The organism is Thermostichus sp. MS-CIW-36 (assembly GCF_054059035.1).
Map to the genome: position 1 here is coordinate 1 of NZ_JBSSBR010000025.1, position 41,559 is coordinate 41,559.

The 41,559-nt window shown below is 58.6% G+C and carries 37 protein-coding genes, 2 pseudogenes and 1 riboswitch; of the genes and pseudogenes, 16 read left to right on the forward strand and 23 right to left on the reverse strand.

Annotation, left to right across the window (positions count from 1 at the left end; genetic code table 11):
• Positions 1-143: pseudogene (locus ACVWVQ_RS10695) on the forward strand (IS5-like element ISSoc13 family transposase); the annotation flags it as partial.
• Between the two features lie 19 nt (positions 144-162).
• Here ACVWVQ_RS10695 and ACVWVQ_RS10700 read toward each other — a convergent pair.
• Positions 163-426, reverse strand: coding sequence for a hypothetical protein (locus ACVWVQ_RS10700; protein WP_414343434.1), 264 nt, complete (start codon positions 424-426; stop codon positions 163-165).
• 80 nt (positions 427-506) lie between these two features.
• On the opposite strand from ACVWVQ_RS10700, the gene purN reads away from it, so the two are divergent.
• Both purN and ACVWVQ_RS10710 read left to right on the forward strand, forming a co-directional pair.
• The gene (gene purN / locus ACVWVQ_RS10705; RefSeq protein ID WP_011432536.1) at positions 507-1,169 is read left to right on the forward strand and encodes a phosphoribosylglycinamide formyltransferase; all 663 of its coding nucleotides are present in this window, start codon (positions 507-509) and stop codon (positions 1,167-1,169) included.
• Positions 1,170-1,195: 26 nt separating this feature from the next.
• Positions 1,196-1,999 (forward strand): PIN domain-containing protein, encoded by an 804-nt coding sequence (locus tag ACVWVQ_RS10710; RefSeq protein ID WP_414343432.1) that lies wholly within the window; start codon positions 1,196-1,198, stop codon positions 1,997-1,999.
• Positions 2,000-2,008: 9 nt separating this feature from the next.
• Here the strand turns inward: ACVWVQ_RS10710 and ACVWVQ_RS10715 are convergent, their stop codons facing one another.
• The 5 genes from ACVWVQ_RS10715 to mrdA all read right to left on the reverse strand — a co-directional run bounded on the left by ACVWVQ_RS10715 (position 2,009) and on the right by mrdA (position 7,537).
• Entirely contained in the window at positions 2,009-2,890 is an 882-nt protein-coding gene (locus ACVWVQ_RS10715) for a hypothetical protein (protein WP_457508401.1), read from the reverse strand.
• A gap of 282 nt (positions 2,891-3,172) precedes the next feature.
• On the reverse strand, positions 3,173-3,820 hold the full coding sequence (locus tag ACVWVQ_RS10720; protein ID WP_457508403.1) for a hypothetical protein: 648 nt from the start codon (positions 3,818-3,820) through the stop codon (positions 3,173-3,175).
• Positions 3,821-3,845: 25 nt separating this feature from the next.
• Positions 3,846-4,979 carry a threonine-phosphate decarboxylase CobD gene (gene cobD / locus ACVWVQ_RS10725; RefSeq protein ID WP_457508405.1) on the reverse strand — a complete coding sequence of 378 codons (1,134 nt, stop codon included), beginning with the start codon at positions 4,977-4,979 and terminating at the stop codon, positions 3,846-3,848.
• 35 nt (positions 4,980-5,014) lie between these two features.
• Positions 5,015-5,320, reverse strand: a complete 306-nt coding sequence (locus ACVWVQ_RS10730; RefSeq protein WP_414347234.1) for an HU family DNA-binding protein — start codon at positions 5,318-5,320, stop codon at positions 5,015-5,017.
• 315 nt (positions 5,321-5,635) lie between these two features.
• Complete coding sequence (mrdA, locus tag ACVWVQ_RS10735; RefSeq protein ID WP_457466582.1) at positions 5,636-7,537, reverse strand: penicillin-binding protein 2; 1,902 nt, start codon at positions 7,535-7,537, stop codon at positions 5,636-5,638.
• Positions 7,538-7,662: 125 nt separating this feature from the next.
• Between mrdA and ACVWVQ_RS10740 the strand changes: the two genes are divergently transcribed.
• Complete coding sequence (locus tag ACVWVQ_RS10740; RefSeq protein ID WP_457466583.1) at positions 7,663-8,931, forward strand: lipopolysaccharide biosynthesis protein; 1,269 nt, start codon at positions 7,663-7,665, stop codon at positions 8,929-8,931.
• Here the strand turns inward: ACVWVQ_RS10740 and ACVWVQ_RS10745 are convergent.
• Together ACVWVQ_RS10745 and ACVWVQ_RS10750 are read right to left on the reverse strand one after the other, a co-directional pair.
• On the reverse strand, positions 8,918-9,283 hold the full coding sequence (locus ACVWVQ_RS10745; protein WP_011432528.1) for an FHA domain-containing protein: 366 nt from the start codon (positions 9,281-9,283) through the stop codon (positions 8,918-8,920). The genes ACVWVQ_RS10740 and ACVWVQ_RS10745 overlap by 14 nt on opposite strands.
• Positions 9,284-9,411: 128 nt before the next feature.
• Positions 9,412-10,248, reverse strand: a complete 837-nt coding sequence (locus ACVWVQ_RS10750; RefSeq protein WP_414383766.1) for an SDR family oxidoreductase — start codon at positions 10,246-10,248, stop codon at positions 9,412-9,414.
• A 117-nt stretch (positions 10,249-10,365) separates the two neighbouring features.
• On the opposite strand from ACVWVQ_RS10750, the gene ACVWVQ_RS10755 reads away from it, so the two are divergent.
• On the forward strand, positions 10,366-10,857 hold the full coding sequence (locus tag ACVWVQ_RS10755) for a YajQ family cyclic di-GMP-binding protein (RefSeq protein WP_011432526.1): 492 nt from the start codon (positions 10,366-10,368) through the stop codon (positions 10,855-10,857).
• Positions 10,858-11,051: 194 nt separating this feature from the next.
• Here the strand turns inward: ACVWVQ_RS10755 and hemW are convergent, their stop codons facing one another.
• The gene (gene hemW, locus ACVWVQ_RS10760) at positions 11,052-12,269 is read right to left on the reverse strand and encodes a radical SAM family heme chaperone HemW (RefSeq protein WP_457466584.1); all 1,218 of its coding nucleotides are present in this window, start codon (positions 12,267-12,269) and stop codon (positions 11,052-11,054) included.
• Positions 12,270-12,337: 68 nt separating this feature from the next.
• Here hemW and hisH point away from each other — a divergent pair, with 68 nt between their 5' ends.
• The 3 genes from hisH to ACVWVQ_RS10775 all read left to right on the forward strand — a co-directional run bounded on the left by hisH (position 12,338) and on the right by ACVWVQ_RS10775 (position 13,983).
• Entirely contained in the window at positions 12,338-12,994 is a 657-nt protein-coding gene (gene hisH, locus ACVWVQ_RS10765) for an imidazole glycerol phosphate synthase subunit HisH (protein WP_414521891.1), read from the forward strand.
• 6 nt (positions 12,995-13,000) lie between these two features.
• Positions 13,001-13,456 carry an EVE domain-containing protein gene (locus ACVWVQ_RS10770; RefSeq protein ID WP_457508407.1) on the forward strand — a complete coding sequence of 152 codons (456 nt, stop codon included), beginning with the start codon at positions 13,001-13,003 and terminating at the stop codon, positions 13,454-13,456.
• Positions 13,457-13,773: 317 nt separating this feature from the next.
• Positions 13,774-13,983, forward strand: a complete 210-nt coding sequence (locus ACVWVQ_RS10775; RefSeq protein ID WP_414328915.1) for a pentapeptide repeat-containing protein — start codon at positions 13,774-13,776, stop codon at positions 13,981-13,983.
• A 22-nt stretch (positions 13,984-14,005) separates the two neighbouring features.
• On the opposite strand, the gene surE is transcribed toward ACVWVQ_RS10775, so the two are convergent.
• Positions 14,006-14,785: a 5'/3'-nucleotidase SurE gene (surE, locus tag ACVWVQ_RS10780; protein ID WP_457508409.1), complete on the reverse strand. Its 780-nt coding sequence runs from the start codon at positions 14,783-14,785 to the stop codon at positions 14,006-14,008.
• Positions 14,786-15,223: 438 nt separating this feature from the next.
• Here surE and ACVWVQ_RS10785 point away from each other — a divergent pair, with 438 nt between their 5' ends.
• From ACVWVQ_RS10785 to ACVWVQ_RS10815, 7 genes are all read left to right on the forward strand, one after another.
• The gene (locus tag ACVWVQ_RS10785; protein WP_011432518.1) at positions 15,224-15,889 is read left to right on the forward strand and encodes a Crp/Fnr family transcriptional regulator; all 666 of its coding nucleotides are present in this window, start codon (positions 15,224-15,226) and stop codon (positions 15,887-15,889) included.
• A gap of 335 nt (positions 15,890-16,224) precedes the next feature.
• Entirely contained in the window at positions 16,225-17,118 is an 894-nt protein-coding gene (locus ACVWVQ_RS10790) for a CoB--CoM heterodisulfide reductase iron-sulfur subunit B family protein (protein ID WP_457508411.1), read from the forward strand.
• Positions 17,119-17,390: 272 nt separating this feature from the next.
• Positions 17,391-18,917, forward strand: coding sequence for a hypothetical protein (locus tag ACVWVQ_RS10795; protein WP_457508413.1), 1,527 nt, complete (start codon positions 17,391-17,393; stop codon positions 18,915-18,917).
• Positions 18,918-19,058: 141 nt separating this feature from the next.
• Positions 19,059-20,045: a pentapeptide repeat-containing protein gene (locus tag ACVWVQ_RS10800; protein ID WP_457508415.1), complete on the forward strand. Its 987-nt coding sequence runs from the start codon at positions 19,059-19,061 to the stop codon at positions 20,043-20,045.
• Between the two features lie 143 nt (positions 20,046-20,188).
• Positions 20,189-21,667 carry a sensor histidine kinase gene (locus tag ACVWVQ_RS10805; RefSeq protein WP_457508417.1) on the forward strand — a complete coding sequence of 493 codons (1,479 nt, stop codon included), beginning with the start codon at positions 20,189-20,191 and terminating at the stop codon, positions 21,665-21,667.
• 109 nt (positions 21,668-21,776) lie between these two features.
• Complete coding sequence (locus tag ACVWVQ_RS10810; protein WP_414351954.1) at positions 21,777-22,535, forward strand: sensor histidine kinase; 759 nt, start codon at positions 21,777-21,779, stop codon at positions 22,533-22,535.
• Positions 22,536-22,603: 68 nt separating this feature from the next.
• Positions 22,604-23,347 (forward strand): response regulator transcription factor, encoded by a 744-nt coding sequence (locus ACVWVQ_RS10815; RefSeq protein ID WP_457508432.1) that lies wholly within the window; start codon positions 22,604-22,606, stop codon positions 23,345-23,347.
• Positions 23,348-23,392: 45 nt separating this feature from the next.
• Here ACVWVQ_RS10815 and ACVWVQ_RS10820 read toward each other — a convergent pair whose 3' ends face one another.
• From ACVWVQ_RS10820 to ACVWVQ_RS10880, 13 genes are all read right to left on the reverse strand, one after another.
• Positions 23,393-25,036, reverse strand: coding sequence for a DUF3352 domain-containing protein (locus tag ACVWVQ_RS10820; protein ID WP_457508419.1), 1,644 nt, complete (start codon positions 25,034-25,036; stop codon positions 23,393-23,395).
• A gap of 95 nt (positions 25,037-25,131) precedes the next feature.
• On the reverse strand, positions 25,132-25,632 hold the full coding sequence (locus ACVWVQ_RS10825; RefSeq protein WP_457508421.1) for a ribonuclease H family protein: 501 nt from the start codon (positions 25,630-25,632) through the stop codon (positions 25,132-25,134).
• A 489-nt stretch (positions 25,633-26,121) separates the two neighbouring features.
• Positions 26,122-27,228 (reverse strand): phosphotransacetylase family protein, encoded by a 1,107-nt coding sequence (locus tag ACVWVQ_RS10830; RefSeq protein WP_414343695.1) that lies wholly within the window; start codon positions 27,226-27,228, stop codon positions 26,122-26,124.
• Positions 27,229-27,306: 78 nt separating this feature from the next.
• Positions 27,307-28,779: a TrkH family potassium uptake protein gene (locus ACVWVQ_RS10835; protein WP_457508423.1), complete on the reverse strand. Its 1,473-nt coding sequence runs from the start codon at positions 28,777-28,779 to the stop codon at positions 27,307-27,309.
• A gap of 11 nt (positions 28,780-28,790) precedes the next feature.
• Positions 28,791-29,480, reverse strand: coding sequence for a potassium channel family protein (locus tag ACVWVQ_RS10840; RefSeq protein WP_414329043.1), 690 nt, complete (start codon positions 29,478-29,480; stop codon positions 28,791-28,793).
• A gap of 70 nt (positions 29,481-29,550) precedes the next feature.
• Complete coding sequence (clpX, locus tag ACVWVQ_RS10845; RefSeq protein WP_414343692.1) at positions 29,551-30,897, reverse strand: ATP-dependent protease ATP-binding subunit ClpX; 1,347 nt, start codon at positions 30,895-30,897, stop codon at positions 29,551-29,553.
• Between the two features lie 671 nt (positions 30,898-31,568).
• Entirely contained in the window at positions 31,569-33,629 is a 2,061-nt protein-coding gene (ligA, locus tag ACVWVQ_RS10850) for an NAD-dependent DNA ligase LigA (protein WP_457508434.1), read from the reverse strand.
• 32 nt (positions 33,630-33,661) lie between these two features.
• Positions 33,662-35,728, reverse strand: coding sequence for an ArsA family ATPase (locus ACVWVQ_RS10855; protein WP_457508425.1), 2,067 nt, complete (start codon positions 35,726-35,728; stop codon positions 33,662-33,664).
• Positions 35,729-35,832: 104 nt separating this feature from the next.
• Positions 35,833-36,426 carry a hypothetical protein gene (locus tag ACVWVQ_RS10860; RefSeq protein ID WP_457508426.1) on the reverse strand — a complete coding sequence of 198 codons (594 nt, stop codon included), beginning with the start codon at positions 36,424-36,426 and terminating at the stop codon, positions 35,833-35,835.
• 51 nt (positions 36,427-36,477) lie between these two features.
• A complete protein-coding gene (locus ACVWVQ_RS10865; RefSeq protein WP_457508428.1) occupies positions 36,478-37,347 on the reverse strand; it encodes a (2Fe-2S) ferredoxin domain-containing protein in 870 nt (289 codons plus the stop codon).
• An 11-nt stretch (positions 37,348-37,358) separates the two neighbouring features.
• Positions 37,359-37,766 carry a DUF1636 domain-containing protein gene (locus ACVWVQ_RS10870; protein ID WP_041436418.1) on the reverse strand — a complete coding sequence of 136 codons (408 nt, stop codon included), beginning with the start codon at positions 37,764-37,766 and terminating at the stop codon, positions 37,359-37,361.
• Positions 37,767-37,894: 128 nt separating this feature from the next.
• The gene (locus tag ACVWVQ_RS10875; protein WP_457508430.1) at positions 37,895-39,865 is read right to left on the reverse strand and encodes a TonB-dependent receptor plug domain-containing protein; all 1,971 of its coding nucleotides are present in this window, start codon (positions 39,863-39,865) and stop codon (positions 37,895-37,897) included.
• 42 nt (positions 39,866-39,907) lie between these two features.
• A riboswitch (cobalamin riboswitch) is annotated at positions 39,908-40,060 on the reverse strand.
• A 620-nt stretch (positions 40,061-40,680) separates the two neighbouring features.
• The gene (locus ACVWVQ_RS10880; RefSeq protein WP_457411169.1) at positions 40,681-41,229 is read right to left on the reverse strand and encodes a hypothetical protein; all 549 of its coding nucleotides are present in this window, start codon (positions 41,227-41,229) and stop codon (positions 40,681-40,683) included.
• Between the two features lie 235 nt (positions 41,230-41,464).
• Here ACVWVQ_RS10880 and ACVWVQ_RS10885 point away from each other — a divergent pair.
• Positions 41,465-41,559 (forward strand): annotated as a pseudogene (locus tag ACVWVQ_RS10885) (IS607 family transposase); the annotation flags it as partial.

The following is a 41,559-nucleotide window of genomic DNA, read 5'->3' on the forward strand; positions in this document are numbered from 1 at the left end:
ATCTGTATCAAGAGAGGCATTTAATCGAATGCTTTTTTCATAAGTTAAAGCAGTACCGGCATCTATGTTCTCGTTTTGACAAATTGGCCAGGAACTTCTTGAGTTTTCTCTATCTCGTCAGTGCTCTCTTTTGGCTCAAATGAAAGATCAACACAACCTAGATCAGGTGGCCGCTCGCCACAGTGGGACGGAGTCCATAAGATCCGGCCTCAATTGTTGGGATCGGCTGGGTCTACGCTCAATGGCGCGGGTGCGCTCGTCAAAGCGGTCTAGGGCTTCTCGAAAATACTGGCCCAGCATTGCTTGACCTTCTCGAATTTCGGCAATCAACACCTCGTGATTCTGAACAACTCGGTTCAAAGCTTCCAAACCTTGGGACAGGCTGGCTGCGGTTTGAATCGACAAGCTTTCCTGCTCAGGGGTCATCTTGCTCTTGCTCCTGGGGATCGCCCTTGCGGTGGGATAGTTCATAATAGCGGGGCTGCAGACTTTCCCACCAAACGCTCATGAACTCGCCCAGCTTACTCTGGCCGGATCCCGACGGGATCCCAGTGCCCTCTCAACCGGGGATCCTTGGCATTTTGGCTTCCGGCAATGGCAGCAATTTCGAAGCTATTGCCCAAGCCATTGAGGCTGGGGAACTGCAGGCCCAGATTGCTGTGGTCATCACCAACAATCCCAAAGCTTATGTGCGGCAGCGGGCCCAAAAGCGAGGGATCCCTTGCGTCTTGCTCGACCACCGAGACTACCCCTGTCGCGAAGACCTGGATGCAGCTATCCTCCAAGTGCTCTGGCAGCATCACGTGGAATGGGTGATCATGGCCGGGTGGATGCGCCTGGTTACCCAGGTGTTGTTGTCCGCCTACCCGGATCGCGTCCTGAACCTGCATCCCAGCCTGCTGCCCAGTTTCAAGGGCCTGCGGGCTGTTGAACAAGCCCTGAAGTGCGGTGTGAAAATCGCCGGCTGCACCGTTCATCGGGTCACCCTGGAAATGGACAGTGGCCCCATCGTGGCCCAAGCAGCCGTGCCGGTTCTGCCCGAAGATACCGTGGAATCCCTTTACCGGCGCATCCAGGCCCAGGAGCACCGCCTCTACCCGCTGGCCATCCGCCTCTGCCTGGCAGAGGGATCCCTGCTACCCAAGTCTTCGGGGAAGCTGCACAATTGAGGTTAAGTCCAACGCTGGCGCATCCCATGGCCGAGATCCCGCCTCTCCTCGTCTTCGATAGCCCGGTGATCCTGGCCGGTCGTCTGGCTCTATGGCAAGAGTGGGCTCGATTTGGGGTGTGTGTGCTGCCACAGGCAGTGATGGCCGAGTTGGAACGCCTGACCCGGCAGGCCATTGATCCCCAGGAAGAATCGACAGCCCGCGAGTTTTTGCGCCACTGGCCCAGCCTGGGGTTTGCCGTCTCAGAAGCCCGTGCCCTGGTGGGTGGTGCTGGTGCCGGCGATCAGTCCATGAGGGTACGTTTGGAGGAAGCGATTGCCGAATGCGCCTATGCCCTGGCCCAGCAGCAGCCGGGAACGCTGGTGGTTTTGGTCAGCAACGACCGGCCTTTGGTGGGGCGAATTCAGGGTCTGGGTCTCAACAACCTCTGTGCCATCTCTCTGGCAGAGCTGAACCGGTGGATGCGTCAGCAGCAGCGCCCTCAGGCTGTGGTTATGGCTTTGAATCGGTTACCAGGGCCACCCATTCCTGCCGCCCAGTTGACGTCCTCTACCCTCGCTCCACCTGCCCGTCCCTTGAGTTCCTCTCCAGCTTCCGGGAACCCCCCCGCCCAGGCGCGGCAGCGGTCTGGAGCTGCTCAGGTGGGGCCGAGCACAGCCCGCCTCTGGCCCTTTTTGAAAAGCCTACAGAATGCCCTTGCGTTGTTGCTGGCCCTGGTTTTCCTCTCGGCAACCGGGTTGCTGGCCTGGCGCCTGCTCGATCCAGAAGGAAGTGAAGGGATCTGGCAGCGGCTACCTCTCTCTCGGATCCCTTGGATTCGGGATCTGTAGTCCTCAAAGCTACTGCTCAGCAATCGTGACGTTAAAGCCCTTATTTTTCAGGGTTTCCGCATGATAGCGGGCATACTCCAGTTGCTCAAATGCTGCCAACTGCACAAACTTCTGGCCATTCACATCTTTGACAAAGGCCCCATCAGAAACTTCTCGAGCACGTGCCAAGCTCTCATCTCCCGAGTAGGTAGTGAGCACCAAGAAGGTTCCCTCGCCGCGGTTCGGCCCCAGAGAGTCTACGCTGTTGTCGCTTAGGGGCACCACGTTCTGGGATCCCGCAGAAGTAGGCGATGAAGGTTGGGACGGGCGCTCCAGGCTGGCTGCCAACTGCTCCACCGTTTGCAAGCTGGGGGGAGAGGGTTCCTTGGAAGCCAAGGCCAAGTCGGTCTGCAGGCTGTCCAGCAGGTTAGGAACGCCTTGAAGAGGATCCACCTGCAAGTCCTTCCAGTCTGGGGTGGCCGTCAAGCCCAGCGCCAGCCGATCCGGATCCAAGCCACCGGAATAGAACTCCTCTCCCACCTGCCCTTCCACCGGTTCCACTGGGATCAAGGGCAACTGGGCCAGATCCAGCTGGGCAGGGATCCCTTCTTCCGCCCTGCTGGCAGCACTTTGGGGCAGGGACAGTTCTTCCGGCCAGATCAGCCAGCGCACCCCAAAGCCAATCCCCGCGCAGGAAAGCACCCACAGCAGCAAGACCCAGAGGGGCGAAAAGGCCCCGGAGGGCCGCGGCATCTCTTCCTCTTCCAGGTCTTCCACCACCTCTTGAAGGAGCACAGGCGAGGAGCGCTGCACAGAGCCGGTATTCCCAAGCTGACCTGCTCGCGGCGGCGGGACAGAGTCCATGCGCTGCAAACGCTGCCAGAGGCGAAATCGCTCCAGTTCTTTCAGCACATCCAAATGCAGGTGGCTCAGCGCTTCCTGAAGAGCAGGTTGAGGAACTGGATGTGAATGGGACTGCTGTGCCGGAGGTAAGGGTTGGGTTGCGTCTGGGGGAAGCGGAGAAGGACTCATAGACAGCCCACACTCAACTTGATGTAAAGTCGGAGAGCAAACAATGCCAGTCTACTGTTACAGCCGGGAACAGCTTAACAGGAGAAACCACCTTAGGAACAAGGATTGCCAGCGCTCTATACCCTGCCATAAATCACCATGCCATAAGGCTATGGCAGTCTTCTAGGGCTTTGCCTCCAGATAGAGGGCACGCACATCTGCCGGCAGGTTCTGAAGCAAGATCTGGCGGGCAGAGGCAACGATGGCATCCACATCTTCTGGAGCAAGGTAGTATCCGTCAGCCTTGAGTTGGTCGGCAATGCGAACCGGTGGCCAGCCAAAGCGATCCCGCAGCAGCAGAATGAAGCGCAGATCTCCCGGCAGGGTATCCAAACCGGCGGTCAAATAACAGGCCAGTGCCGGTGAAAGAGAGGACTTTGCCCCGCCTCTGGTGGAGTTGAGGCCGTGAGAAGCTTGAGGGTGGGTGGGGATCCCGTCAAGGGATTGAATCAGCTCACGGGTTTGCTCCGCCAGCCAGGGTCGCAGCACAGGATCCCCTTCTCCCACAAGGCTGTGGACATCTAGGCGCTGCAGGCGCGGGTAAAGCCGCAACCAAACCTGCTCTCGACAGGCAGCCCATTGCTCTGGCGGCAGATGCTCGGCAAGGATCCCGTCCACCCACTTGCAGTAGCGGCAAAACAGGCCGATGAAGTAGCGCGCCACCTCCGGCTGCCGTTGAAAGGCCCGCAGCAACTCCAGGTCGCTGTAGTGGGCTACCCCCCGCACAAGAGGAGCATCGCATTCCGGCCAAAAGGCGGTAGCTTCGGGCATGAGAATCTCTCCCGCAGGAAAATCCTTAGCTATTCTCCAGGATCTCCCGGCAGGCCGATAACAACTGCTCCTGCTCCGCCAAGGTGCGCAGGCCAATGCGCAGGTAGCGATCCCCCAACTCGGGAAAACTCAGACAATCCCGCACCAGAATCCGGTGCTGCCGCAACAGCTTTTCCTGAATCTGGACGGCAGAGCCAGGGCAGCGCACCAACACGAAGTTGGCTTGACCAGGCCAGGGATCCCAGCCGGGCAGCGCTTGCAAACCCCTGAGCAAATGCTCTCGGGCCACGGGCAGCCAGGCGAAGGTGCGCCGGCGAAAGTCTTCATCGGCCAAAGCTGCCGCCACTGCCACTCCCGCCAATCCGTTGACGCTCCAGGGATCCCGCCACTGCCGCCAGCGCTGCCAGTGATCCGGGTGCCCCACCGCAAAGCCAATGCGCAAGCCGGGCAGGGTGAAAAACTTGGTGAGGGAACGGATGACGATGGTGTTGGGATGAGCCGCCAGGTAGGGGATCAAAGTTTGGCTGCGGGGCATTGCCGACGAGCTGGAGTTTGAGCTCAGGGTGGGCTCCCCCGGCAAAAAGTCCATAAAAGCCTCGTCCACCACCACCTGGTTGAACTGGGGCAGGAGAGGCAGGATGTCTTGCTGCGGGATGAGCTGGCCCGTCGGGTTGTGGGGGTTGTTCAGCCAGAGCACTCGGCTCCCCTTGCCTGCCGCCGGAAGCGGCTCCTGGAGAAAGGCGAAACTAGGGGATCCCTGGCCGGGGAAAAAAGGCAGTGGCTTGATGGTCGCCCCTGCCGCCCGCAGAGCCCGTGCATACTCCCCAAAGGCAGGCTGGGGCAGCCATACTTCCCGCCCTTGCGCATCCCGGGCCGCCCAGGTGAGCAACTCCGCCGCCCCATTGCCCACAAAAATCCACTCGGGATCGACAGCCCAATGGTTGGCTAAACAGATGCGCAACTCCCGATAGTCGGGATCCGGGTAACGGCTGACAACAACCGGATCTGCTGCGGACAGCACCTGACCCAGAGCTTGCAAGACCGACTGCGGCGGGCCCAGCGGGTTCAAGCTGGCCGAAAAATCGAGAATTGCATCAGGAGAGCAGCCGGCGATCGCTGCTCCCCAAGCTCGATTGCCACCGTGTCGAGGCCGCTCCACGCCTTACCCAGCAGCCGAGTCCCAACCCGGCGAAATTAAGACTTCCCCCCTGCTACTGCATCGCGGAACGACTTGCCCGCCGTAAAAGCTGGGACAATGCTTTCTGGGATCACCATCTTTTGGTTGGTTTTCGGGTTGCGACCTTCCCGCTCTTTGCGCTTGCGAGCCTCAAAGGAGCCGAAGCCCACCAGGGTCACCTTCCCCTTGGGTTCACCGTTTTCATCGCGGGATGCGACCTCTTCGACGATGATCTCCAGTGCTGCCGAAATGACAGCCTCCGCTTCTTTTTTGGTTACATTGGCGCGATGAGCGACGGCATCAACAAGTTCTGCCTTGTTCATCCTGATCTCCTTCTGAGTTAGGCAATAGAGTTAGAGCGTTCTCCGGATCGCAGACTCGCTCTGGCGTTGCGGAGCGACCGCGGCCCAGAGAGTTCTCGGTGTGTGGGAGCGGGGCTTGCCCTGTAATGCGCCAAGGCGCCACCGGCGCGAATGGCAGGATTGCGGCAGTTTAGCTCCAAATCACTGACATATTCTACAGCTAAGTTAGGGCAGAAGCCTGCTGGGCAAGGGGTTTTAGGGGATCTTAACGCAATTTTCTGGGAGACAAGAGACTGCATATACCCAGTTGGCTCGGATCCGACAGAAAGCTAGGGCTCACGACTCGGGTCGGAAGTAGGCCCGCATCACCTCTCGAAAGATGGGAGCGGCCCGTGATCCACCCCCACCGCCGCTGTTTTCCAGAAAGACCACGACCACCAATTCGGGCCGGTCGTAGGGAGCATAGCCAACATACCAAGCGTGGGATCGCCGCGGCGGATCCTCTGCGGTGCCGGTTTTACCAGCCGTTGGGGGAAATCCTGGCCCCAGGTTGGCGTTGCCGCCAGTGCCGTAAACCACGACATCTCGCAGCCCCTGCTGCAGGATCTCCAGGGTGGCAGGGGAAAGACCTACCTTTTGGCGCAGCGGCACAGGGCTTTCCGGGATCACCTGGTGCGAGAGCAAGGGGCGCACCCGCCAGCCCCCATTGGCCACTGCCGCCGTTACCACCGCCATTTGCAGCGGCGTAGCGGTAATAAATCCCTGGCCGATGGACATGTTGACCGTGTCGCCCACATACCAGGGCTCGCGCCAGTGGCGCTGCTTCCACTCAGCATCCGGCACCAGACCCGCGGCTTCCCCTTTGAGGCCGATCCCGGTCAGTTGCCCCAACCCAAAGCGGCGCGACCATTCTTGCAAGGGGGCAGCCTTGGTGCCGAGAGCAATTTGGTAGAAAAAGGTGTCGCTGCTGTAGGCCATCGCCTGCCGGTAGTTCAGCCGTCCGAAGCCGGCGCGGTTCCAGTCCCAGAAGCGCCACCCCCCCACCTGGATGTAGGGGCCAGTCTGCAGCACGGTGTTGGGGGGAAAGGCACCCGACTCGATCCCGGCAGCGGTGGTGATGATTTTGTAGGTGCTGGCGGGGGGATAGGGCCGCATCCCGCGGTTGAGGAAGGGAAAATCCTGCTGCTGCAGGCTCTCCCACTGGGCTTGGGTGATGCGGCTGGAAAAGAGGTTGGGATCAAAGGTGGGGTAGCTAGCCATGGCCAGGATCGACCCATCGCGGGGATCCATGGCGATCACCGCTCCTTTGCGTTGGCCCAGCGCCCGCTCTGCCGCCTGCTGCAGGCGCACATCCAAAGTGAGCTGCAGGGTGTTGCCCGGTTGGGGCGCTTGTTCTCCCAGCACCCGCAGCACTTCCCCCATAGCGTCCACCTCCACCTGTCGCCCTCCCCATTGGCCGCGCAGATGGCTCTCAAACAATTCCTCCACTCCCATCAGGCCGACAATATCCCCCAGGCGATAGCTGGGATCCGCCCGCAGTTGTTCCTGCGAGATCTCGCCGGTGTAGCCCAGCAGGTGAGCAGCCAAGTCGCCATGGGGATAAAACCGCACCGTCTCCGCCTCCACCATCACCCCCGGCAGCTCGCGGCTCATCTCCTCCAGTTGAATGACCACCTGGGGGCTGGCGTTGCGCAGGATGCGCACGGGAAACGGGGAACGATATCCGGCCTGTTCTAGCTTTTGGGCGATCTCCTCAGGGGCGATGTTCAAGTAGTCTGCCAACTTGGGGATCATCTCCTGCCAGCGCTGCCGCGACTGCACCAGAGGCCAGAGGAAGACCGAGTGGGACAATTGGCTGCCCGCCAGCAATACGCCGTTGCGATCCACAATGCGTCCGCGTTCTGGCGGCTGGGGCAACAGGCGAATGCGGTTGGTATCGGCCAGCTGGCGGTAATACTGGGTGCGCGCTAGCTGCAGGTAGGCCAGACGGGATCCCAGCCCTCCAAACAGCAGCAGACTGGTCAGCAAGAGCAAGACAACGGCCCGATAGCCCTGCCCCACCGTTTTGGCCGATGCGGATCCCAGCCAACGAGGACTACCGCCGTCCGGCGGGGGTGGGGGAAGCACCCGGCGAGGGGCAGGCGGCCTGGAATGGGGGGAGAACAGGGCTTTTGGATCCCGTCCGGTCAAGGTGTTGGGGCTTCGCGTGGCGTCGCTGACAGGGTAGAGTTTGGCCATGAACTTGCCAGAAGAATTGCAACCCATACACCCAAAATCAAGAGGAGATGCCCGCTCTTGGGCGGGCCCTCTCAGCATCCATCCAGTATCCCTGGCTCTGGCAAGCCTCGTCCAGGAGTGGCAGCGTGGATAGAGCAGAACAACAGCGGCTACGCCAGGCTGCCTGGCTGATGGTGGGCAATGGCCTGCGCCTGGGGTTGTCTGGGGCCTATTTCATCCTCTTGGCGCGGCTGTTGGGGCCGGAAGCCTTCGGGGTTTTCTCCGCCATCTTGGCCTGCAGCAACCTGGCCGCCCCGTTTGGCTATTTGGGCCAATCGGAACTGCTGATCCAGCGCCTCAGCCGGCAGGGATCCCTGACTTGCACCCAGGGGGTTGGCCCCAGCTTATGGCTGGCGGGATTGGGCTGTGGGTGGATGGCGCTGGTGTTGTGGCCCCTCTTGAGCGTTTGGCTGGCCGGGACGCCAGCAGCGGTGGTGGGGGTATTGCTTTTGAGCGATCTGCTGTTCATCGCGGTGCCAGAGGTGTACAGGGGGATCCTGATCGGGAGAGAGCAGGCTGCTGGGGTAGCCCTCATCGACACGGGCATGGCGCTGGGGCGATTGGGGGCAGTGTTGTTGGCGGTGGCCTTAGGCTGGGGATCCCTGGTGCAATGGGCTGTTCTGTACGGCCTGATGGTGTTGGTCGTGCTGCTGCTGATCGCGAGGGGGATGGGACGGTGGAGCGAGCCTTCTCCCCCCTTGGCCCTGAGCTGGCGAGATCTGCGGGAACGGCTGACAGCGGGCTGGGACTTTGCGGTGGGGCTGGCCGCGGTGAAAACCTTCACCGATTTGGATAAGCTGCTCTTGCCCCGTTTGGCCTCAGCAGCGGCGGGGGGTCTTTACAGCGCTGCCTATCGGGTGATCAACTTCTCGCAAACGCCGATGATCGCCCTGCTCACCAGCCATTTTGCCGAGCTGTGCCGCCAAGGGCAGAAGGGCCTTCCGCAAGGCTGGCGCTACGCCTGGCAGCTTTTCCCTTGGGTGGTGGGCTACGGCAGTTTGGCTGCTCTGGGGCTGGCGCTGGGATCCTACGGAATCCCTTGGGTGCTGGGATCGGCTTACCGGGAAACGGCCCTTATCCTGCGCTGGCTCAGCCCGGTCATTTTGCTGGAAGGGATCCACCTTTTGCTATCTCACCTGCTCACTGGAGCAGGGTTGCAAAAGCCCCGCAGCCGTCTGCAACTGATGGCTCTGGGGCTGAATGGGCTTTTGAATGCGGTTTGGATCCCAAGGTGGGGTTGGCAGGGGGCGGCCCTAGCGACCTTGCTGTCGGAGATGGCCTTGGTGCTGGCTTTGCTGCTGTTGATTGGGGGGCGATTGCACGCTCTGCAGAGATCTGGGCCTAGGGAGCCTTAACAATTTTGTAGGTGGCTTTGGCATCGGGGCCAAAGGTGATCACATCCCCCGACTTGAGCTGGTGGGTGGTCAATTTCTGGCCGTTGATCAACAAGCCATTGGTGCTGGGGCGACCTTCCAGATCCCCATCCAAAATGCGGTAGCAATATTCTCCCTCTCGCTCGGCGGGAATCCGCAGCAGCATGGCGTGGTAGCGGGAGGCATACTGAGAGTTGAGACAGATGTCGTTCGCCAAGTCCCGACCGATGAAGTATTTGGCGGATCCCAGCACCTGGGTACGGCGGCCATCTCGGTCTTCCACGATCAAGATGTGCTGGTGGGTACCGGAAGGAGAAGGCACAGATTCAACCATACTTCCGCTGTCAATACCAGTGTTTAACCGTACCTCAAACTATACCGAAGTTTAGCCTTCTTCCTGCTATCGCTGGGTCTGCAGAATCGCTCATCCAGCGCCCCAGAACTCTCGACCGATCCAGTGGGCTAGCGAGGAACATTCTGGAGCAATGAGCCGACCCATCCGGGGAAGAGGGTGTAAGCTCCTACCGCCCATTGGGCCATGCCCACCACCACCTCTGACTTGGACTGGCGAGCGGCATCCCAAATGGCTTCGGCAACTTCTTCCGGCTGGCTGACCCAAAAACTCTCCAGCGCCTGTTGCATTTGCTCGCGGGCTTTGCCACCTGAGGTTTGGGAGTGGCCATCGGGAGAGGACGCTGGCCCCACCTCATCCAGAAAAATGGCTCGCTTGAGGAAATTGCTGCTGACGATGCCCGGATGGACGCCGATCACCTGGATCCCTTGGGGTTGCAGTTCCAGACGCAGCGCTTCTGTCAGCCCACTGACCGCGTACTTGCTGGCACAATAGGCGCTCATCTGGGGCAGGGGCATTTTGCCGCCAATGGATCCCACGTTGATGATCTGGCCTTTTTTGCGCTTCAACATGTCGGGGAGCACGGCTCGGATGGTGTGGAGGTAGCCCCAAAAGTTGACCGCCATCAAAGCCTGCCAGTGTTCCAGGGTAGTTTGCAAAAAAGGGCCACTCATGCAGATGCCGGCGTTGTTGATCAGGCAGTCGATGCGGCCATAGCGTTCTAGGGTTCTCTCCACCAGGTTTTGCACCTGTTCTGGCTGCGTGACATCGGTGGGAACGGCCAAGACCTCGGCGTTGAGGCTTTGCTCTAGGTCGATGGCCGTTTGCTTCAGGGTTTCGGCAGTGCGGGCAGCCAGCGCCAATCGGTAACCCCCACGAGCAAAGGTAAAGGCAGTAGCTCTGCCGATGCCTTCAGAAGCGCCTGTAATTAAAACAACATCGGCCATCCTGCTTCTCCGTAAATCTGGACTGGGATCCTTCTACCTGTTGTAGCTTCTCTGAGAGTTAGGGATCCCTGCTTGGCTGAGGGCTTAAGATACTGAACAATAGCGAGGATAGGGTGTATGGCCTCTACCTACTCATTTGACATCGTCAGCGATTTCGATCGGCAGGAACTGGTGAACGCTGTAGATCAAGCCCGACGGGAGATCAAACAGCGCTACGACCTCAAGGATACTCAGACGGAAATTGAGCTGGAGGAGGGATCCCTGACCATCACCACCGCCAACGACATGGCCCTCAACTCCATTCGGGATCTGCTTCTTACCAAAGCGGCCAAGCGGGGTCTATCCCTAAAGATCTTCGACTTCCAACCCCCAGAGAGCGCCGGCGGCAACCGAGTGCGCCAGGTGGTTCACCTGAAAAAGGGCATTGATGCCACACTGGCCAAACAGATTGCCAAGCAAATCCGCGACAACTTTAAGAAAGTGCAGCCTGCCATTCAAGGGGATCTGGTGCGCGTTTCCGGCAAGGATAAAGACGAGCTACAGGCGGTCATTCAAATGCTTAGGCAGCAGGACTACCCGGTGGCGCTGCAATTTGTCAACTATCGATAGGGATCCTCTGGGCTTCCGTATCTTTCCCCTCAATCCCTCTTGCAAGATTAGAGATCTCAGGATCTGTGATCTGTGAAATGTTGGGTTTAATGGCTGCTGGAAATGGTGATGGCCTACGCTCCTCAAAACTTGAGTTTTCGGCCAATTGGGATAGGGGGCTCTGGTGAGAAATCTTGTGAAAGTAACCGTCGGAATCAAGCCAGTAAGTCCTTGAGAATCTCATTGGAAAATAGCCAGCCATTGGGTGGGATCAGCCGCAGCCGACCCGCCTCGCAACTGGCCCAGCCCTTCTCGAAATAGGGATCCAGCTTCTCCAAAGCTTGCTCGACCTTTGCCCGGCCAAAACGCTCTTGCAAATGGCCCAAATCCAGACCTTCCTGTAAACGCAGCCCCAACATCAAAGTATCCATCCAAACTTCCTCTGGAGATGCTTCAGGAGGGAGGGGGTAGACTCCAGCTTTCACCTGCTCAAAGTAGTGGTAAAGGGTTTTGGGTTGCTGAATGCGCCGTCCACCCTCGTAGCCAACGGATCCCATACCAAAGCCAAAGTAAGGGCGATTTTCCCAGTACACTCGGTTGTGGCGACAGGCGTAGCCGGGGCGGGCAAAATTGGAGATTTCGTAGTGGATGTAGCCCGCTTCGGTGAGCAGCTCCCGCGCCATCACGTACATTTCAACCGTGGTTTCCTCGGTGGGCAAAGGCGCATCTCCCGGTCGGTACATCCGGCCAAATCGGGTTCCCGGCTCAATCGTCAGATCATAGATGGAGACGTGGGGAGGGTTAATTTCAATGAGAGCTTGCAAAGAGTTGTGCCAATGCTCCAAGGTTTGGTAAGGCAGCCCAAAGATCAAATCCAGATTGAAATTATCAAGGCCCACCGCTTTGAGATCAGATACAGCCTCGTAAACTTCTTCTACCCCATGCAGGCAGCCACAAGCGGCCAGCAGCTCCGGTTGAAACGCTTGTACCCCCAAGCTGATGCGGTTAACCCCCAATGCCCGATAGCCCGCCAACTGATCTCGGGTCAGGGTGCCGGGATTGGCCTCTAGGGAAATCTCACAGTCAGGATGAAACGGGATCCTCTCCCTCAATTGAGTCAAGATCCGCCCCAGTTGCTCCACCGTCAGCAGAGAAGGGGTGCCACCCCCGAAAAAAAGGCTGGTCAACGGTCTGGGATCCCCGGCCAGATGGCGGTAGCGGTAGGAGCTGCCGATCTCTCGGCAGAGCATTTGCACGTAAGTTTCTATCAACTCTCGGGTGCCCAAGCCCGTGGCAAAATCACAGTAGTGGCAGCGCTGCCGACAAAAAGGGATGTGCAGGTAAGCTGCTTCAGGCCAATCAACCTGGTCGCGGCAGCATTGCAGAGCAGTATCGGTCGGAGTGGGATTGTGCAAAGCCGTTGCCACAGCCATGGGTCAGCTCAAACGGGATAGAACCACTATACTGATAGACTCCGAAACTCCTCACGAGGAGGGATCCCATGGGAGCTGTGCGCCTGGCGGTAATCGACTATGATGCCGGAAACTTGCATTCGGCTTGCAAAGGCTTGGAGCGTGCCGGGGCAGAGGTGCATCTGGTAACAGAGCCGGTCGGGCTGGAGCGTTTCGACGGGATCATCCTGCCGGGAGATGGGGCTTTTGATCCGGCCATGCAGCAGTTGCGAGAGCGAGGCTTTGTGGATCCCATCCGGGAGGCGGTGCAGCGGCAGCAGCCCTTCTTGGGCATTTGCATTGGTCTGCAGGTTTTGTTTGAGAGCAGCGAAGAGGGGGTGGAACCGGGGCTGGGCATCGTGCCCGGACGGGTGCAGCGCTTTCGGCCAGAGGCGGGCCTGCGCATCCCTCACATGGGCTGGAATCAACTGCAACTCACCCAAGCCCACTCTCCCCTCTGGGCAGGGATCCCCGATCAAACCTGGGCCTATTTTGTCCATTCCTATCACGGTGTGCCCAGCGATCCAGCCTGGGTGGCTGCCACGACCCAACACGGGAGCCAAACCTGTGTAGCCGCCATTGCCCGCGGCGCTTTGTTTGCTACCCAGTTTCACCCAGAAAAGTCCGGCCCCTACGGCTTGAAGATGCTGCGCAACTTTGTCGAGTTTGTTGCCCGTTGTTCCCCCTTATCTGCTCCCAGAGCCTAGTGCCCCATGAACTATTGGCTGATGAAATCTGAGCCCAGCATCTATAGCATCTGGGATTTGCAGCGGGAGGGCCAAACCCTTTGGGATGGCGTGCGCAACTACCAAGCCCGCAACTATCTGAAGGCAATGCAGCCTGGGGATCGCGCCTTTTTCTACCACTCCAACGCCAACCCCCCTGGTATTGCTGGCCTGATGGCAATCCTAGAAACCCAGGTGGTGGATCCCAGCCAATTCGACCCTGCCAGCCCCTACTATGATCCCAAATCTACCCGCGAGGATCCCCGCTGGCATACGGTGCGAGTGCGGTTTGTCTCAGCCTTTGGGCGATTGATCCCTTTGGCTGAATTGCGAGACACCTTCACCCCAGAGGAGCTGGAAGTAGTACGACGGGGCACGCGACTGTCGGTCATGCCGGTTGCCGAAGGGGTGGCGAAACGATTGCTGGCGCTGACGGGAGCATGACTCTAGTCAATAATAAGCTCAACTATACTGAAAATAATGTATAATATGTTCAGTACGGATTACTACCAGTTGATCTTTCTGTTTACTTTCGAGTCTGCCGACATGGTAGCCAAAGCAAAGCAGAAAATTGGTAGTAAGACGACACGGAAACTGCGCTTTGGGTATTCTACTCAAAGCTTTGCGGGATACCGCCATTCTGTTTGGACTCCGTCCCGCTAACGCGAATGGAAACAAACAGAATGCTATCGCTGCATAGTTGAACAGTGATGTTCAGCAGTGTTCAGCGTAAATGTATCAGTTTCTACGCAGTCTCCTCTATGATGGGCGAGGCCAACCTGAGTGGGGCCAATTTGCGTGGCGCCGACCTAAGTGGGGCGGATCTAACGGGGGCGGATTTGCGAGGGGCCAATCTGTCGATGGACAACCTAAAGAGCGCTTTTCTGGAAGGGGCAATCTACAGTGCCAACACCCGCTTTCCCGCCGAGTTCGACCCAAAATTTGGAGGGGATGACATTGTTCGGCGCTGACCCCAGCTCACCGGCTTAAAATTCATGAGCCAAAGGCTGAGAGGCCCCAGCGCTGTAGGCTATCGAAGGCCGCGTAGGCCGTTAGATCCGGCTGCAGGGGCGTAATCGACACATAGCCCTCGGCAACCGCCCGCACGTCCGAACAGGGATCCACCTCCTCTTCCACCACCTCTCCAGCTAGCCAGTAGTAGGCCTTGCCGCGCGGATCCACCCGTTTCTCGTAGAGATCTGTGTACTTGCGCCAGGCCAGGCGGGCCAAGACCATGCCGCGTATTTCAGCTAGCCCCAGCGGCGGCACGTTGACGTTCAACAACATTGGCTTCTCTAGGGGCTTCAGGCTCAGCTTCTCCAGCAGGGTCAGCACCACCTGGGCCGCTGGTTGAAAATCCTGATGGGTAAAACTGGCCAAGCTTACTGCCAGGCTAGGGATCCCTTCCAGCAGCCCTTCCATTGCCGCCGAGACGGTGCCGGAGTAGAGCACATCCGTGCCCAGATTGGCTCCCTGATTGATGCCGGAAATCACCCAATCGGGAGGACGATCCAATAGCCCGTCCAGACCTAACTTGACACAGTCGGAAGGGGTGCCCGAACAGGCCCAGGCCTGCACTTCTGGAGGAAATCCCTCCCGCACCGGATCCACCCGCAGCGGCTTGTGCAACGTCAGGGCGTGGCCGGTGGCCGAGCGCTCCCGATCCGGACAGACCACCGTTACCTGGTGCCCCCCCAGCTGGGCCAGCGCTGCCGCCAAACACCGCACCCCCGCCGCCTGGATGCCATCATCGTTGCTGATGAGAATGTTCATCGCAGCCACCCCACACCCGCCCTTAGACATACACCAGTCTGACCCAATGATCTGCGCTGATCCCTCAGGTAGCCGAGTTCAGCGGCAGAATCTGAAAATTTACGGCTTCTTGGGGTTATTATTGGACGTAGCCTTTTGAACAATATCAGTAGGAACACAATGTCACCCTATGAGGTCAAGTGCCATTATGAAGCTAAGGTAAAGTAAACCCTGCGGTTTCCTTCCTCTTTGTATTTGCCTTCTTGTGTGTATCTTGTGTGTATCTTGTGTGTATCTTGCTGTTTCTCCATCCCCATCTTCCTAAGACTCCGTCCCGTTGACGTGTAGGTGCTCCGCACCGCCGGCGTGAACGCGGAAGCGTTGCATAGCCTACAGCCGGGTAAAGCTGGAAAGTCTGTAAAACCCATCAGGTCGCTCGAGCGACAGGAAGTTGATCTCATGTCACTTGTTTCCATCACATCGGCAACAGAGGCTCAGGAATGGCGTGAGCTTTGCCAGTGGGCCGAGGAGCACTACCGCTGTCGCACCTTTCCCAAAGACGTGCGCATTCCCACTCGTCCGGGATTGGTGTACATCACCCAAGAGGGAGTGGTGCGCCTGGTCAGCCAAACTCCAGAGCGGCGGGAGGTCTTTGTTGGGTTCATCACGGCTGGATTTCCTTTTGAGCTGAGCAACCCAGAGCGCTTTGAGTTGAAAGCCTGCACCCACGCCGATCGCACCACGGTGATGTGGTTTTACTGGCAGGATCTGGAGCAGTGGCCCTATCTGCACCAGAAGATTCAGGAAAACTTCCGCCAGCAACTGCAACGGAAGCTGCTATGGTTGGGAAATCTGGGCCAACGGCGCGCCATCGATCGCCTCAAGGGCTTCTTGAGCCTGTTGATCGAGGAGTATGGGCAGCCCTGTGAACAAGGGATGTATCTCCCCTGGCCCCTTACCCATGCCCAGATTGGGGATGCCATTGGGGCCACCCGCGTGACGGTGACTCGCCTTCTGGGATCCCTGCGCTCGAAAGGGTTTGTGCAGGTGCTGGATCAAAACTTAATCTGCATTCCCAACGGGGTGAAGCTCCAGCCCACTCCGAAGAAGGCGGCCAGCGCCTAGCCCTGCTGTCTAAAGCGTTATGCCTACGGCACCCTGTCAAAAACTGCACTGCTGACCAAGAAAACTGGGTTGCCAGCCCCGCCCTAAGGCCTACGGCCCGCTGACGCAACCAGGTCGGCTTTGTGCTATGGTGTTGAATGAACTCCGCCAACTTGAATATGGCGCAGTGTCAACAGGGAAAGTATCTGGGAGTTCATCCCAGTAGTTGGGGTCATAGCATCCCTCACCACTTGCAAAGGTGGTGTAGCCCAGGAAGTAGGAGTCATCCTGCAACCTGGGAAAGAATCCTTGCCATTTAGGGCAGGGAGAATGTCGGCGCTGTTGTTCCTTCACCTTTGCGCTACGCCTACTACCCCGGCTGTGTGGCCCAAGGGGCCTGTCGTGAGCTGTACGACTCCACCGACCAGATTGCGCGGCATCTGGGCATTGAACTGGTGGAGCTGGAGGCTGCTTCTTGCTGTGGTTCTGGCACCTTCAAAGAAGAATCGGAGCTGCTGGAAGATACGGTAAATGCCCGCAACCTGGCTTTGGCCGAGGCGCTGGGGTTGCCGATGCTCACCCACTGCAGCACCTGTCAGGGGGTGTTGGGCCGCGTGAATGAAAAGTTAAAAGCTGCGAAAACCGCGAATCCAGAGTACTTTCACCAGGTGCAAGCCCTGTGCCAGAAAGGGGGCTGTGAGAGCCGTTACCAGGGCACAGGCGATGTGCGCCATTTGCTGTGGGTGCTGGTTCATGACTACGGCCTGGAGCGATTGGCCCAACAGGTCAAGCGGCCCCTCTTGGGGCTGCGCTGCGCTGCCTTCTACGGGTGTTATCTGTTGCGGGCCTACGACATCTCCCGCTTCGATGTGGCGCGGGATCCCCATTTGATGGAGGATCTCTTCGAGCGTTTGGGGGCCACCCCCGTTTGGTATCGCGGGCGCACCCAGTGTTGCGGTTGGCCCATTTCCAGCTACGCCCCGCAGCAGTCTTTCTCGATGGCAGGCCGGCATCTTCTGGAGGCCATAGAGGCGGGAGCCGATTGTTTGGTTACCCCCTGTCCTCTATGTCACCTCAACTTGGACTCTCGGCAGCCGGAGGTGGAAGAGGTGATCGGGCGCAAGCTGGGGATCCCGATCCTGCATTTGCCACAATTGGTGGGCCTGGCCCTGGGGATCCCGGCGAAAAACTTGGGACTGAACCGCCATGTGGTGCAGGTGGAAAAAGCCCTGCAGAAAATAGGCTGCTGATCTTCCAACCTCTCTGCCTTTTTCCGGCAACACCGACTGCAGCCAACACAGACCTATCTTTTGGGTGAAGGCGAGCCCACTTACTCTTCAATCCGGATCAAGAAAGGCGCAAAATCCGCCAAATCCCACTTGATGGCTGGGGGATCCCTGGGCAAACATCAGGTGGGTTCTGCCTGGGAAGGATATGCTATTCTGCCCAGCAAGGTACCCGTCCCTGTTCAAAAACCGCAAAGTTCCTCTTAAATTCACCTACTCCTGCTTGGCAGCTCCCTATGGTAGTCTCGGATCCCTTTGGCCTTGTTGTGCAAGAAGTGCAGCAGGGCGGGTACGCAGACCGAGTGAAAAAGCTGGTTTACTTTGCCTGCACCAGCACATGGGAAGGCGATGTCAGCAAGTTGAGCCAGATAGATCTGAAAGCCCTGCTGGAGCAGCTTTGCCGTGAGCACGCTACCCTTGATGCTTTGGGCCAACGCTTTCGAGAGGCCATCAGCCGCATCAACAAAAAAGCCGAGTATGCCCGCGTCGCCAAGATGCTGCTGAACAAGCTACAGCCTCTGTATCAACAGCCTCAAGCGGATCCCTCAGTTTGGGCTACGCCCTCGCCTGTTTTGTCCTTGGAATATGGCGGTCTGCAACTGCAAAAGCAAGACTATGATCCCTTCGAGTTGCGGGCAGGGGTGATGCGGCAAACCAGTCCTTTGCGGGCCAAGCTGGTTCTGTTCACGGCTTTGTACCACAAAATAGAGCCCACCCTGCAAGGGTTGGCCGCCCTGCGACGCCACAGCCTGGACGAACTGCTCAGAGCCCTTTACGATGCCTGCCACTCCCCCCAAGAACTGGAAACCCGGCTGAAGGAGGCGGTGCAGCAGTTGCAGGAGCCGGATCAGGATGGCCAAGCCGCCAATGCTGTGCTGCAGATGCTGAAGCCTCTTTACGTTGACGTGCCCCCAGCGACCCTCCCCGGCGGAGGATTGGCTGCTGAGCCTCTCTCCGCCAATCTGGATTGGCTGAATACCGAAGATGCCGCTCGCGCGGGCGAGGCAGAGTCCCTGGCCAGCCCCATGACTTGGATTGACGCTGGGATCCCAGAGGATGAGGAAGAGCCTGCAGAGCTTTCGGCTTTTGCGACCCCGGCAACACCACCCGGCCCCTCTTCTGACCTGCGACAGGAGATCCCAGAGTCCTGCCGCCAACTGCTCCATCGCAGCGCCGGATCCCTGATGGTTGCCATCGAGAACACCCTAAGCGAGTTGGGCAACGCCCTGGACGAAGGTCTGCAGGATGAGGATCCCGTCCAATATCTGACCCTCAAACACCAGGTGCTGCGCGGCTTCTTGAGGGATGTCGAGGGATCCGCTGCGATGTTCATGGGGATCTTGAAAAAGCTAGAACAATCGGAGTGGCGCCTGGTGCAGCCCCCTCACGTCAGCAGTGGGGAATACGCTTTGCCGGAGGCGATCACTGAGGTGCCCACCAACCTTGCGGATCCCTATGCTTCCCTAAGACAGGTGTTGGCCAGCAGCGAGCTGGCCCAGCAAAAGCCGCAGTTGGAGCAGGAGGTGATGCGTTTGGTGCGGCGCAGCGTCGGCTCTGTCAAAACTGCTATCGAACAGGCCCTGAGCGAGTTGGGCAAGGCGTTGGATGAGCAGTTCCAAACCTGCACTCTAGAGGAAGCCTTGGTTCTCAAGTACCAGACGTTGCGCACTTTTTTGCACGAAGTGGAGGAGATCTCCACCAAATTTGCTGCTTTCTTGGATCGCATGGAGGAGGCAGAGCGCCGTCTGTTCGGACTGGTTTGAGAGCCAAGCCCGCTGTTCGGGGATCCCGTTCAACACTCACGATCAGCCGCGCCGAGTGTTGGGGAAACGCCTTGATTTTCTTCTAGAATGGCCGCTAGTTTGGATCCCCTCTCGCTTCTCTGAGCTCTCCCCCCTCCATCTATGGACGCCAAGGATCTGCTCCGGCTTTACCGGGCAGGACGAACCAACTTTGCCGGCGAGAACCTGGCCGCCCTTGACCTGAGCCGGGCCGATTTGATCGGGGTGGATCTCTCCCAAGCAGACCTGCACAGTGCCAACTTGATCTTCGCCTTCTTGGGGCGGGCCAAGCTGCAGAAGGCCAACCTCGTCGGGGCTAACCTTGGTGGGGCCAACCTCAGCCAGGCGGACTTGAGCGAGGCGGATCTCAGGGATGCCCAGTTGCACGGCGCCACCCTACAAGGAGCAGATTTGCATGGGGCCAACCTGACGCTGGCTCTGTTGATCGATGCCAACCTGCTGGATGCGGATTTGCGTTGGGCCAACCTCACCAGTGCCAACTTGGGAGGGGCTTGCCTGCGGGGGGCCAATCTCCGTTTCGATAGCCGCCGGGGAGCGGTACTGCGCAACGCCAACCTCAGCCGCGCCGATCTCAGCGGAGCCAACCTGTCGGGAGCGGATTTGACGCGGGCCGACCTGAGCGGGGCCAACCTGAAAGAGGCCAGTCTGATCAAAGCCAACTTGCAAGGGGCCAATCTGCAGCAAGCCCGTTTGCAAGGGGCCATCCTGAGCGAGACCGACCTGAGGGGGGTTTCTTTTTTGGGGGCAGACCTGCAAGGGGCGCAGATGGCGCGGGCCAACTTGAAGGAGGCGATACTTCGCCAGGTGAATTTGACAGAGGCCAACTTAAGCGAGGCGGATCTGGCCGGGGCCGATCTTTCCGCGAGTTCTTTGTGCTCGGCCAAACTGGCGCGGACGGATCTCAGTCGGGCCAATCTGGCCGGGGCCGATTTGCGGTATGCCAACCTGGTGGACGCCTATTTGGGCCGCACCAATCTGGAAAATGCCGATCTCGGCAGCGCGATCCTAACCCGAGCCGATCTGAGCACAGCCAACCTCAGCGGGGCCAATTTGCGCGGGGCAACCCTGCCGGATGGACGGATAGGCTGATTTGACCGGCTCGCCGCCTCACAAGACGAGGATTCTTATCACTGGCTAAGACGGGGATCCGCCCCGGAAAAGGTGAGGTTTTCCCCTGCCCCAGAGGGGCCACAACCGCTACCCTACAAGGGAAGGATGGGTCAAAGAGATCCGTGAACAGCCGCCGATTTCTGTCCTTGATGGAAGCTTTGTGGGCCGATCTGCCCTTGCCGGAATGGTTGCCGGGGGCAGGAGAGCGCTCCTGGCAGCAGACGGTGGCAGCCCTGCTCCAGCTATGGCAAGAAGTTGGACAGTTTGGGGTGGTGATCGGTGGGCCGGTGTCTTGGTGGCCCCCCTGGGTGGTTCGGGAGCCGCTGCCTCAACTGCCGTCGCCCATTGACGCTCCAGAGCCAAACCTGAAGCTGCGGGAGCTGGCCCGTGAAGATCCCTGGCTGTTTACCCCCGACTTGTCCCCCGAGTCGATTCTGACCCCTGGCCAGACGGTGATCCCTCTCCTGCCGCAGGATCCCCTGGTGGAGGAGCCTTTTTTGCTGGTGCTCACCCCTGTTTTTTCGGCGGTGGCCGCCCAAGGGCATCACCCCCACACGCGGCAGAGGGGGATGATGGTGTCTTTTGAGCCGGAGGTGGTGCATCGGGCTTGGCAGATCCTGGAGCAGCGGGTTCAACAGGGTAGGCCGGATCGCTTGCCCTTCTGGCAGCAGTTGATGAAGCACCATCCCCTGATGGAGCCCCATGTGCGGGTGCTGGCCCGCTTCAGCAGCCTTCTTCTGCTGGGAAACTTGGCCGAGTCGGGATCCCCGCCCGCTCGCTTACCCCCCGCCAGAGCCGAGAACTCCCCTGCGCCCACAACCCGGCCAGAAGATTGGCAGAAGCGGCGGTCTCCTCCTTCCCATGGCCAGCCTGCCGGTCAAGGCCAACAGAACAGCCTTTCGGAGGCAGAACTGTTGCGGGCTCTCATCCACGAGATCCAGACGCCCCTCAGCACCATCCGCACCTTGGTTAGTCTCATCCTGAAGCGGCACGATCTGCCGTCGCGGGTACGGGAATACGTGGAGAAAATTGAACGCGAATGTACCGAGCAAATCAACCGCTTCGGGCTGTTTTTCCAGGCTACAGAAACGGTGATGCCCGCTGCTACCCCACAGGAGGGGCGTCGGCTTCAGCTAGAGCCCATTGCGCTGGTGGACTTGGTGCGGCAAAACCTGCCTCGCTGGCAGGAGCAGGTGGAACGGCGGGGATCCCAACTGGAGTTGGAGATTCCCGATGAGCTGCCGGATGTGGTCAGCGATCCCAAGGCGCTGGAAGCGGTGCTGTTTGGCATGGTCGACCGCATTGCCCGCAGCACGCCGGCTGGCAGCCACATTCGCGCCCAGTTGGTCAGCGCAGGGGAGCTGGTCAAACTTCAGTTTCAGGTCAACACACCTGAGGGCAGCGACGCCACTGTTGCCTCAGAGCCCAAATCCCCTCAGGCGATTGGGCAGTTGTTGGTCGTGCAGCCGGATACCGGTGCAGTGAGCCTCAGCCTTCCCGTCACCCAAACTCTGTTCCGCGCCTTGGGGGGCTACCTCACCGTGCGCCACCGCGCCCGTCGGGGGGAAATTCTCAACATCTACCTGCCCCGCCAGCTATAAGCCACCCGGTTGGGATCCCGATACCGTCTCAACGCTGATGTGGCGGAACCCAGGGAAGATGGGGCTAGGATCGATCTGCCAGCGCCGGGAGAGTCTAGGGATTGGATCCATGCCGAGAGCCAGAAAAGTTGCTGAACACCACCCAGAGCCTGAACCCGTCTGCGGAGCCGGAGAACCCAAGGTCAAGGGGGTCACTCTCTCTGCCCAGCAGCTTTCCACTTTGCTTCACGAAATGCGCAATCCTCTCACCGCCCTAAGCACGCTGGCCAAGTTATTACAAAAACGCTTGCCCCCAGAGGATCGCAACCACTGGATTGGCCTCAGCATTGAACAGGAGTGCAAGCATTTGCAGGAGCTGCTGGCGGAGTTCGAGCGTTTGGACGGGATCCCGGCCCCCCTCCAGCTTCAGCCCCTCTCCTTGGCCGACCTGCTGCGGGAGTGGATCCCCATTTATCAAGCCTTGGCCGAAACGCAGGGACACCACTTTCAAGCCGTCCTGCCCCCTTCCCTACCCCCTGTACAAGCCGATCCGCGCGCCCTGCGCCAGGTGCTTGATAACCTGATCGACAACGCCTGCAAGTACACCCCGCCCCCGGGTGAGATCCGGCTGAGGGTGGAGTTGGGTGAAGATCCCTCAACTGCTTCGCAACGGGAAGTGTTCGTTGCCGTCTGTGACAATGGCCCTGGTATTCATCCTGAGAATCTGGAGCGGATCTTCGACCCCTTTTTTCGGGCAGATCTTTCTAAGCCAGGGCAGGGGCTGGGGTTGGCCATTAGCCGCGACCTGGCCACCCGGATGGGCGGAGATCTCCAGGTGGAAAGCTCCCCCCAAGGCTCCTGTTTTCGCCTGAGATTGCCCACAGGTTAGTAGGAAGATTGTAGAGATATGGGATGGCAGGTGCCGCCAAACGCTTGAACGCTACCCAGGAGCTGCAGATGGCCTCTTCTCCCCCAGCCAAACCCGAACCCCCTGCTGCCAGTCCAGCAGCCCGCATTCTGCTAGTAGATGATGAACCCGGCTTACGGGAAGCGGTGCAAGCCTACCTCGAGGACAGCGGCTTTGAGGTGATCCCGGCGGCCAACGCCCAGCAGGCTCTGCAACTGCTCAGCACGGCCCAGCCTCAGTTGATCATCTCCGACATCATGATGCCGGGCATGGATGGCTATCAATTTTTGGCCCAACTGCGAAAACTCGAGCCCTACAGCCATCTGCCGGTGGTGTTCCTCACCGCCAAGGGGATGACCGCCGACCGCATCCAGGGTTACCGGGCCGGTGTCGATGCCTATTTGCCCAAGCCCTTCGATCCGGAGGAGCTGGTGGCCATCGTCTCCAATCTCATTGAGCGATCCCGCGCTGCCAGCCCTTCGGAGGTGGTGGCCCGCGAGCTGGCCTCGATTCGCGCCCTGCTGTCGGAGCGCACCCTTGCCACAGCCACGCCTGCCCAGACCTCTGCCCCCACCCCCCTGCCCCCACCCATCAAGGTAGAGCTGACGCCGCGGGAACAACAGGTGTTGGAGAAGGTGGCAGAAGGGCTGATGAACAAGGAGATTGCCAAGCAGCTGCAAACCAGCGTGCGCAACGTGGAAAAATACGTCACCCGCCTGCTGAACAAGACAGGCACCAACAGCCGCACCGAGCTGGTGCGCTATGCTCTCACCTATGGCTTGATTCGGCTGTAGCTCTCACCCCCAGCCCCTCTCCCCAAGGGAGAGGGGGGAAAGAGCTTACGGCTGTGGCTTGGGCGGCACGGTGACCAGCAGCTCCACCCCAAAGGCGTGATCCCCGGCAGGGTAGCTGGTAATCCCCAGCCCATCGATGCGGGTCAGCAGCTCACGGGCCTCCGGCTCCAAGCCTGCCAAACCACCCGGTAGTGTGGCCTCCAGCACTGTTCGGATCCCTTGCCAATTCAGCAAAAAGTAGCCGTAGTTGGGCTTGGGCAACTGATCGTAGAGGGTTTTCAGCGGCTCGGTTTGGGGAAGCAAATTGCCCTGGCGTTGGGCGAGGGTTTGCAGCGCCGCCGTGCTGCTGGTCACGATCAAATAGTTGCCTTCCCAGGCGCGGGTCAAAAGCGGGCGGTTAAACAAGGGATCCGCCCACGTCACCTGTCCACCCGCCTCCGTTACCCCTACTCCCGATTCTTGGGCCAGCCGATCCAACTGAGTCAGGGCCGCGTTGGCCTTGTCTTTTTGGCTGGTCTCGATCACCAAGGCTGCTCCCATGCCCTGCAACAGGGGATGGGCCTGGGCATCCGGTGCCACCAGCAGGGCCATCTCCCCATCCATCCAAGCCAGCAGATCTTTTTCCAAGTCCAAACGGGTATTGGCGCGAAACTCAGCCCGCAGCTCCTCTAACGACTCCTTGACCGGCGGATCTTTTTCCAGCTCAGGCATAACGGCTTGCCAGCGCTGGGCAATCTGCTGGGTGGTCAGCACCGCCAAGGCATTGCCGGGCAGCCGCTGAATGAGTTCGCCGCGAGCCGTTTGCCACCCCCCCTGCACCTGGGTTTTCGGATCGGTCTGGGTCAACATGCGCAGCCGCAGGCCCTGCTCCTGCCAGTGGGCAGCCATGGCCAAAGAGCGCAGGGGTTGCAGGGATCCCAGCGTCGCCGGATCCAGATCCTGCATCCAGTCTTTGAAAGATTCGGGATCCTCCTGCAAAGCCTGGAAGTTGAAGTAGGCAAAGGCCAGCGTGCCGCTCTTATACAGATCGCCAACAGCGGTGCGGAAACTTTCGGAGCGGCCAATCGGCTCTGCTTCGCCGCGATACACAGCAATCGCCTGCTGCATCACCCTTGGGTCGTTGGCCACTGCCACAAAGCGGTTGCCAAACTCAGCAGTTACCCATCGCTCGCCCGGCTCTCCGTTGGTTTGCACATACAAGGTGACCCCTTGCTCCTGGCGCTGCTCGAAGTTGGCCCCTTCTGCTGCTGCCTGTTGCCGCACCTGGGCCAAGAATTGCCCGGACAAATCGGCGTTGCGGGTGCTGGCTCCAAACAGGATCCCGGGCACCGGCTCGGCAGCTCCAGGCACCAGATTGGGAATCACCACTGCCATCGTGAATTGCTCGCCGGCCCAGGCTTGCATCTCTTCCCGAGAGAACTCCTTGCCGGTTTCAGCCAAAGCTTCTGCCGTCCAGCTCTCCCACTGGGCCAAAAGGTCAGGGTGAGTGCGAAAAGATTCTTCCGGTTGGGTAGAAAAGGTCAGCACCAGGGGCGCCGACTGGGGAACCAGCGCGGTTTCCGGCAGAACATCGCCGGGCAACTGTACCTGTGGCCCTCTGAGTTGGCAGGATCCCAGGAGCCAAGAGCCCCCCACCGCCATCAACGTAAGGGAGAGAGGACGAAACCGGCACTGAAGTTGGGTCTTCATATCACACCTGCGACGAGCCGTCCTCTTGAGGATAGGCGATGGACTCAGAGCCTGTCTGTGATCGCAGCCTCATACATCGGAATATGTAGAAATTGTTACTTTGGCCGGGCGCGAGCGACCAACTCATCCACGTACTCGTTCCAGCGCAACCCTTCGTGAGCCTGGATCCAAACCACCTGCACCTGAGGGCACTGCTGCTTTAGTTGATACAGTTCCTGAACCAGATCCAAGTTTTCCACCGGCCCGGTGCGCCGCCGCCACCCCTGCGCTGCCCAGCGATCCATCCAGTCGTTGTAGGTCTGTACGCAAAGGTGGGAGTCGCTGTAGATGGTATCGACGCCGTTGCCCTGGGTGTGGCGGCAATACCGCAAAGCCCGAATTAAGCCGGTCAGTTCCATGCGGTTGCTGGTGCTATCGGGATCCCCTCCCCAAAACTCTTCCACAACCCGATCATCTTGAACCACCACCACGGCCCATCCCCCTGGCCCCGGATTGGGAGAACATCCCCCGTCGGTGAAGATGCCACTGTGGGGGCAGGCAACCAGACGGCTGGGGCCCGCTCCTTTGCGGCTGTGCATCCGTGAAACCTTGGCCATGGTGCTCATCCGGCGCTAACGGCAACATTTGGGATCCCGGCTCGACAACAGACACTGCATCTTATTGCAGAAGGGCGTGCCGGCACCACTGTTTAGTGTATTCAGCTTCAGAAAAGCTTTGTTTCACACTATTAGCAGCATAAACCCCGTCAACATCAGCTTACGTGACACTGACGCACAAGGTACGTGACACTGACGCACAAGGTTAAAAACAGTACGAACAAAAACCCCCAGAAAATCTGGGGGAGGAGTGGTGTGTTGAGGTGATGAATACTCGCATGATATCTCTCGAATTCGGTGAGTAGGCCAAACCGGCGAGAGATCCCTGCGTTTTTTTGCAGAAATCATTGCAGATACTGGAAAGCATCAGACACTAGAGACCAGCGCGTCAAAACTGAGCTTATTTCGTCTTGATCATATATATAGTGCTCAATCTCGAAGAAATATCTATTTAGACACCAAATATAGAGAAGCCAGTAATAACTTTTCTTATGCACCTACCGCCGACACTAGGGGTTGTGTCAAGCCCAAATGAGCATAGAGACGGGAAAAGTCAAAATTCGCTGACATTAGCTCTTGGATGCAGCGGACTTTCACCTCCTCGTGTAGGCGAATCTGCCCAAAAACCCGTTCGATGCGGTTGATGGTGGTGAAGGTGTCCAGATCCACCGAGAGGATCGGCACTTCCAGCTCTTCTGCTCGAGACTGAATGCGGGGATCCAGAGGGAGCTTGCCGGTCAAGATCAGGCAGAGGGTGGAAGTTTCTAGGGCGGCCAGTTGAATATCGGTGCGGTCTCCGCCGGTGATCACCGCCTTGTGATCCAGCTTACGGAAGTACTTCAAGGCCGAGTTGACGTTCATCGCCCCTACCGCAATGTCTTCAACCATCAGGTCCATCCGATCCGGACAGCAGAGCACCTCGGCATCCAGTTGCCGCACCAACTCCCCAACGCTGATGCTGCGCAAAATGCGATGGGAGGGCAAAATCCCCAGCACCGGGATCCCGTGTCCCTCCAAAAAAGGCCGAATGATCGTTTTTGCCGGTTGCATTTGGTCAGGTGGCACATCGTTCAGCAGCACGCCTGCCAAGCGGGATCCCAGTTGACGATGGACAAAGAGAAGAGAATCAACAGCCAAGGAGGAATGGTAGCGACTGATCAGCAGTACCGGAGCATCCAGGGCTTGGGCCATCTTGGCCAGCGACAGGCCAAACAATTCCCCCTCGTAAAGATCGGCTGGGCCTTCCAGCAGCACCAAATCGGCAGGGGAGCGCTGGACAAACTCCAACAGAGGGGCAACCGGGCACTCTGGAGCTGGATCCCCGGGAGCTCGCTTCATTTGAGCCAGCAAAGCCTCTTCGTTGAGCCGGAGCAGCATCGGCGGCATTTGATCCATCGTCAGCCGCAGAGACTCCGCCACAAAGCGCATATCCGGATCGCCCCCTTCCAGCGAGCAATCTTCCCGCTCGCAAGAACCGATGGGCTTCCCATAGGTGACTTTTATCCCTTGCTGCTGCAGATGCTTGGCCAAACCCAAGATGGCAGCCGACTTACCGCTGAAGGGCTCAGTAGAACCAATTAAAAGGAACTTGGACACGGATGGCTCCCGGTAACGAGAGGGACGAAGGGATCCCTTACTCAGTCTAACGGAGGCTGCTCTCTCCTCAGTTCTGGACTAACCGATTAGGATCGACTCTTCAGGGTAGGTTACCAACGGGCGGGGCTGTTGTTGAGCCAAGGCCAAGACAATCGTCAATGCCCCCAACCGGCCCCAGAACATCACCAGCACAATGATCAGTTGGCCAAACCAGTTGAGCTCCCCGGTAAAGCCCGTCGAGAGGCCGCAGGTGGCGAAGGCGGAGATCACCTCAAACAACACCGGATCCAACCTACTGTTACTGTGGGTCAGCAAAATCAACCAAGCCGCCAACAATACCACAAACAGAGAAACCGTTAACACCGCTGCCGCCTTGCGCACCATGGAGGGATCCAAGCTGCGCCCGGCAATCTGAGCGCTGGGCAAACCGCGGGCATAGCCCCAGAGGGCCAACACCAACACCGCCAAGGTGCCGGTGGTCATGCCGCCCCCCATAGAAGCTGGGGCTGCCCCAATAAACATGAGAGCCATCAGCAGCAACTGGCTTGCCGGGGTCAGATCCTCAATGGGGAGCCCGGCAAACCCAGCCGTTCGGGCAGAAACCGACTGAAAAAACGTCAGGCCCAAGCGGCGGGGCCAGCTTACCTCCAGCAGGGATCCGCCGGGCAAGCTCTCTCCCAAAAACAAGCCAATGCCGCCCGTGCAGAGTAAAACCACCACCACGCCCAGGGTAATCCGGGTGTGCAGAGAGGGGCGGTGGCCCCGTGGCCAGGTTAACAAATCCGACAAAACTGGGATGCCCAAACCGCCGATAAAAATCAGACCGGCCAAAATCGCCAGCGACAGACCGTCTGTAGGGATCCCTTCCCGGCCAAACAGGTCAAATCCTGCATTACAAAAGGCCGACACCGCGTGAAAAATAGCCAGAAAAACCGCCCGCTCCGGCCCATAGAGATCCCGCCAATGCACCCAGAGCAGCAAAGCCCCCCCCAACTCAATGAGGGTGACCCCCAGCAGCACCCGCCGAGTCAATTCCAAGATCGCCCCCGGATCGATTAGACCCAGCGAATTGCACAGCGCCAAGCGATTGAGGAGGGAAATGCGCCGCCCGATCAATTGAAACACCACCACCGCCAACACCATGAAGCCCACCCCGCCAATCTGAATCAGGATCAGCAGCACAATCTGGCCCAACAGGGTGAGATCCTCCGCCGCCACAATCGTCGAGAGCCCCGTCACGCTCAGGGCCGACATGGCCGTAAACAGCGCCTCATTCCAGCTCAAGGGATCCCCACGCCCGATCCCCGGCAACATGAGCACCAAAGTTCCCACCACTGCCAAGAGCCCCAACCCTGTGACTAGCCGCAATGGCGGCGGCAGCGGGCGACGCCTGTCCCCCCCAAAAAACCACTGCAGACGATTCCCGAAGGCCCTAGAAGACTGAGACAACGCCGAGCCCGGTGTCGGCAGGTGGCGGGCGCGGGATGGTACCAGTGGAACCAAGCGCTCAGAGCCCTCCTCTGGCGGAAGCGGGACGGAGCCCTCTCTCATCGGAGCCCTCCCTACATTTCATTCAGCCGCGAGATGTTGGTATTGGCCCCCAGAACCACCAGCAAATCCCCCTTTTCCAGCAGGTAGTCTGCGGGGGGAGAGACCACCAGCGATTGCTTTCGCTTCACCACCAGCACCGTGATGCCGAAGCGGCGACGCAGATCCGACTCCGCCAGCGTATGGCCCACCAACGCCTCCGGCACCTGTAATTCCGTAATGCTGTAGCCCGGCTCCAGCTCTAGCTGATCTAGGATCCCCGGTGCTGTCAACACCTGAGCCAAACGGCGCCCTGCCTCTTGCTCCGGCAACACCACCCGATCTGCCCCCACTCGCAGGAGAATAGAGCGTTGCCGCTCGGTCGACGCCTTACAGACCACATTGCGCACCCCCAAACTTTTCAGGGCCACCGTCGTCAGCAAATTGCTCTCAAAATCGCTGCCAATGGCCACCACCACCGTGTCGAAGGAGAGGATATCCACCGCTCGCAGCGCATCTTCATCGCTGGAATCGAGTGCCACCACCTGCGTCAGCTGATCCGCCAGGCGCTGCACGATCTCACGGCTGCGGTCGATCCCCAAGACATTGTGCCCTCGCTCCATCAAGGTGAGAGCCAAGCTAGAACCAAAGCGCCCCAGACCAATTACCGCATATTCACGATCCACCCGCTGTCGTTCGCGCCAGCGGAACGCAGTCCCTGCCATAGGATCTCCTGCCCCCTCTTTCAAGAACAGATCATAAGTTCATCCAGCAGGGATCGGAAGGGCCGCGACTCTAGGCCGACTCAGGCTTGGGCAGCGTAGAGGGGTGAGGAATCAGCTCGCGGGTGGAACGGCGCTCCACCATCTCTGCGGTGATGCGGATGTGCTTTAGGTCGCGGCGGGAGGGTGCCTCGTACATCACATCCAGCATTAGCTCTTCCACAATGGCCCGCAGGGCGCGAGCCCCGGTCTTGCGGCGATAAGCCTCTTTGGCAATGGCAGCAATGGCGGCAGGTTCAAACTCCAGTTCCACCCCGTCCATGCGCAACAGCTTCTGCGCCTGCTTGAGAATGGCGTTTTTGGGCTGCGTCAGGATCGCCTCCAGCGCCTTCTCATCCAGCGGATCCAAAGTCGCCACTACTGGGAGCCGCCCCGTGAATTCGGGAATCATGCCGTACTTGATCAAGTCTTCAGGCTCCAAAGCCTTGAGGGCATTGGCCATACGTTGCTCGCGGCTAACCGACAATTGCTCCCCTGGCTTGATAAAGCCCATCGATTTCTTGCCAATGCGCTGCTCGATTACTTTTTCCAGGCCAACAAAAGCCCCCCCGCAAATGAAGAGGATGTTGGAAGTGTCGATTTGAATGCAGTCTTGATAGGGGTGCTTGCGCCCTCCCTGGGGAGGCACGTTGGCTATTGTCCCTTCCAGCATCTTCAACAAAGCCTGCTGCACCCCCTCGCCGGAGACATCGCGGGTAATGGAGGGGTTCTCGCTTTTGCGGGCAATTTTGTCGATTTCGTCGATGTAGATGATGCCGCGCTGGGCCTCTTCTACGTCCATGTCCGCCACCTGCAGCAGGCGCAACAGGATGTTTTCCACATCCTCGCCCACATAGCCAGCTTCCGTAAGGGTGGTAGCATCTGCAACCGCAAAAGGCACATCCAACATGCGAGCCAGGGTTTCCGCCAGCAGGGTTTTGCCGGAGCCAGTGGGGCCAATGATCAAAATGTTGGACTTCTGTAGCTCCACCTCATCCAGTTCCGAAACTCCGACGCTACCGGGGTTGGCCTTGGCAGCCAGACGCTTGTAGTGGTTGTAAACCGCCACCGACAAAACCTTCTTAGCTTTTTCTTGGCCAATCACATATTGGTCGAGATAGCGCATGATCTCCTGTGGCTTGGGCAACTGCGCCAAAGAAGGCAGGCTGCGGGAGGATTTTTTAGGAGCTTCACGCCGGCCGCCGGCAGGGGCGGCAGCAGGAGGAGTGTTGCCGTCGTAGAGTTCCTCATCCAAAATCTCGTTGCAGAGCTCCACGCACTCGTCACAGATGTAGACCCCCGGCCCCGCAATCAACTTACGCACTTGATCCTGTGACTTGTTGCAGAAGGAGCACTTCAGATGGGAGTCATATTTGGCCATGGGATCCTCGTTGCTGCTTGCTCTTGGCTATCCTATCCGGCAAAAGCCAGAAAAAAACTGAACCTTCCAATCAAAACGTGTCGCAAATCGGCTGCGAAAGCGTAGTGAGGCCGAAGTGGGTGAAATCTCACTGGTCTATTAGTCTAGCATCTCTACTGGGCTCGTAGGGTTTATTCCCGGAGCTCCCAGGGGACGGGGCACCAAGAGATTCGCCTGGGGATCAACCGGAAAGACTGGAGACACACTTCTCCGGCGCTCTGCGCTACTCAGGCTGCTTCCTAAGTGTCTCACAGGAAGGCAATGAGCCGTTTCGCTGCTACCGGGAATGGTCATACCTCCCTTTGGACGGATTTATAGAAAAACCGCCCGACTTGACGCCGAGCGGAAGATGGTGTGAGGAGTGAACGGAAACATGCGTCTCCGCTGATCCCATCATAGTTGAACTCACCTGGCACTGGCAAAGGCAGTCATCGGAGGCAAAGGAATCTTTCAGCTAAGTTGGATACTTTTGGGAGTAATCGCGCCTTTTTGTAACCAAAAAGGGGAAGGAACTGTCCGTGTTGCGTTCGCTTCCCCCTATTTGGCGTCCACTCCTCACTAAGGTTGAATCATAAATCATCCCTGCCGCTAAGACAACCCACCCTACCCAAGTTTTTCCGGGATCCACCCTGTCAAGGATGCAGATCACCGGATTCGCCGGTGGGATCCAGCGCCAACAGCTCAGCCTCGGTCAGCAGGGGGATCCCCAGTTGTTGGGCTTGCTCCAGCTTGGAGCCGGGGTCAGAGCCCACCACCACGTAGTCGGTTTGGCGGCTGACGCTGGCGGTGACTTTGCCCCCCCGACTCTCAATCCAAGCCTTGGCCTGCTGGCGGGAGAGGGTGGGCAAGGTGCCGGTGATTACGAATTTTTTCCCGGCCAAGATCTGGGAGACGGCAGGGTTCTCCTGCTGAGGAAGAGCGGGGATCCCTAGCGCCTGCAACTCCTGCAACAGGCGACGATGGGCCGGCTCGGCAAACCAGGCCACCACCGCTTCCGCCACTTCCGCGCCTATCCCATAGATCTGGGCGATGGTTTCTGCGCTGGCTTGGGCCAAAAGCTCAGGGGTGGGAAAATGGCCGGCCAAAATCTGGGCGGTGACCACCCCCACATGGGGGATCCCCAGCCCGTAGAGCACTCGTTCCCAGGGCTGTTGACGAGAGCGCTGAATGGCTTGCACCAGCTTTTGGCTGGAGCGGGATCCCATCCCCTCCAAGCCCTGCAACTGCTCTGGGGTGAGGCGGTAGAGATCGGCTACGGTGCGCACCCCCAAGCTCTCCACCAATTGGGCTGCCCGCTTTTCCCCTAAGCCTTCGATATCCAAAGCATCACGGCTGGCCCAGTGCTGCAATTGGCCCCGCAGCTTGGCCGGGCACTCGGGGTTGGGGCAGCGGGTCACGGCTTCGCCAGGGGGACGAACCAAAGGGGCGTGGCATTCGGGGCACTGGCTGGGCAGGCTGTAGGGAACGGCATCGGCAGGGCGCAATTCCTTCAGGATCCCGACCACCTCCGGGATGATCTCCCCGGCTTTGCGCACGATGGCAGTATCGCCAATGTGCACGTCCAGCTCCCGCAGGCGATCGGCATTGTGCAGGCTGGCGCGGCTGACAAGGGTGCCGGCCAAAGGAACCGGCTCCAGCTCTGCCACTGGAGTGACGGCGCCGGTACGGCCCACGCTGGCCACGATGGCGCGGATGCGGGTGGGGACTTCCTGGGCAGGGTATTTGAGGGCAATGGCCCAGCGGGGAAATTTTTGCGTAAAGCCGGCCTCCTCCTGCAGCCGCAAGGAGTTCAATTTCACCACCACCCCGTCGCTGGCGTAGGGGAGCTGGGCACCCCGCCATCGCTCATAAAATTGGATCACTTCTCCCAAGCCCCGACAGACCTGGGAAAGGGGGTTGACTGGAAATCCCAATTCCTTGAGCTGCTGCAGACACTGCCACTGGGTTTGCGGGGGATCCCCGGCAGGCCATCCCTCCGGCCAGTGGAGGGCGTAGGCGAAGAAGCTGAGCTTGCGGGCAGCCACAACGCGGCTATCCAACTGCCGCAGGGTACCGGCAGCACAGTTGCGCGGGTTGGCAAAGGGGGGATCCCCGGCGGAGCAACGCTCCCGGTTAATCCGCTCGAACTCGGCTAGGGCCAGATAGACTTCCCCCCGCACCTCCAAAACGGGAGGCGGATCTGCTGTCGCCAGCCGCAGGGGAATCGAACGAATGGCGCGCACGTTGGGGGTGATGTCCTCTCCGGCCTGTCCGTCCCCCCGAGTAGCACCCCGCTCCAAAAGACCCTCGATGTAGGTTAGGGCCAAGGCGGCGCCATCAATCTTCAGCTCACAGACATACTCCAGCTCTCCCTCTGTCCTGCTGTCGGGAACAGGGGCACGGCCCAAAACTCGCAGCAGGCGCTCTTGCCACTCCTCCAGTTCTTCTGGGTTGAAAGCGTTTTCCAAGCTGTAGAGGGGGATGCGGTGGAAGACGGTGGGAAAATGCTCTGCAGGTTTTTCTCCCACCCGCTGAGTAGGGCTATCGGGGGTGACCAGTTCAGGGTAAGCCCGCTCCAGCTCTTGCAGCTCGCGGTAGAGGCGGTCGTAAACGCTGTCTTCCAGGATGGGAGCATCGTGGACATAGTAGGCAATGCTGGCCTTCTGCAGCAGGGTGCGCAGCTCGCGGGCGCGTTCTTCCAGATGGGGATCCATAACGCTTTGGGTGAGCAAGGTCTACCCCTAGGTTAGGGCTCCTGAGGAGCCAATAAGTAGGAGCCGATATTCTCCAAGCTGGGAGGATGTAGGAAGGGGATGGTCAAGATGGCCTGCTGGGAAAATGGCTGGGGGAGCTGGGCCAGAAGAGTCTGGTGACGACGGCGGAGGGCCTCTCCAAAGGGGGTAGAATCCTCTAACCACACCCGATTGAGAACGGCGTAGGGATGAGGGATCCCCAAAGCATCCAATTCCGCCAAGAGACGCTCGGTTTCCGCCAGAACTGCTTGCTCGGGGTTAAAGACGGGGATAAAGGTAACAAACTGGGGATCCTGGAGCTGCTGCCGAAGCTGCCGCACCTGGGCCAAAAGCTCCCGCATCCGCTGCGCCCATTCCGGCCTGCCCACCACATCCCGATATTTCAGCCACAGCTTCAGGGCCAAGCTTACCCAGCCCTCCAGAGCCTGGGGCATCTGCAGAAACCGCAAGAGATGGCCTGTGGGAGCCGTGTCCAGCACCACCAGGTCGAACTGCCCGCTCGTCTCCTGTCGGAGAACACTCAACAGGGCCATCACCTCATCCAGGCCGGGTGGGGGCATCTGCAGCAGTTGCCGCCACGCCTGCGGGTCGTATTGGACTTCCACCCCTGCCGTCCCCTCCCCCGCCAAGATGGCCGCCACCTCCTCCAGATAATCCTGCCGGAATTGCTCCAGCACCGCCGCCGCATCGACCTCCTGCCCCAGCAGGTTGGGCAGCAGGGGAATGGGATCCTGACCCAGTTTCGTCTGAAACAGATCCCCCAGCGAGTGAGCCGGATCGATGGAGACCAGCAACAGCTGCTTGTCGGGATGGCGCTTGGCCAAGTTCCAAGCCAGGGCCCCGGCCACCGTCGTCTTGCCCACACCCCCTTTGCCCCCCACCAACACCAGTCGGATCCCTTGGGTCAAAAAATCCGGTAGGGACGGGATCCCCCTGAAGGAAGGGAAGAGGGTGGAGAAGAGAGACTTTCTCTTCTCTTGGCTCTCTGCTTTTTGCTCTGGGATCCCTTCCAACTGCAGCAGCACCTCTTGCAAGGGGCGAAGCTGCTGCACCAGCCCATCTAGGGCTGCTAACCCAATTGGCTCCTGCAGTTGATAGGGACAGATCCAGATAGGATATCCGGGCAGCTCCTCCTGCAGGGCTTTGAGCACGCGCCCCTGTTCTTGCTGCCGCGCCAAGTAGAGGGAAGAGGGGAGAGCGGTGGGCAGTGAGGATTGACTGGTATTTTCTCCTAGAAACAGCACCTGATTGACCAGAAGGCCGCCGATGGGCACGCGGCGGCTTTGCAGTTGCTGACAAAAGCGGCGGGTTTCCGCCACGCTCAACTGCTCCGGGATCATCACCAGCCAAGCAGAAGTGCTCTCCGGAGTGGTCAAGCGGGCTTTGCCCCCCTCCAGTTCCCTCTGCAACTGGGCTAAAAATGCATCCGCCTCATCCGGTCGATAGGTGCCTGTCAGGGCTTGGGCGATTTCCCGGTGCTTGGCCTGAAAGGTGGCAAACACGGCCAGCAGATTATCCAAAAAGTCGGGCAGCTCCAACAGCCGCAGGGTGTGCCCGGTGGGGGCCGTATCCAGGATGACCGTATCCACCTCCTCCCTCGCCAGCAGCCGGTTGACCTCCAGAATGGCCATCAGCTCATCCACCCCCGGCCAGGCTAAATCCCAGATCGGCAGCAGATCCTCTCGGCCAAACCAACTGCCCCGCTCGGCAATGAGCTCCAGGGCCGGCCCATAGGTTTGCCGAAAAGACCGCAGCAAAATCTCCGCCTGCAAAGCCCGCACCTGTAAATTGGGGCGATCCGGCAAGGGTTGGGCCACATCCGTAACCGAGATTTGCAGCACGTCCCCCAACGAGTGGGCGGGATCTGTGGACATCAGGAGCAGACGGCGCTGGGGATCCACCTGGGCCAGTTGGCGAGCCAGCGCGCAGGTCAAGGTTGTTTTGCCCACTCCTCCCTTGCCGCTGAACAGCAAGAGGCGTTGGGAAGCCAAGAGCAGAGGATGGCAGGAATGCTCCTCACTGTTAACGCGACTGAGTTGCAAAGGGATCCCCTCCCACATAGGTCGCCCCTATTTTGGCCTGGATCCCTCTTGGGGATGCTCTAGATCACTGCAAAGGTACTCCGCACCGCTGACGGGATGGGAAGAGCTTGTACGGGAGCGGCTTACCGAAGTTTCCCCTCTCCCAGCCACAGCCGGCGGTGTCCTCTATCCCACACCAGCAGCGCGTGGATCCCGATCCAAAGTCCTGTCCACAGCCAGTTGTGCAGCCAGATTTTGCCCAGAATGGGCAGGGTCAGGCCCTCCGTTCCCCCCAAAACCAGGCCGGCGGCCAAAATCAGCCCTTCAAAAGCCAGAAACCCCAAGATGAGCATGGCCGGGATCCAGAGATAGTTCAGCAGCAGTTGCCTTGGTCGAAGGGTCTTGGACTGGAAAAACAAAGGGCGATAGCTGGCAGCAAGAGCAACCCCCACCGTGCCGATCCCCAGCACCAACCCCCAGGCAAACGAATCGGGAGTGCGGGGATAGTTGTGCCAGGTGTAGCCAAAGATTTGGTTGGCCAGCCAAATCATCAAAGCACTAATGGCTGCCCTTTGGCGGGTTAAAGTTGTGCCCGCAACAATACCAACAGTTACAAAGGGAAGGGTACATGTATAAGCAATATTGCTGAGGCAGCCGACGGTGGTAAACAAGCTGGGCCAGAACCAGCCTTGGGCCAAATCTTGAGCAGCTTGTATCCAAAGTGGGGCTGAGATCAAGCGGCAAGATCTGGGGATAGGTTGAGCACTCGATTGCAGGCCAATCATGCTTTAATCTCCTGGAAAAAGGTGGTCTTTCAGAGGACAGCTATTAAGCAAATGCTCAAAAACAATTTGCCGAGCTACTTGGGGAGTAACCCGCTTGTACCAGGTGCAATCTCCGGAGTAAAAAACCACGGGCCCCTGTTGGCAAACTTCCAAGCAGCCTGAGGTGATAACCTGTACGTCCAGGTTGGCTTCTCGAAGAGCTGATTCCAGAGCTTCCACAACCGGTTGGTAGTTGCGGGAAGGATAACAACGGCTGGAACGACAAACAGCAAGGTAGGGACGTTTAAGAGGGTTATCCTCATAGGGGATCTGCTCTTTCCCCTGCACATAGATGGCGCGGATGCGCTCGTAAAGAGAAAGCTTTTGGTAATCTGCTTTGCCTTCCGGCAGGTAGTCTTCCTCTGGCCCCAAAAAGGGGCTGGGCAGAAAAATCTGCAGCAAAGACTCTTCTGCTCCATTCCAGAATTGGATCCCCCACATGCGGGGCTGACCTTGGGGATTGAGGCGCCGGTAGAGAGCAGCACGGCTAACCAATCTTTTGCGGCGCAGCTCGGGTGGGGTCTTGCGATGGGGGCCGCCTTGGTGCTCCTCCAGGCACAAATGCAGGTGCCAAGTTTCGGTGGCAACGGTTAGATAGCCATCGTAGAGCACGCACAAAGCTGGAGGTTTCTTAAAAGCCAGCTCCAGCACCCCGCCTTCCGCCACATGGCCCACCTGGATCTCGGCCCAGTGCTCTTGAAACAGCTCGTAGAGCAACGGCCCCAAGCAGTCGATGTGGGCAGGGATCCCTTCATAAAGGGTTGTCCAACCCGTTAAAGAAACTTCCTGCCAAGTTTGATGGAGAGGGGTTATCCAGGGGGTAAAAGTGGCCATGAGAAAGCTCCTCAGTGCAGTGGTGGAATACGAGCAATCACCCCTTTTTTGAGAGGGCGCTCGGCCCAGGGTAGGATCCCATCTGGCTTGGTGAGGTAGAGCTCTGCTGTCTGCAGAATGAGATCCACATCTTTTGGATCGAGATCTCCAAAAACATAGGTCATCTTTTGAGGTGCTGCCAACGCAACGACACAAGCATGGCTGCAGCCGCTCATACAGGCAACCGGCTTCAGGGTCAGTTGAGGATTGAGGGTTTGAGATTGCAGGGCAGACAGCAGCATTTCTCCCTTGCTAATCCCTTCTTTTTGGCCGTTAACCCACCGAGATCCGCAAGTGACACAAACCCAAAGACAATGGCTGCTGGGTTGCTGAGCAGCGCTGCCAGCTTGGATGGGCAACTGGGAAGTTGATCGAGACATGGTGCTCCTTGATATAGTCATAGGTTTCTGTCCAAGCAAAGGGTGTGAGAAGAGGCAAAGACGATCTCAATGTCTTGGCCAAGGATTCAGCAGTGAGTTAGACAGCTAAAAGTCAGCCTCAAGTCGCTCTAAAATTGGCCCCTTAAATTAAGCCGAACGGTGCGACCCACTCCGGGGTAGCCGGGGAAAACCTCATATTGCTCATCCAGCAGGTTATCGACTCCCACCTCGAGAGCGAGATTTTCTGCTACTGGGATCCCTCCCCGCAGAGCCAGGTTGGTGTAGCCGGGCAGAGATTGGGTATTGGCGTTGTTGGTAAAGAAAGTGCCAATGTGATGCAGGAAAACTGAGGCATACCGATCCTCTGCATCGCGGTAGCTCAGGCCCAGGTTGAAGCTGTCTGCTCCCACGAAGGCTAGCTGTTTGCCAACCTCTTTGGGATCCAGCGCCGAGCGGATGATGGGATCGTTCAGGGTGTAGTTGGCAAAAAGAGTCCAGTTTTCCCCCAATCGCAAATCCAGGGCTGCTTCCAAGCCCGTGTATTCCACGAGCTCAATGTTTTCGTAGGTTCCCCTGCGCGGGCCGGTGCTGACAAAGGTAATGCCATCGCGGATGCGGTTATGGGCAAAGGTCAAGCGCAGTAGGCCAAAATCTCCCAGAGCCTGATCCAGGCCAATGTCAAAACTCTCTCCCCGCTCCGGGCGCAAATTGGGGTTCCCATCTACCTCAAAAAAGCCCCGCAAACGAAAGAATAAGTTTGAGATCAAGGGGGTGCGAAAGCTGCCGGCATAATTGGCCCTCAGGGTGGTGCCTTCTGCCAAAACCCAGCGGATCCCTGCGGCAGGAGAGGTGGCCGAACCGTTGACCAGATTGCTCGAATCTTGGCGAACACCTAAGTTGAGATAAAAGTTGGGCTGTGGCTTGTAATCCAGGCGGGCAAAGAGGGCCCCTTGGTTCACGGTATTGTCGTAGTTGACATTGGTGGATCCCCTGGCAAAGGAGAAGGTGGTGTTGCGAGCTGAAATGGATCGGTAATCCGCTCCTAGAGTAAGCTCCAGGTTTTCAGCAGCCTTCCAGGTGTATTGCAGTTGGGATCCCCACCCCGTTCGCAGGATCTCATCCCGGGATCCCTGGCTTTGTGGGGCGCTGAAGCGATAGTTGAGGTCGTCAAAAAATACCCTGGCTTGCAGGGATCCCCTCTCTTGATCCCACAGCCAACTGAGATCTAACAGCAGGTCGTTGGTGTTTTGCACTGCATCGGGGGAGGGAAACTCGGTGCTGCCAGGCACCTGAAACGCTTTATTGAGATAAAGGGCATTTCCGGTTAGGACCTGGCCTTCTGCCAGTTGCCAGGTGAGTTTGGCTTGTAGGTTGTGGTACTCCACCGCCGAGTTTTCCCGCCTGCCTGCTTTGCCCAAACGCCTAATTTCAAAGGGAAAGTCGTTGTTGCTCTGCAGACGGCGATAGCTGACCACCCAGCCCAGATCCTGCGCTTGGCCGCGGTTCTGGATCCCTTGCTCGTTGAGGCCGTAGCTGCCGATAGCCGCTTCCAGCACGGTCTCGGATCCCGGCTTTGGATCCAGCGTCACGATGTTGATGACCCCGCCAACAGCGTCGGATCCGTACAAAGTGGAGCCCCCACCTGGAGAGATCTCAATACGCTCGACCACATCTGTAGTGATCTGAGACAGATCGAACCCGCCAAAAAAGCCCAGGTCGTTAATGGGGCGGCCATCCAAGAGCACCAACACCTGGGCCGTTCGTCCTCCCCGCATAAACTGGGAGCTAAGGGCTCCCAACTGGGTTCCTGCCGTGCCGTCGCTGAGGATCCCGGGCAGGTAGCGCAGGGCCTCCTGAACCGTTCTTGCCCCTTGCTCTCGAATTTGCTGGCGGGTAATGACGTAAACCGGGCGGGAAGAATCCCGCAGCAAACCAGGACGGCGAAAAGGTGTGGTGACGGGTTGATTTAAAATCTCGGCGCTAACACCGGTTTCCAACACCTCTTGAGCTGAAGGTGAAGAGGCCGCCGGCTGCGCCCACGCTGGGATCCCCAAAACAAAGCCCCCCAGCGCCAGGCTGAGACCTAGAATGGGATTCATTTTCTTTCTTGAAGCTCCTGATTCCGTGCGACGCGGAAGAAAGACGAGCCAGAACCGCAGGCGGGCATCCTGACTGAGGGCATGGGTCTAGCCCAAGCCCATCACAGTTGCGGCACAGCGCCGGATTTGCACCGGACTTTCCCCTTTACATGCCCTGGCTGATCCCCAGGACAACCTGTCGGTACAGCTTTCTCTGCGATTGCTCCGAAAAAGCCGTGCTAGGCATCATACATCCCCTGCTCTGGAGTTCCTATCCTGCCAGGGGGGATGTCATCCCCAGGGGTGAACGGGATCCCAACGGCAATCCCAGGGCTTTGGATGGGCCACATCCCACCAACTTAGAAAACCTGGGCCAGACTTCTTCTTTGCTTTGTAAGCAGTTAAAGAGTAGCCCACTACTATTCCAGATCCTGAGGCCCAAGGATCCCTTAGCCTTTTAGAGAACAGAGCATGACTCTAGTCAATAATAAGCTCAACTATACTGAAAATAATGTATAATATGTTCAGTACGGATTACTACCAGTTGATCTTTCTGTTTACTTTCGAGTCTGCCAACATGGTAGCCAAAGCAAAGCAGAAAATTGGTAGTAAGACGACACGGAAACTGCGCTTTGGGTATTCTACTCAAAGCTTTGCGGGATACCGCCATTCTGTTTGGAAACAAACAGAATGCTATCGCTGCATAGTTGAACAGTGATGTTCAGCAGTGTTCAGCGTAAATGTATCAGATACGCTGAGACTTCACAAGACCCACAGCTTTTGGGAAAGCAAGATGGGGACGCTGGCCTAGCCGTCATGGGCGGGATCCGTATGAATTAGTACCCAACCGGATAGAAAAGAGGGGCTTTTTCGGTCGCGTGAGCGGCGCGGAGCGCTCTTTCTGGCAAAGCCGTTGCCTGGTGGGCTGGATCCGGCTCAACTTGGCTGGGAGAGGCAATTGGCACCTCGATCATCCGATCCGGTACCAGCGGCACCATTTCGGAGCGGTCGGCGATTTCCCGGAGAGAATTGGCAATGGATTCTTGAGTCAGCAGAAACTGTCGTTCGTTGCGCTGCATCTGCTGCCACACCTGGTAACGCTGGCTCCACCGGCTTTGGGTATGCACAGTCCAACTGTAAAGGCTCAACACTGAAACGCCGGAGAGGATAGCCATCCCTGTGGAGATTTGCTTCCACCAGGCTAGGTGTTCTGCCCAAGCAAGATGCTGGCTGCGAGGATGGGCTGATTTCAACTTCAAATTCAAAGGCTGGGTGCGGCTGGCCTGAACTGTACCGGAGAGGGGTCGGCTCAGAGCAGAAGGCTGTCTGTGGCGACGAGGGCTTTTGGGACGATCAAGACCTGCGTTCAAAGGCTGGCTAACCATAGGGCTTAACCTCACACACACCAAGGGATCCGACGGTGCAGGACTGCCGGTTCCGCTTCACCCTAGTTCCCCGCATCCCCCAACAGCAACCCCCTTCTCCCGATTCCTGGTCTCGGCGGGCTAGCCGTCCGCTTCACAGTAGCCGATCTCTTGAGAGCGGGAGCATGACTCTAGTCAATGATACGCTGGACTATACTGAAAATAATGTACAGTATGTTCAGTATGGCTGCTTGGCATGGCTAGGTATGTAAAACCGAGAGAAGCGGCGGATTATTTTGGGGTGTGTCTCCACACCTTGAGGCGATGGGAACAGAAAGGCTGGATCCATGC

Coding starts and splice junctions, on each gene's coding strand:
- ACVWVQ_RS10700 (WP_414343434.1), bottom strand. CDS start 426: ATGACCCCTGAGCAGGAAAGCTTGTCGATTCAAACCGCAGCCAGCCTG.
- purN (WP_011432536.1), top strand. CDS start 507: ATGAACTCGCCCAGCTTACTCTGGCCGGATCCCGACGGGATCCCAGTG.
- ACVWVQ_RS10710 (WP_414343432.1), top strand. CDS start 1,196: ATGGCCGAGATCCCGCCTCTCCTCGTCTTCGATAGCCCGGTGATCCTG.
- ACVWVQ_RS10720 (WP_457508403.1), bottom strand. CDS start 3,820: ATGCCCGAAGCTACCGCCTTTTGGCCGGAATGCGATGCTCCTCTTGTG.
- ACVWVQ_RS10730 (WP_414347234.1), bottom strand. CDS start 5,320: ATGAACAAGGCAGAACTTGTTGATGCCGTCGCTCATCGCGCCAATGTA.
- mrdA (WP_457466582.1), bottom strand. CDS start 7,537: ATGGCCAAACTCTACCCTGTCAGCGACGCCACGCGAAGCCCCAACACC.
- ACVWVQ_RS10745 (WP_011432528.1), bottom strand. CDS start 9,283: ATGGTTGAATCTGTGCCTTCTCCTTCCGGTACCCACCAGCACATCTTG.
- ACVWVQ_RS10750 (WP_414383766.1), bottom strand. CDS start 10,248: ATGGCCGATGTTGTTTTAATTACAGGCGCTTCTGAAGGCATCGGCAGA.
- ACVWVQ_RS10755 (WP_011432526.1), top strand. CDS start 10,366: ATGGCCTCTACCTACTCATTTGACATCGTCAGCGATTTCGATCGGCAG.
- hemW (WP_457466584.1), bottom strand. CDS start 12,269: ATGGCTGTGGCAACGGCTTTGCACAATCCCACTCCGACCGATACTGCT.
- hisH (WP_414521891.1), top strand. CDS start 12,338: ATGGGAGCTGTGCGCCTGGCGGTAATCGACTATGATGCCGGAAACTTG.
- ACVWVQ_RS10770 (WP_457508407.1), top strand. CDS start 13,001: ATGAACTATTGGCTGATGAAATCTGAGCCCAGCATCTATAGCATCTGG.
- ACVWVQ_RS10775 (WP_414328915.1), top strand. CDS start 13,774: ATGATGGGCGAGGCCAACCTGAGTGGGGCCAATTTGCGTGGCGCCGAC.
- surE (WP_457508409.1), bottom strand. CDS start 14,785: ATGAACATTCTCATCAGCAACGATGATGGCATCCAGGCGGCGGGGGTG.
- ACVWVQ_RS10785 (WP_011432518.1), top strand. CDS start 15,224: ATGTCACTTGTTTCCATCACATCGGCAACAGAGGCTCAGGAATGGCGT.
- ACVWVQ_RS10795 (WP_457508413.1), top strand. CDS start 17,391: ATGGTAGTCTCGGATCCCTTTGGCCTTGTTGTGCAAGAAGTGCAGCAG.
- ACVWVQ_RS10800 (WP_457508415.1), top strand. CDS start 19,059: ATGGACGCCAAGGATCTGCTCCGGCTTTACCGGGCAGGACGAACCAAC.
- ACVWVQ_RS10810 (WP_414351954.1), top strand. CDS start 21,777: ATGCCGAGAGCCAGAAAAGTTGCTGAACACCACCCAGAGCCTGAACCC.
- ACVWVQ_RS10815 (WP_457508432.1), top strand. CDS start 22,604: ATGGCCTCTTCTCCCCCAGCCAAACCCGAACCCCCTGCTGCCAGTCCA.
- ACVWVQ_RS10820 (WP_457508419.1), bottom strand. CDS start 25,036: ATGAAGACCCAACTTCAGTGCCGGTTTCGTCCTCTCTCCCTTACGTTG.
- ACVWVQ_RS10825 (WP_457508421.1), bottom strand. CDS start 25,632: ATGGCCAAGGTTTCACGGATGCACAGCCGCAAAGGAGCGGGCCCCAGC.
- ACVWVQ_RS10835 (WP_457508423.1), bottom strand. CDS start 28,779: ATGAGAGAGGGCTCCGTCCCGCTTCCGCCAGAGGAGGGCTCTGAGCGC.
- ACVWVQ_RS10840 (WP_414329043.1), bottom strand. CDS start 29,480: ATGGCAGGGACTGCGTTCCGCTGGCGCGAACGACAGCGGGTGGATCGT.
- clpX (WP_414343692.1), bottom strand. CDS start 30,897: ATGGCCAAATATGACTCCCATCTGAAGTGCTCCTTCTGCAACAAGTCA.
- ligA (WP_457508434.1), bottom strand. CDS start 33,629: ATGGATCCCCATCTGGAAGAACGCGCCCGCGAGCTGCGCACCCTGCTG.
- ACVWVQ_RS10855 (WP_457508425.1), bottom strand. CDS start 35,728: ATGTGGGAGGGGATCCCTTTGCAACTCAGTCGCGTTAACAGTGAGGAG.
- ACVWVQ_RS10865 (WP_457508428.1), bottom strand. CDS start 37,347: ATGGCCACTTTTACCCCCTGGATAACCCCTCTCCATCAAACTTGGCAG.
- ACVWVQ_RS10870 (WP_041436418.1), bottom strand. CDS start 37,766: ATGTCTCGATCAACTTCCCAGTTGCCCATCCAAGCTGGCAGCGCTGCT.
- ACVWVQ_RS10875 (WP_457508430.1), bottom strand. CDS start 39,865: ATGAATCCCATTCTAGGTCTCAGCCTGGCGCTGGGGGGCTTTGTTTTG.
- ACVWVQ_RS10880 (WP_457411169.1), bottom strand. CDS start 41,229: ATGGTTAGCCAGCCTTTGAACGCAGGTCTTGATCGTCCCAAAAGCCCT.